This window comes from Hydrogenophaga sp., from assembly GCF_050182545.1.
Classification (GTDB): domain Bacteria; phylum Pseudomonadota; class Gammaproteobacteria; order Burkholderiales; family Burkholderiaceae_C; genus Hydrogenophaga.
On sequence record NZ_JBFXCD010000004.1, the window covers coordinates 54,620 to 109,167 of the forward strand.

Genomic DNA, 54,548 nt, shown 5'->3' on the forward strand with positions numbered 1-54,548 from the left:
GATCCTGGACGAACCCACCGAGGGCATCCAGCCCAACATCATCAAGGACATCGGCAAGGTCATCCGCACGCTGGCCGATCGCGGCAACATGGCCATCGTGCTGGTGGAGCAGTACTACGATTTCGCGGAGGCGCTGGCCGACCGCTACGTGGTGATGGAGCGCGGCGAGGTGATCGCCAGCGGGCCGGGCAGCGAGATGCAGGCCAAGGGCGTGCGCCAGCTGGTGGCGATCTAAGGCTGCGCCGCAGTCAGTCCGCCGCCGGCCGCGCGTCGCCGGGATCTGCGCTGGCGGAGGTGGCGGCAGCTGCGACGCTGGCGCTGTCTTCCTCGGCGGCGCTGTCGACCTGGGCGTGCCGGTACCCTGCCGGCAGCGAGATGCCGCCGGCGGAGGTCTGGCCACTGGTGCGCTCGCCCAGCCGGGTTAATGGCGCGGTGGAGTGGTAGTGCGCGCGCAGGGCCTCGGCGCGCTCGTGCAATGCCGGGTAGGCGTCCATGCGCTCGGCGTAGCGCTGCAGCACCTGGTGTGCGGATTCGATCAGCTTGGCGTTGCCGGTGCGTTCGCCCGCCTCCAGCAACTGCTCGACCGTGCCCTGCGGGTTGTCCTTGAGGCTCAGCGTCATGGCCTCCTGGGTGATCTTGAGCACCCGGGTGTGCCCCGCGCGGATGCGTTCGGCGTGGTCAGCGGCGCCCGAGGCAGCACAGGCCAGCAGTTCGGTCATGGCGCGGCTGGTGCAGAAGCGCAGGGCCAGGGTGTCGACCGCGCCCTCGGCATCCGGCATGGGCAGCGAGCGCGCGACGAGCTTGCTCATCAGCATGAGCAGGTTGCAGGCCGATTCAACGTCGAAGTCCGGCTGCAGGATGTCGTTGGCCAGGCGCCGCACGTCGTCCTGCGCCCGTGCCGTGTGTTGCTGCTGCAATGCGAGCAGGCTCTCCGCCATGGACAGCAGGCGGTGCGGCCTCGCCGGGGCTGAACTGCGGTCGCGCAGGCGGGTGAGCTGTTCCACCGTGCGTTGCAGGCCGCGCTGGTCGTTGTTGTCCAGGCGCGCGAAGGCCAGCAGCAACAGCGCCTGGGCGTCGAACATCTTGGAGTCCAGGCCCAGGCGGGTGGCGCGGTCGAGCAATTCCACGCCTTCGCTCTTCTCGCCCGTGTAGTACGCCAGCATGCCGGTCTTGAGCAGGCGGCTGATGGAGGAGGGCGTCAGGCGCGTGGCCATCTGGTAGGTGGACAGGGCATTCTGGAAGTTGCCCAGCTCGAACTGCGCGCGGCCCATCACGTCGTACGCATCGGCGTAGGCGTCGTCGTCGTGGATCAGGCTCTCCAGTGTGGTGACGGCCTTGGCGGTCTGCCCGCTGTCGAGCTGCGCGCGCGCCACGCCCAGGCGCGCCCACGGAAGGGTCTTGGCCTCGATCACGGCTTCGTACAGCTTCTGGGCCTCGGCGACACGCCCGCCGCGCAGCATCAGCTCCGCGCCGATGCGCGCCGCGTACAGCCAGTAGGCCTGGCGCGACTCGAAGCGCGCCTGGCACAGCGTGGCGGCGCGTTCGAAGTCCTGCGCGTCGATGGCGCTGAAGATGTCCTGCAGCGCGAGCTTGCGCGCGCGCGCCTGCACGATGCGGTCGGCCAGGCGTGCGGCGGTGTGCGGCTTGAGCAGGTAGGCGTCCAGCGCCGATTCGGCGGCTTCGGCCACGCGCGCGTAGCTGGCCTCGGCGGTGATCATGACGAACACCGTGTGGAAGGGCAGCAACTGGTTGCGCCGCAGGTCGTCCAGCAGGTCCTGGCCCGACTGGGATTCGCGTTCAAAGTTCTGTTCGCACAGCACGACGTCGAAGCTGTGGCTTTCGAGCTTGCGACGCGCGTCGGTCAGTCGCGAACACTGCGCCACGGTGGCCAGCCCCAGGTCGCGCAACTGCGAGACGAGGATGGATCTCGACTGCAGATTGCCTTCGATGACCAGGGCATGGGCATCGTGGAGGTGGATGGGGGGGGAGGGCGTGAACATGCGCGGAGCCGACGGGCGAACGCGGGCGCCCCGAGGCGTCTGCGCATTCTGCGCCGCGCTGCCTGCCTCCGGTGGGCGAAAGTGCGGGGTGATTCCGGCCTTGTTCCGGCGCGGCCGGGAACGGGGCTCAGACCTTCCAGATGCGCGGAGCCGTGTTCGGCAGGTCCCAGGCCTCGGTGCGCAACACCGCCCAGGCGCTCTGGAACAGTGCCATCAGGGGTTCGACCAGCGGCGCCACGGCCCGCAGCACCAGCACTTGCGGATGCGGGCAGGTGGCCCCCGCCTGCACGCTGGTCAGCGTGTTCCTGTCGATGCAGGCGCGCACCGTGTCGAGCAAGCGCTCGCGCCGCTCCCGCGCCAGCGCGACGCCGCTGGCCAGCCACAGCGTGCCCAGACAGCGCTGGCCGCCCAGGCCCAGGGGCGAGCCGAGCAGGCGCGTATCGGCCGCGTCGATGCGCGAACGCTCCAGCCACACGCCCGGGATTTCCAGGTGCTGCGTGAGGCTGCCGCGGTCGAATGCCTGCCCGGCGGTGGGCAGGCCGAGCGCGCTCACATCCCAGCCGATCAGCTCGGCGCCTTCGGCCAGCGTGGCGCGCAGTGTGTTCTGCGCCAGGCAGCCGGGGTAGGCGATGGTCTCCAGCGGCAGCCATTCGAGCCGCGCGCCGGCGTCCAGCGTGAGTTCGACCTGCTGCGCCGCGACCGGGCCGTCGGTCCGGTAGAAGCGCGTGGCACCGGGCGTCGAGATCAGGCCGTGCGCCCCGGCACCGGCACGCACGCGCACATCGAGCAGATCACCGCCGACCAGCCCGCCAGGCGGGTGAACGATCACGTTGTGGCAGATCGCGGGCCCCTCGGGGTAGAGGCTTTTGAGGATGCGCAGAGGGCCGTCGTGCTCGAAGCGGGCGGTGGTTTTCTGGTGCTCGGACCTCAGGTCGAGCGAAAGGCGGGCATGCCAGGACATGGGCGAAAGTGTAAGAGGCGCGAAAAACTAGTTCTTTTGCGGTATTCCTCCGGGTCCCCGTGCTTCCTAGCATCGGCGCCGGCCACGCCGCTGTGGCGTTTGTCACAACCAATCAGGAGGAAAAAATGAGTGCCGAACCCTTTGTCGGGGAAATACAGATGGTCGCGTTTCCGTTCGCGCCCAAGGGCTTCGCCCTGTGCGATGGGAGTCTCCTGCCCAGAGACCAGTACCCCGCGTTGTATTCGCTGATCGGTGTGACCTACGGCGGCGATGGCGTCACCACCTTCGCGCTGCCTGATCTGCGGGGCCGCCACCCGGTTGGTGCGGGCGTCGGCCCGGGTTTGCAGCCGGTGCAAGTGGGTCAGAAGGGCGGATCTGAAGCCGTGACCCTGAACACCAACCAGCTGCCGTCCCACACGCACACGGCGACGGTGCAGCCCGGCGCGCACGCGCAACAGAACTGCTACGCCGGTATTGGCTCGCTCACCAGTCCCACCGGCGCGATTCCATCAGAGGTGCTTGAACCGCTCAATGGCGGCGCCTTGCAGGCCTTTGCCACCCCGGGTGCGGCCAACCAGACCATGGCTCCCTTGCCGCTGTCTCTGCAGGTCGGCGTGGCCGCTACCGGTGGTGGTGCACCGGTGGGCATACGCAACCCGTATGTCGGTGTGCATTACGTGATTGCGCTGGAAGGGCTTTATCCCACGCGGGGTTCCGCATGAGCCACCGCACACATCACTCTCTGTCCACACGCCGGCTGATGCTCGCGGTGCTGGCCGCCTCGCTCGTGAGCGCCTGCGGTGGCGGCGATGGCCCCGCCCTCAGCGCGCCGGCGATCGAGCACCCCGTTGTTTATGCCGGGTCCGGCGTGCCCACCGCTGCCGTGGGCCGGGATGGCGACTACTTCATCAACGACCAGACCGGTGAGATGTACGGACCGAAAGCCGCAGGTGTCTGGCCCACGGCGTCCATTTCGCTGGTCGGCCCGCCGGGCGCGGATGGCGCCCCTGGCGCCGCAGGAGCCCCTGGGGCAACGGGGCCAGCGGGCCCCACCGGGGCACCGGGTGCCCCGGGTGCCCCGGGTGCCCCGGGTGCGACAGGCCCAGCGGGGAGCACCGGTCCTGCGGGTCCTGCAGGGCCCGCGGCAATGGAATTCAGCTGGGCCTTGTCCAGCGGCAACGTGCAGGCACCGGGCACCTACTCGCTGATGGGAGGCTCCTCTGCGAGCATCGTGAGTTCACGCTATGCACAGCTGCTGCCTCAGAGCTGCGGCACCGGCACACTGCGGGTTGCCTCGCTGGGGATTCCCGCAGCGGGCCAGACGCACCAGTTCACGCTGTTCCACGCGCCCGGCCCCTCACCCACGGTGGCCGGGCTGCTGGCCAGTCCGTTCTCCTGCACGATCGACGATGTGGCACGCAGCTGCACCGTGTCGGGTGTTGCGGGCTTCAATGCGGGCGACGCGGTGGAATTGCAATGGACCAACAGCGCCACCATTGGGAGCCAGGCCACGCCTGGGGGCATCGCGATCTCGTTCGGTTGCACCTGATGGCTCAGGCGGCCCTCCAGAAACCCCGGTGCGGTTCGCTGGCCTCTTCGATCAACACCGGCCCGATGCATTCGATCGGGTGCGGTGAAGCGTTGAACACATCGCGGCACGAGAGTTCGGCGTCGCGCTGCTCGGCGCGTTCGCCGCGGAACACGCGCAGGCTCACGGCGTCGATGCCGAACACGACGCGCCCGATGTTGCTCCAGAAGATGGCGCCTGCGCACATCACGCAGGGCTCGGCCGACGAGTACAGCGTGGCGCGTGCGAGCGTCTCGCGGTCCACCACCGGGCTGAGCTGGCGTACCGCGTTGGTCTCGGCGTGGCCGGTGCAGTCGCCGGTCTCGCCGGTGTTGCACCAGGCCTCGGCGAGCACGCGACCGTCGTCGGCGACCACCACCGCGCCGAATGGCCGGTTGCCCCGGTCCCGCGCCACGCGCGACCAGGCAATGGCCTGGCGCAGGTAGGTGCCGTCGCGCTCGCTCAGTGTGTGCGCCGGCGTCATGCCGAGATCAGGCGATCGCGCTGCGCGGGCAGCATGGCGCGGTTGAACACGCCTTCCACGCCGGGTCGCGTCTTGAGGCCGAACACCTCGGCCACTTCGTCAACCTGCTGCTCCAGCGTGCGCTTGAACACGTCGCCGAGCCCATGGCTGCGCGTGTCGGTCGCCGCAATGTACTCGCGTGTGATGCGCCAGCGCTCGAGCTCGACGGCCTCATTGAGGATGGGCTCGCGCACCTTGGTGGCCGCGATGGCAGCGACCGGATCGGCGAACGACGCCTGAATGGCGCGGTTGGTCGCGCGAAGAAAGCCGGCCACTGCGCCGGGGTTCTGCGTGATCATCGCGTTGCTCGCCAGGATCGCGTTGCCGTACAGGTTCACGCCGGCGTCGGTGTACTTGAGCACCGACAGATCCTCCAGCTTCATGCGCGCGAACAGCGAGACCGCGGAATCGTGGAAGTAGGTGGCGGCGTCGACGTCGCCGCGCACCATGACGTTGTCGCGTGCCGAGAAGTCGGTGGTGGACCACTGGAAGAAGTCGTCGCCCACACGCAGCTTGCGCGCCACCATGGGCCAGGCGCGGCGCGTCGACTCGACAGCCGCGGCCGCGACCTTCTTGCCCTGGAGGCTGCGGAAATCGCTGGTGATGCCGCGGTCCTTGCGGCCGATGATCGCGAACGGTGCGCGGTTGTAGTACTGGTAGACGGCCTGCACCAAAGGGGTGCCGGTCTGCTTGGCCTGGAACTCGATGAGCGAGCTGATGTCGCCCAGGCCCATCTGGTAGACGCCGCTGGCGATGCGTGTGATGGAGGCGACCGATCCCGATCCCACGTCGATGCTCACGTCCAGGCCTTCGTCCTTGTAGTAGCCCTTGCTCTGGGCCAGGAAGAAAGGCGAGGTCTGTCCGGTGATGCGGAAGTCGAGCGTGAACTTGATGGGCGTGAGCGTGGGTGCGGACTGGCTCCAGACGGTGGGAGCGGCCAGGGCCGAGACGGCGGCGGCGGAAGAAGCGAGGAAGTGACGGCGTTGCATGGCAAGGCTCCGGTGACATGGACTTGTGGCAACCCCGCGGACCACAGGACCACGGGGACGTACAAGAGCAATTTCCGGGCGGGTGGCGGGCACCTGCTGAACGCTTCTACTCTGCGCAGCGCCCGCATGCACGAGCCGTGCCAAGCGCTTTTCACCATGCCGGTGCACCGCGGTGGCCTGCCTTTTGCTAGCATGTCGACCCAGAGTAGAAGCGTTCGGCCCGCGCCTTGCGGGACAGGAAATTGCTCTTGAGTTCCCTCAAGCCATTTCTCTCAGGAGCGCTTCATGCTGGTCACCCAACAGCCCGTCTTCCGCCGTTACTGGCACGCCGTCATGCCGCTGACGATGCTGGCCGACGGCCCCCAACCTTTCACCCTGCTCGGCGAGAACATCGTTCTCTTCCTCGACGAACACGGTGAACCCGCCGCGCTGAAGGACCGCTGCTGCCACCGCACCGCCCGGCTGAGCAAGGGCTGGTGCAAGGATGGTCACATCCAGTGCGGTTACCACGGCTGGGTCTACAACCGCAGCGGCCGCGTGATCATGATTCCGCAGTACCCGCCCGAGCGCGAGATTCCGAAGGACTACGGCACGACGGCCTACCACTGCGTGGCGCGCTACGGCTATGCCTGGGTGGCGATGGAAGAGCCGGTGGCCGACATCCCGACCCTGCCGGAGTTCGGGGCCGCGGGCTGGCGCACGATCTTCCAGTTCTACGAGACCTGGAACACCAGCCCGGTGCGCGCGCTGGAAAATTCGTTCGACAACTCGCACTTCAGTTTCGTGCACCGCGCGACCTTTGGCGTGGCGGCCTCGCCGACGCCGAGCAAGTACGAACTGGTCGAGAACGAGGCGGGCTTCTACGCAGAGACGGTGATCGACGCGGTGAATCCGGAGAAATTCCAGCGCATCAGCGGCGTGAAGGACCCGATCACGCAGCGGCACATGCGCAATGCGTACTTCCAGCCGTTTTCGCGCCGGCTCGACATCGAGTACCCCAGCGGGGTGCGCCACGTCATCATCAATGCGTTCACGCCGATCGACGACGGCCGCATGCAGTTGTGCCAGTGGCTGTTCCGCAATGACACGGAGGAAGACTGCCCGGCGCAGATGCTGATCGATTTCGACGATGAGATCACGCGCGAGGACAAGGACATTCTGGAGTCGACCGATCCGGACGCGGTGGTGGATTTGCGGCGCAGGGGTGTGGAGTATTCGATGGACTCGGACCGGCCGGGGATTCTGATCCGGCGCAAGTTGATGGCGATGTTGTCCTCCGCTGGTGAGGTCGAAGTTCATCGCTGATGTGTGTGGATGTTCGCTGCGACGCGGTCGTTGCACCTCGCGGGGCAAGCGGGCGCGGGGTACTCCACTCCGCGGCTGTCCCCCGGCCCTGCTGCGCAGGGCCTCCTCCTTGATGCCGCTGCGTGGTGCACCCCGCCCCCGCGTGCCCGAAGTGACGTTGGAGCGCGCTCGCACCGCATGCCCCAGAGGTGGGAGGTGATCGGGGTGCCTGGCGTAGCGAAGTCAAGGAGGAGCCAAGGGCGTAGCCCTTGGCGGGGGACATGAGCGGAGTCAGGCACCCCGGTCGCCTCCCACCGGAGCCACCCGGAGACACACTCAGCGCGAAGCCCAGAACCCCTGATGTGGCTCCAGCATCTCGGCCTCCAGCTCAGGCACCGGCCCGATGACCTCGATGTGTTTCTGTCCCCGCGCCAGCACCTCACGGCAGGGCAGGGACAGGGTGGGGTTCTCCTCGTGGCTGCCGGTGAGTGCCAGCAGGGCTTCTTCACTCGCGCCATACACCACGCGCCCGATGTTGGCCCAGTAGAGCGTGCCCGTGCACATGGCACAGGGCTCGAAGGTCGTCACCAGGGTGCAGCGTGCCAGGTACGCGCCGGGATAGTTGTCCGCCGCCGTGCGCGCCAGCGTCGACTCCGCATGGTTCACCGTGTCGATGTTGCCCTGCTCCGCCAGCACAGTTTCCCCATCGGGTGCCACCAGCAGCGCGCCGAACGGATGCCGGCCCATGCTGGCCGCGCGGCGCGCCACGTCGTTGGCCCGGCGCAGGTGCTTCGCGACCTGTTCCGGACTCATGTGTTCTGGCTGCCCCGGTGCGCCCAGCCCGTCGTGTGCTTCTCGATGAAGCTGAACAGCTCGTACATCACCATGGCCATCACGCCCACCACCAGCAGGCCGCTGAACGCCAGACCCATCTGCATCGACGAACCGGCCGAGATCAGCAGGTAGCCAATGCCTTCGTTGGACGCGGTCATCTCCGACACCGTCGTGCCCACGAAGGCCAGCGTGATCGCCACCTTGAGCGAGCCGAAGAAGTAGGGCATGGAGCGCGGCAGGCCGACCTTGATCAGCACGTCCCAGCGCTTGGCGCCGAGCACGCGCAGCACGTCCTCCAGCTCGGGTTCGAGCGTGGCCAGACCGGTGGCGATGTTCACCATGATGGGGAAAAAGCTGATCAGGAAAGCCGTGAGGATGGCCGGGCCCACGCCGATGCCGAACCACACGACCAGGATGGGCACGAAGGCCGCCTTGGGCAGGGCGTTGAAGGCCGTCATGAGCGGGTAGACGGCCGCATAGGCCAGGCGCGAGCTGCCGATCAGGAAGCCCAGCAGCACGCCGACCACGATGGCGATGCCGAAGCCCGCCATGGTGACCCAGAACGTGCGCCAGGCGTGGCCCAGGATGGTGACCTTGTGTTCCAGCGTCTGTTCCCAGATGCGCGAAGGGCTGGGGAAGATGAACTCCGAGACGCCGAAGCCGCTCGTGATGACTTCCCAGATGACGATGATCGCCAGCAGCAGCAGCAGCGGCGACCAGCGTTCCATGTGTTTTTGTTTCATGCAGGGGTTCCTTCAGCGCTCACTGGTTGACGGGAGTGCGCATGGCACCGATGTGGCCGCGCAGTTCGAGCACGATGTCGGAAAACTCCTTGGTGTAGGTCACCTCCAGGTCGCGTGTGCGCGGGATCGGAATCTCGCGCTGGACCACGAAGCGCCCGGGGCTCTTGCTCATGCAGTACACCGTGTCGGCCAGGAAGACCGATTCACGCAGGTCGTGCGTGACCAGGATGACGTTGAAGCGCTGCGCTTCCCACAGGTCGCGCAGCGTGCACCAGAGTTCCTCCCGCGTGAACGCGTCGAGCGCGCCAAAGGGTTCGTCCAGCAGCAGCATCTTGGGTTCGTGGATCAGCGCGCGGCAGATGCTGGCGCGCTGCTGCATGCCGCCCGAGAGTTCCCAGGGAAACTTCTTCTCCATGCCGCCCAGGCCCACGCTGGCCAGCAGCTTCTTCGCGCGCTCCTCGTACTCCTTGCGGCGGTCCTTGAACTGGCTGCGGTAGGGCTCCACGATCTCCAGGGGCAGCAGCACGTTGTCCAGCGTGGTGCGCCAGGGCAGCAGCGAAGGCGCCTGGAAGGCCATGCCGGAAATCTTGAGCGGGCCCGTGACGGGTTGGCCGTCGATGCGGATCTTCCCCATGCTGGGCATGCGCAGCCCTGTGGTGAGCTTCATGAAGGTGGACTTGCCGCAGCCCGAGGGACCGACGATGGCGATGAACTCACCGCGTTTCACCTGCAGGTTGATGTCCTCCACCGCGAAGATGTTCTTCGCCAGCAGGTCGTCGTTGTAGGCCAGCCAGACCTGGTCGAAATCGACGAAAGGCTGTTCGCCGGGGGTGTCTTGCATGGGATCTTCCTGAAAAAAAGGCCAGCCGCCGCAGGGAGGCTGGCCCGGGCCAGAGGCCTTGGATGCGCTTACTTCTTCGCGGGCGGCAGGATGTTGAGGTCCGCCGCGGCAGGCAGCATCGAACCGTTCCAGACGGCGGCCGGGTCGATGCGGGTCTTGGTGTTGTAGGCATCGGACACCTGGGAGGCCATCAGCGAGAGGCGACCCGGGTTGACCTGGCCGAAGCCTTCCTTGCGCGCGTCCGGGCTGGCGATCACGGAGTCGATGGCCATGGCCAGGCGGCGGGTCTCCAGCGGCACGTTGATGATGCCGTCGCGCGCCTTCACGGTTTCGATGCTGGCAGCGGGGTTGGCCATGACTTCCTTGGCGCCCTTGGCGAACGCGGTGAGGAAGGCTTTCACGGCGGCCGGGTTCTCCTTGATCATCTTCGGCGAGGCAATGATGACGTTGCCATACAGCTTCACGCCGTAGTCACCGTAAGGCATGATGACCACGTCCTCGGGCTTGACGCCGCGCGCTTCCAGGTTGAGCAGCGAGGTGAACGAGAAGCCGGTGATGGCGTCGATGTCGCCGCGCACCAGCATGGTCTCGCGCAGCGGCGGGTCCATCGAGGTCCAGTTGGCGGTCGTGATGTTGTTGGCCTTCTGGAAGATCGGGTAGGCCTTGCGGCCCGCGTCGAACACCGGCGCGCCGAGCTTCTTGCCGTTGAGGTCGGCGGGCTTGGTGATGCCGCTCTTCTTGAGCGCGAGCACCGCTGCCGGCGTGTTGTTGTAGACCATCATCACGGCCACCGGCTTGTTCGGGGCGTCCGGGTTGTTGGCGTGGAATTCCATCAGGGCGGCCAGGTCGGCAAAGCCCATGTCGTAGCTGCCCGAAGCCACGCGCGTGACGGTGCCGCCCGAGCCGTTGCCGGAGTCGATCGTCACGTCCAGGCCCGCGGCCTTGAAGTAGCCCTTGGCGGCGGGTTGCAGGAACAGCGCGGCGGGGCCTTCGAAGCGCCAGTCAAGCTGGAACTTGATGGGCGTCTGCGCGTGGGCGCTGCCGCCAAAGGCAGCGGCGGCGAGCAGCGCGGCGGTGAGCTTGATGAGGTGGCGCTTGTTCATGGTTTCTCCTGTGAAATTCGAAGTGGGAGGCGTGTCGTACTGTGAGCAATAAGGGTGCCAACCGCGCAGGGCGGCGTCGGCGGCCGCAGGACGTCTTTTGAGCACAGAATGTGTATACAGATTCTTGCCGCGCGGGCATGGGGCGTCATCGAGACTAACCCTGAATGGTGCGCACCACATTGGGGCTTGCACCAGATTGGAAGTGCGTTGCCCATGAAAAAGGCCCCGCGCAGGGGGCCTTTCTCAAGCGAGGCGAAGACGCTCAGTGCGCGTCGGCCTGCTTCGCCGCGTGGATGGCCGCGGTGGCGTCACCCCGGCTGCCGTTGAAATACAGGTTGAGCGCCACGGCGCTGATCGAGGTCAGCAGGATGCCCGACTCGATCAGCGGGTGGATGGCATGCGGCATCCACTGCTTGAAGTTCGGCGCGACCAGCGGGATCATGCCGAAGCCGATGGAGACCGCCACGATGAAGAGGTTGTTGCGGTTGCCCTTGTAGTCCACGCCGGCCAGGATGCGAATGCCGGTGGCCGCCACCATGCCGAACATCACCAGCCCCGCGCCGCCGAGCACGAAGGTGGGCAGGGACTCGACCAGCGCGGCCATCTTGGGCAGCAGGCCGAGCACGATCAGGATGACGCCGCCGGCCACGCAGACGAAGCGGCTCTTGACGCCGGTGACGCCGACCAGGCCCACGTTCTGCGAAAAGCTGGTGTAGGGAAAGGTGTTGAAGATGCCGCCGATGAGCGTGCCCAGTCCATCGGTGCGCAGGCCGGCGGTGAGCGCCTTCTGGTCGATCTTGCGCTCGGTCATGTCGCCCAGCGCGAGGAACATGCCGGTGGACTCGATCATCACCACGATCATCACCAGGCTCATGGTGAGGATGAGGATGGGGTCGAAGACCGGGGCGGCGATCTCGAAGGGCAGCACCAGGTCGAACCAGTTCGCCTTGCCGACCTTGTCGAAGTTCATCAGGCCGGCGGCGGTGGCGATCACACCGCCGATGACGATGCCCAGCAGCACCGAGATATTGGCGATGAAGCCCCGGGCGTATTTCGCGATCAGCAGGATGGCGGCAAGCACCACGGCCGCGATGGCAATGTGGGGCGCCTGCGCGTAGGCCGGGTTGGGCACGCTGCCCACGATGGCCATGCCCTGCGGCACGGCGGGTACGGCGCCGCTGGCCGCGGCCTGCTTCACGGTGTCGAGCCACTGCAGGTGCTCGGGGTTGGGAATGCTGGGCGCAGTCGGGCCGAAGGGGTTGCCGAAGATCCAGTTGATGCCGATGCGCATGAGGCTGATGCCGATCACCGCGATGATGGTGCCGGTGACCACGGGCGGGAAGAAGCGCAGCATGCGGCTGACAATGGGTGCGATCAAGATCGACACCACGCCCGCGCCGATGATGGAGCCGAAGATCAGGCCCGCGCCCTGCACGCCCGGGTTGCTGCTGGCCATGGCGACCATGGGCGCCACGGAGGCGAAGGTCACGCCCATCATCACCGGCAGCTTGATGCCGAACCACTGCGTGGCGCCGAGCGACTGGATGAGCGTGACCAGGCCGCAGCAGAACAGGTCGGCCGAGATCAGCATCGCCACCTGCTCGGGGCTGAGCTTGAGCGCACGGCCCACGATGAGGGGAACGGCGACCGCGCCGGCGTACATCACCAGCACGTGCTGCAGGCCGAGCGCGGTGAGCTTGCCGGTGGGCAGGACTTCATCAACCGGGTGGACGGGGGTGGACATGGAGGGCTCCTTGAGGGCTGTACGGGCTTCAATGCATGCAAAACTGTATACAGTTTATGTGTACGTTCTGATGATGGGGAGCTAGGGGAAACCCGGTTTCTGACTGGCGGCGTGTTCTCGCTGTCGTGGCTCCGGTCGTCGGTGCCGAGGGGGAAGGGCTCCGCGACTGTCCCCCGAGTCGGCTGCGCCGCCTCTCCTCCTTGATGTCGCTGCGCCCTTCCCCCTCGGCACCGACGACCTCTCTGGTGCTCGCATCGCGAGCACGGCGAGGCACAGGCGAAAAAAAAGGGGGACGCCTCGGCGTCCCTTGGGGTGGTGCGTGCGCGCTCAGTTGCGGGTGGTGGTACTCGCCGCTGCCAGCGCCGTCATGTTGAGCACGCGGCGCACGGTGGCCGCCGGCGTGAGGATGTGCACTGGCGCCGCCGAGCCCATGAGCACCGGGCCCACGGTGACGCCGCCGCTGGCGGTGGTCTTCATCACGTTGTAGAGGATGTTGGCCGCGTCCAGGTTGGGGCAGATCAGCAGGTTGGCCGCGCCGGAGAGCGTGGTCTCGGCCAGGTAGGCGTGGCGGATTTCGGGCTGCAGCGCGGCGTCGCCGTGCAGTTCGCCGTCGCACTCGATGCCCGGGTGAGCGGCCACGAACAGGTCGCGCGCGCGCGCCATCTTGCGCGCCGAAGCGCGCTTGCTCGACCCATAGCTGGAATGCGAGAGAAAGGCCACCTGCGGCGGCAGGCCGAAGCGCTGCACTTCCTGCGCGGCCATCCAGGCAATCTCGGCCAGCTCCTCGGCGCTCGGGTCGTCGTTGACGTAGGTGTCGGCGATGAAGATCGGGCCGCGCTGCGTCATGAGCGCATTGACCGCCGCGTACAGCCCGGCACCTTCGCGGCGCCCCAGCACATGGTCGATGCGCTCCAGGTGCGTCATGTAGCTGCCCACCAGGCCGCAGATGAGCGCGTCGGCGTCACCCAGCGAGAGCATGAGCGAACCGATGATGGTGTTGGAGCGGCGCACCGCGGCCTTGGCGACCTCGGGCGTGGCGCCCTCGCGGCCCATGAGCTGGTGGTAGTGCTCCCAGTACTGGCGAAAGCGCGGGTCGTCCTCTGGGTTGACGTTCTGCACGTCGTGGCCGAGCTTCATGCGCAATCCGGCCTTGGCGATGCGCGCCTCGATCACGGCCGGGCGGCCGATCAGGATGGGCAGGGCGACCTGGTCGTCGATCGCCATTTGCGCGGCGCGCAGCGCGCGTTCGTCCTCGCCGTCCGCGTAGGCCACGCGCGCCTTCTTCGCTTGCGCCTTCGCGGCGTTGAACACCGGCTGCATCAGGATGCCGGTCTGGTAGACGAAGCGGCCGAGCTGCTGGCGGTAGGCGTCCATGTCGGCGATGGGTCGCGTGGCCACGCCGGAGTCCGCCGCGGCCTGCGCCACGGCGGGCGCAATGCGCAGGATCAGGCGCGAGTCGAACGGCTTGGGAATCAGGTATTCGGGGCCGAAGCTGAGGTCCTGTCCGGCGTAGGCACTGGCGACCTCGTCGCTGGTCTCGCTCTTGGCGAGGTCGGCAATCTGGCGCACGCAGGCCAGCTTCATCTCCTCGGTGATGCGCGTGGCGCCGCAGTCGAGTGCACCGCGGAAGATGTAGGGGAAGCACAGGACGTTGTTGACCTGGTTGGGGTAGTCGCTGCGGCCGGTGGCGATGATGCAGTCGGGCCGCACGGCCTTGGCCAGTTCAGGCCGGATCTCGGGCTCGGGGTTGGCCAGCGCAAGCACGATCGGCTTCGGCCCCATGGTCTTCATCATCTCGGCGGTGAGCACGCCTGGCGCCGAGCAGCCAAGGAACACGTCGGCGCCATCCACCGCGTCGGCCAGGGTGCGCTTGTCGGTTTTCTGCGCGTAGCGGGCCTTGGATTCGTCGTAGCCGCCGGCACGGCCTTCGTGCACCACGCCCTTGGAGTCGCAAACGTAGATGTGCTCGCGCTTGACGCCCAGGCCGACCATCACGTCCAGGCAGGCGATGGCGGCAGCGCCCGCGCCGCTCACGGCGAGCCTGACCGAGGCGATGTCCTTGCCCACCAGTTCCAGGCCGTTGAGCAGGGCGGCCGCCGAGATGATGGCCGTGCCGTGCTGGTCGTCGTGGAACACCGGAATGCCCATGCGCTCGCGCAGCTTCTTCTCGATGTAGAAGCACTCGGGTGCCTTGATGTCTTCGAGGTTGATGCCACCCAGCGTGGGCTCGAGCGCGGCGATGATCTCGACCAGCTTGTCCGGGTCCTTTTCGTCGAGCTCGATGTCGAACACGTCGATGCCGGCGAACTTCTTGAACAGGCAGCCCTTGCCCTCCATCACGGGCTTGGCCGCCAGCGGGCCGATGTCGCCCAGGCCGAGCACGGCCGTGCCGTTGGTGACCACACCCACGAGGTTGCCGCGCGAGGTGTACTCGGCCGCCTTGGCGGGGTCGGCTTCTATCGCCAGGCAGGGATACGCCACGCCTGGCGAGTAGGCCAGAGAGAGGTCACGCTGGTTGGACAGCGGCTTGGTGGGAGTGACGGCAATCTTGCCGCGAGAAGGCGTGCGGTGGTACTCGAACGCGGCGTCGCGCAGGGCTTGTTCGGCAGGTGTCATGTTGTCTCCAGGGGGCATGAATGCGTGTTCATTGTGTCACGCGCACGGCCCTGCCGCGCTCCGACCGGCGCGGTGTTTCACGGGTGATTCCACAGGGGAATTCAGCGGGTTTGCAGAAGATCGAACAGCGTGCGCGCGATCACCTTGGTGGCTCGGCGCAGGTCTTCCAGCACCAGGTGCTCGTCGGCGCGTTTGGCGTTTGATTCGCGCACGGTGCGCGGGCCCGCGCCGTAGATCACACCGGGGATGCCACGCTCGACATACAGACGCACGTCGGTGTAGAGCGGCGTGCCCACGGCGGGAATGGTCTCGCCGAAGACGGCCTGGCCGTGCTTCTGGATCGCCTGCACCAGCGGCTGGTTGCCGGGCAGCGGTTTCATGGCGCGCGCGAGCAGGATGCGGCGCACATCGACCTTGAGCTCCCTGCCGCCACGCGGCGGCTGATAGCTCGCGGCCGCCTGCTCGATGGTGCGACGCAGGGACGCCTCCACCTCGGCGGGGTCTTCCTCGGGGATCATGCGGCGGTCGATCTTGAGCAGCACCTTGCCGGGAATCACGTTGGTGTTGGTGCCGCCGCTGATCTGTCCGACGTTGAGGTACGGATGGGTGATGCCTTCGACGTTCGAGCTGATCTTGAGGTAGTCGGCGTTGAGTGCGTACAGCGCGTTGAGGATGTGCGTGGCCCCCTGCAGCGCATCGGTGCCGCTGTCGGGAATGGCGGCGTGCGCCATGTCGCCGTGCACCGTCACCTCCAGCTGCAGGCAACCGTTGTGTGCCACCACCACCTGGTAGCTGAAGCCGGCGGCGATCATCAGGTCGGGCTTGGTCAGGCCCTTGTTCAGCAGCCAGTCGGGGCCGACCTCGCCGCCGTATTCCTCGTCGTAGGTCACGTGCAGTTCCACGCCGCCCGCGAGCTTCGCGCCCAGCGATTCCAGTGCGCGGATGGCGAAGCTGAAGCTGGCGATGTCGCACTTGCTCACGGCGGTGGCGCGGCCATAGATCCTGCCGTCGACGACCTCGCCGCCATACGGGTCGTGCGTCCAGCCTTCGCCCGGTGGCACCACGTCGCCGTGGGCATTGAGCGCAATGGTCCGGCCCTGGCCGTAGGGACGGCGCACGATTAGGTTGGTGATGCTTTGCAGGCCGGCGGCCTGCACCTCGGCCGCGGGCACGGCATGCTTCTCGGCCTGCAGGCCCATGGCGGCCAGCAGTTCGGCGGTGCGATCGGCGTGCGGCGCGTTGTTGCCCGGTGGCGTGTCGGTGGGCACGCGCACGAGTTCCTGCAGGAAGCGCACTTCCTCGTCAAAGTGGGCGTCGATCCAGGCGTCAAGTTGCTGTTCGTGTGTCATCGGGGTTCAAGGCTGATGTTCGGTGGCGAGTTGATCGAGCAGGTGCGAGAAGGCGTTCACGCAGAGTTCCATGTCATCGCTGGTGGTGGATTCCAGCGGGTTATGGCTGATGCCACTGTTGAGGCCGCGCACGAAGAGCATGGCCTGCGGCATCACCTCGTGCAGCTTCATCGCGTCGTGGCCGGCGCCGCTGGGCATGCGGTGCAGTGGCACGCCCTGCGCGTCCACGGCGCGCTCCCAGCGCGCCTGCCACGCGGGCGCGCTCGGTGCTGCGGCTGCGCGCATGGTTTCTTCCGTCTTGAGGCCGATGCCGCGCCGCTCGCAGATGGCGCGCAACTGCCCGAGGATGTCGCGTTCCAGTGCATCGCGCTGCGCGTCGCTGGGCGCGCGCAGGTCGAGCGAGAACAGGCAGCGACCCGGCACCACGTTGATCGAGCCACCGGGCACCTGCAGCATGCCGATGGTGGCCACCGAGTTGCCGTCGGCGCTGGCGCGTTGTTCCGCGTAGAGCGCGAGCTCGGCCACGGCGCTGGCGGCATCGCGACGCCGGTCCATGGGCGTGGTGCCGGCGTGGCTGGCCATGCCGATGGCTTCGCAGAGGTAACGCACGCTGGCGTTGATGGAGGTGACCACGCCCAGCGGCAGGTCCATCTCGTTGAGCACCGGCCCCTGTTCGATGTGCACCTCGACGAAGCCCAGATACTTCGACGGGTCGCGTTTCAGTGCGTGGATGGCGTCCGGCGTGGCGGGCAGGCCGGCGTGCTGCATGGCCGCGCGCATGGTCACGCCTTCAGCGTCCTGCTGGTCGAGCCAGGCCGGGTTGAAGTGGCCGGTGAGCGCACCCGAACCCAGGAAGGTGGCCTTGTAGCGCTGGCCTTCCTCCTCCGCGAAACCCACGACCTCGAAAGCAAAGGGCAGGCGCCTGCCCTGGGCATGAAGGTGCCGCACGCAGGCCATGGGCACGAAGATGCCCAGGCGTCCGTCGTACTTGCCACCGTTGCGAACCGTGTCGTAGTGGCTGCCGGTGAGCAGGGCCGGGGCTTGCGGCGAGGTTCCCAGGTATCTGCCCACCACATTGCCCACCGCATCGATGTTCACTTCGTCGAACCCGCACTCGCGCATGCGTGCCGCCAGGTCGGCGGCGCAGGCCCGGTGCGCGTCCGTCAAGTAGGTCACCGTGAGCTGGCCTTGTTCGGCAAAGCCGGGGTCGCTGTGGCGCGCCAGGTCCTCGTGCCAGTCCCAGACCGCGTTGCCGATGGCGGGTTCAAAGCCGAACTTGTCGTTGAGACGGATCTCGGCAATGCGGTGGATGTTGCGCAGGCACTCGGCTCGCTCGAAGTCCACCGGGTTGCCCAGGCGGCGTTCGAACGTGGCGATGATCTCGCGCTTGGTCAGACCCGTGCCCCGCGGTCCGCGCACCGCCAGGATGAACGGGAAGCCGAACTTCGCGTTGTAGTCGGCATTGAGCTGCTGGATGTGCGCGAACTCCGCGGGCGTGCAGTTCGTCAGCCCGGCCTTCGTCTGTTCGTTGGTGGACTCGGCGGTGAGCGACTGGCTCACCATGGCTTTGCCCGCGAGTTCGGGGTGGGCGCGAATCAGTGCGAGCTGAGCGTCAACGTCCGCTTGCGCGAGCACAGTCACCATGGCGTGTTTCAGTGCGGCCAGCGAGGCAAAGGGGCGCTGCGCCAGCGCCTGCTGCGCGATCCAGGGCGAATGCTCGTACAGGCCGTCGAGCATCTGCGCGGCCTCGGCCAGCGGTGCGTGGTTGAGTTGTTCCAGGGTGATGGGCATGGCGGTGATCTCAGGCGACGGGCGCCGGGTGCGTGGCTTTCCAGTGGCGCGCAATGTCGATGCGGCGCGCCACCCAGACCTGGTCGTGTTGCTGGATGTGGTCGAGGAAGCGCTGCAGGGCGGTGATGCGACCGGGCCGGCCGAGCAGGCGGCAGTGCATGCCGATGCTCATCATCTTCGGGCGGTCCAGCCCGCCCGGGTCGCCTTCCGCGTACAGCGCGTCGAACGTGTCCTTCATGTACTGGAAGAACGGGTCCGCATGCGAATAGCCCTGGGGCAGCGCAAAGCGCATGTCGTTGCAGTCCAGCGTGTAGGGCACGATGAGCTGGTGCGCGTCGCTGCCGTTGGTCCTGCGCACCTTCATCCAGAAGGGCAGGTCGTCGCCGTAGTAATCGCTGTCGTACTCAAAGCCGCCGTGGTCGGCCACAAGGCGGCGCGTGTTCGGGCTGTCGCGCCCGGTGTACCAGCCCAGCGGCCGGCTGCCGGTGAGGCGCTCGATGATCTGCATGGCCTGCGCCATGTGGGCGCGCTCGGTCGCTTCGTCCACGTTCTGGTAGTGGATCCACTTCAGACCGTGGCAGGCGATGTCGTGCCCCAGGTCGACGAACGCGGCGGTCACGTCCGGGCTGCGCTGCAGCGCGGTGGCCACGCCGAAAACGGTGAGCGGCAGGCCGCGCCGCTCGAACTCGCGCAGGATGCGCCAGACACCCGCGCGCGAGCCGTATTCGTAGATGCCCTCCATGCTGATGTGCCGCGCAGGAAAGGCCGCCGGGTTGAACATCTCGGAGAGGAACTGCTCGGACGCGTCGTCGCCGTGCAGCACGCTGTTCTCGCCACCCTCTTCATAGTTCAGCACGAACTGCACGGCGATGCGCGCGCCGTTCGGCCAGCGCACGTGCGGCACATCGCGGCCGTAGCCAGCCAGGTCGCGGGGGTAGGAAGCCGTGGAGTCGTACAGGGTCATGACAGCGCCATCGAAATGTCGTTGGTGGGGACCTTGCGGTCGAAGGTCAGGTTTTCCTCGACGTGCAGCAGGTGCTCGTTCATCAGTCGCACCGCCAGTTCCTCATCGCGCGCTGCCAGGGCCTTGACGATGTCGGCGTGCTCTTCGCTGGAATGCTCGGCCGCTTGATTGCTCTGGTACATGAGGGTGATCAGCGCGCAGCGCGAGATGAGTTCGCGCAGCAGTTCCGCCAGCACCTGGTTGCCCATGAGTTCGGCCATGCGCACGTGGAAGTCGCCCAGGAGTTCGGTGCGCCCGGCGACGTCCTCGTTGGTCACCGCGAGCTTTTCCTGTGCCACGTGCTCGCGCAGTGCCTTGATCTTGGCGTTGGTGACGGTCTTGACGAAAGTGCGGGTCATCTCCACCTCAAGCATGCGGCGCACGGCGAACACCTGTTGCGCTTCCTGCACCGAGGGGGTGGCCACGAAGGCGCCGCGCGCGGGCTCCAGCCGGATCAGCCGGTTCTGCGACAGCTGGAACAGGGCCTGGCGCACCAGCGTGCGCGAGACGCCGAAATGGTCGGCCAGTTTCTGCTCCGCCAGCTTGGTGCCGGGGTGCAGGCGGTGTTCCACGATGGCCCGCGTGAGCGACTCGACAATGTGCAGTGTGCTGGAGGTTTCCATGCGGGCATCATATCCAGAAAAACAAAAAGTGTATACACTTTCGGTCGACCATCAACACTGGAAGGACGCATGACATGGGTTTGAGTACACACGTTCTGGACACCATGCACGGCTGCCCCGCCGCCGGCATGGTGGTGGAGTTGCACACCACGAATGGTGACCAGGCCACTTTGGTCAAGCGCTTCACGCTCAATGCCGACGGCCGCAATCCCGACGGCATGCTGTACGACCACGCCAATCTGAAGGTCGGCACCTACCGACTGGTTTTTGACGTGAAGGGCTACTTTGCGGCGCGGGGCGTGGCGCTGCCCGAGCCCAATTTCCTCGACCGCGTGGCGCTCGACTTCGGTGTGGCGCATGCGGACCAGCATTACCACGTGCCGCTGCTGGTGAGCCCGTGGAGCTATTCAACCTACCGGGGCAGTTGAACAGGGACAAAAAAAGCCCGCCGGGTGGCGGGCTTTCAGGATGGCGCGGTGATTGCGCTATTCAGCGGTCACGCTGGCCTTCGGTGAGCGTGTCGAGCTGGAACTGGCCGCTTTCGTGCCAGAGCCAGGTGTCGGTGTAGCTCACGCTGCCCATGCGCACCGGCGCCGGGAAGGGTGCCGCCGCGCGCACAGTGCGCTCGATCTCGATGCGGCTGCCGGCGTGGCTGGGCGGGCGCAGCCAGTCCATCCGACGGATGTTGCCGAGTTCGTCGATGTCGAGCCGCATGACGCCCACACCCTGCAGCAGCGGGGGCATCTTGCCTTTGTAGATGCGGTGGCTGTTGTTGCCGTAGATGTGGCGCGCGCCGTCCTTGCGGTAGTCCAAGGGCGAGACGGCGTGCGACACCAGCTTCGGCGTGGGACGCACGCTGACCGGCGGAGGTGGTGCCGGCACGGGGGCGGGCGGTGGAGGTGGTGGCGGGGGGGGAGGTGGCGGCAGCGGCGCGGCGCAGGCGGCCAGCAGGGCGGCGGTGCAGACGCCTGCCCAGCCCCAGGGGGTGCGGGGCTGGGCTGGGCGGGGTGCGGGTTCGATGTGTCTCATGTGGGCAGACCTGTTTGGCTGAACGGGCGCCAGGCGTTGGACTTCGAGCGGACCATATGGCTAGGCGGATGGAGTGTATGGGCGATTTCGACAGGGCGTGGGTACAGTACGGCGGATACTGGTCGACCTTGGCTGCGATTACGTATCCATACAAATTATTTGACGTCGACGCCACAGATGTTTGCAGAGCTTGAAGCCTTTCTGGCGCGTCTGGCGACGGAGCGCGCCGTCCTCGTGACAGTCGGTTCGACACGAGGTTCGGTGCCGCGCGAATCGGGCGCGTGGATGGCGGTTTTCCCAACAGCGATGGGCGGTGTGATCGGAACGATCGGCGGCGGGCACCTGGAATGGGACGCGCTGCGCCAGGCGCGCGAAGCTCTGGCGCGCCCGCCCCAGGCCGCACCGGCCACCTGGGAGCATGCGGTCGTGCTCGGTCCGAGCCTGGGGCAGTGCTGCGGGGGCGCGCTGGTGCTGCGCTTCGAAATGGTGGACTGCGCCCACGCCGAGGCCTTGCGCCAACGACTGGTCAGCGGTTGCGTGCCGCTGGCCCTGTTCGGCGGCGGGCACGTGGGGCGCGCACTGGTGCAGGCGCTGACGCCGCTGCCCTTTGACGTGACCTGGATCGACAGCCGCGACGAGGTGTTCCCGCAAAACGTGCCCGTTCATGTGCGCACGGAACACTCGGACCCGGTGCAGGCAGCGGTGCGCGATCTCGCAGCGGGATCGCGCGTGCTCGTCATGAGCTTTTCGCACGCCGAGGATCTGGACATCGTCGCGGCCTGTCTGCTGCGGCTGCGCGAGCGCGCGGACCTCGGCTTCATCGGACTCATCGGCAGCGCCACCAAGTGGGCCACTTTCCGCAGCCGCTTGCGCCAGCGCGGATTCAGTGACGACGAGCTGGCCCGCGTGACCTGCCCGATCGGGCTGCCGGGTATCACAGGCAAGCAGCCCGCCGTGATCGCCGCGGCCGTCGTGGCGCAGTTGTTGCTTGATGCGCAGGCCGATCCTGGCGGTGGTTGACCGCTTGAATGTTTTCAAAAACTGTATACACTTTGGGCGACCGGTCGCAGCGGCGCAGGTGTTCTGACGACACCCGATCGCGGCCCTCAGACGACTCAGAGCGCCCGCGGTGGTGAGTCGCAAGTCCTGACCTTGCCTTGAGGTGCCATGGAAACCTATCTGCTCGACTGGGCCAATCTGCTGTTGCGCTGGCTGCACGTGATCGTCGCCATCGCCTGGATCGGCTCCTCCTTCTACTTCGTCTTTCTCGACAGCAGCCTCACGCCACCCGAGGATGAACAGCTGAAGAAGGATGGTGTCAGCGGTGAGCTCTGGGCCGTGCACGGTGGCGGCTTCTACCACCCGGTGAAGTTCGCGGTCTCGCCGCCGAAGCTGCCCGACCACCTGCACTGGTTCTACTGGGAGAGCTATTCCACCTGGCTCTCGGGCTTTGCGCTGTTTCTCATCTCATACCTCTGGAGCCCCAGCGTCTACCTGATCGATCCCAAGGTGTTCGCCTGGTCGCCCGCCGCAGCCATCAGCACCGCGCTGGCCTTTCTGGTGGTGTTCTGGCTGCTGTACGACGCCATCTGCCGCACGCTGGGCCAGAAGAACAACGGCGACGCCAAGGTCGGCGCGCTGGTGCTGGCGCTGGTGTGCGTGGCGGCCTGGCTGGCCACGCAGCTGTTCGCCGGGCGTGCCGCCTTCCTGCTGATGGGCGCGATGATTGCGACGGCCATGAGCGCCAATGTGTTCTTCTGGATCATCCCGGGCCAGCGCACCGTGGTGGCCGACCTCAAGGCCGGTCGGCCGGTCGATCCGATCCACGGCCAGCGCGGCAAGCAGCGCAGCGTGCACAACACCTATTTCACGCTACCGGTGCTGTTCGCGATGCTGAGCAACCACTACAGCTTCACCTACACGCACGAGTACAACTGGCTGATCCTGATCGGCATGATGTTCGCGGGTGCGGCGATCCGCCAGTTCTTCGTCATGCGGCACGGCTTCAAGCTGGGTCGCAACCCGCACCCCTGGCCCTATGCGGCCGCCGGCGTGGTGGTGCTGGTCGCGTTGATCGTCTGGCTCAGGCCGGCACCCGTGCAGGCCGTGGCCGTGCCCGACACCGTGAGCTATGCGCAACTCAAGCCGGTGCTGGAGCAGCGCTGCGTGATGTGCCACGGCGAGGCGCTGCAGTCCAAGAACGTGCGGCTGGACACACCGGAGGGGCTGGCGCAGCACGCTCAGGCGGTCTACCAGCAGGTGGTGGTGACGCGTCTCATGCCGATGAACAACGCCACCGGTTTGACCGAGGAAGAGCGCGCGCTGATCGGGCAGTGGTTCAAGGGCGGCGCAAAGATCGAGTGAAGCGCGGACGGCGCGTGCGAAGGGTATGTGAACTGCGGTAACCTCGTGGCCGATTTCACAAACTCCGAGCGAGACGCACCATGAAAACGCAAGCCGCCGTGGCCTGGAAATCAGGCCAGCCCCTGACGATTGAAACCGTGGACCTGGAGGGGCCGAAGTTCGGCGAAGTGCTGGTGGAGATCAAGGCCACCGGCATCTGCCACACCGACTACTACACGCTCTCGGGCGCCGACCCTGAAGGGATCTTCCCGGCCATCCTGGGCCACGAAGGCGCGGGCGTCGTGGTCGACGTGGGGCCGGGCGTGACCTCGCTCAAGAAGGGTGACCATGTCATCCCGCTCTACACGCCCGAGTGCCGCCAGTGCAAGTTCTGCCTGAGCCGCAAGACCAACCTCTGCCAGCTCATCCGTGGCACGCAGGGCAAGGGCCTGATGCCCGACGCCACCAGCCGCTTCAGCCTCGACGGCAAGCCCATCTTCCACTACATGGGCACCAGCACCTTCAGCAACTACACCGTGGCGGCCGAGATATCGCTGGCGAAGATCCGCGAAGACGCGCCGTTCGACAAGGTCTGCTACATCGGCTGCGGCGTCACCACCGGCATCGGCGCGGTGATCTTCACCGCGAAGGTGGAGGCGGGTGCCAACGTGGTGGTGTTCGGTCTGGGGGGCATCGGCCTGAACGTGATCCAGGGCGCGAAGATGGTGGGCGCCGACAAGATCATCGGCATTGACCTCAATCCCGAGCGCGAGGCCATGGCGCGCAAGTTTGGCATGACGCACTTCCTCAACCCCAAGGACCACGAGAACATCGTCGATGCCATCGTGCAGCTCACCGACGGTGGCGCCGACTACTCGTTCGAGTGCATCGGCAACACCAAGGTGATGCGTCAGGCGCTGGAGTGCACGCACAAGGGCTGGGGCCGCAGCATCATCATCGGCGTGGCGGAGGCGGGCGCCGAGATCAGCACGCGACCGTTCCAGCTCGTCACCGGCCGCAAGTGGGAGGGTTCCGCCTTTGGCGGCGCGCGCGGCCGCACGGACGTGCCGAAGATCGTCGACTGGTACATGGAAGGCAAGATCAATATCGACGACCTCATCACCCACAAGCTCAAGCTGGCCGACATCAACGAGGGCTTTGCGCTGATGAAACGCGGCGAGTCCATCCGCAGCGTCGTGGAGTTCTGATGACGGCGGTCTTCGAGACGTTGAGCGAGCACCGCTGTTTCGGTGGTGTGCAGGGCTTCTACCGGCACGCTTCGACCGAGACTGGCCTGCCGATGAAGTTCGGCGTGTTCGTGCCACCGCAGGCTGCGCGGGGACCGGTGCCGGTTCTGTTCTTTCTTGCGGGCCTCACCTGCACGGAAGAGACCTTTGCCATCAAGGCCGGTGCGCAGCGTGTCGCTGCCGAGCTCGGCCTCATGCTGGTGACGCCTGACACCAGCCCGCGCGACACCGGCATTGCAGAGGCCAGCGCGGCCTGGGACTTTGGCCACGGCGCGGGCTTCTACCTTGACGCCACCGCGGCGCCCTGGGCGAAATACTTTCGAATGGAGAGCTGGGTCACCCGCGAGTTGCGCGAGCTGGTGCTGGGGGCGTTCCCCGCGAAGGCCGATGGCGTGGGCATCTTCGGCCATTCCATGGGCGGGCACGGTGCGCTCACGCTGGCGCTGCGCCACCCAGGCTTGTACCAGAGCGTGTCCGCGTTCGCGCCAATAGCCGCTCCCATGCAATGCCCCTGGGGAGAGAAGGCGTTCACCGGCTACCTGGGGGCGGATCGCGGTGGCTGGGCCACGCACGACGCCACCGAACTCGTGAAGGCCGGGCACAAGGCCCCTGCGCTGCTGGTCGACCAGGGCCTGGCCGACAACTTCCTCGCCACGCAACTGCACCCGCAGCTGTTCGAGGCGGCCTGTGCCCATGCCGGCCAGCCGCTCACGCTGCGCCGGCACGAAGGGTACGACCATGGCTATTACTTCATCGCGTCGTTTATCGGAGATCACCTGCGCCACCATGCGCAGGCGCTCGCCATGCCCTGACCCATGCGCCCCCGCCAGTTTGACCTCATCGCCTTCGACTGGGACGGCACCCTGTTCGATTCCACCGCCCTGATTGCGCGCTGCATCCAGGCGGCAGTGGTGGACGTGGGCGGCACGCCGCCCTCCTGCGAAGCCGCCAGCTACGTGATCGGCATGGGCCTGATGCAGGCCCTGGCGCATGCTGCGCCCGACGTGCCTCCCGAAAAATACCCCTTGCTGGGCCAGCGCTACCGGCATCACTACCTGGCGCAGCAGCATGACCTGAGTCTGTTCGATGGGGTGTTGCCCTTGCTGGCCGAGCTCAAGAGCCGCCATCACTGGTTGGCTGTCGCCACGGGCAAGAGCCGCGCGGGGCTGAACGAGGTGCTGCACACAGTGGAACTGCAGGGTGTGTTTGACGGCTCGCGCACGGCCGACGAGACCGCCGGCAAGCCGAATCCGCGCATGCTGCACGAGCTCATGCGCGAATTTGGCGTGGAGCCCGAGCGCACGCTCATGATCGGCGACACCACCCACGACCTGCAGATGGCGGTGAATGCCGGTTGCGCCAGCGTGGGTGTGAGCTATGGCGCCCACGAACCGGCCACGTTCGCTGTGCTCGAACCTCTGCACGTGGCGCATTCAGTGCGCGAACTGCATCACTGGCTGAATCAGAACGCCTGAGGATGCCATGAGCACGTCGGCCGACGATCCGGTTTACGCACTGTGCAACAGCGGTGACCTGGTCGATGGTGGGCGGGCGGTGTCGTTCGACGTGGTGTACGCCGGCCAGACCTGCCGGGCATTTGCCATCCGCTATGAGGGGCGCGCGCATGCCTATCTGAACCGCTGCGCCCACGTGGCGATGGAGATGGACTGGCAGCCGGACCGCTTCTTCGACGACAGTGGGCGCTGGCTGCTGTGCGCCACGCACGGCGCGGTCTACGAGCCGGACACCGGAGACTGCAAGGGGGGACCCTGCCGCGGCGGGCTGGTCAAGATCGAACTGGTCGAGCACGGCGGGGTGGTGCACTGGCGGTCACAATACCACCTCAAACCCCCCGAATTCTGAAAACGCCCGACCATGAACGACGACTTTCCCGGCCCTTCCGCCCACACCGCCAGTGATCGCGCCCAGGAGGTGGCCTGGGAGCGCGCCACGCTCGAAAAGCTCGTGTTCGCGACGATTCGCGAACAGCAGGCCGCGCGCCGCTGGAAGATGTTCACCCGACTGATGTGGCTGGCGATCCTGGGCGCGATCGTCTGGTTCGTTTACACCAGCGACAAGGCCACCTCGGTCAGCACGCCGCACACGGCGGTGGTTGACGTCAAGGGCGAGATCGCCAGCGGCGCCGAGGCCAGCGCCGAATACGTGGTGGCATCGCTGCGCTCGGCATTTGAGGACGAGGGCGCGCAGGCGGTGGTGCTGCTGATCAACTCGCCCGGCGGCAGCCCGGTGCAGGCCGGCATCATCAACGATGAGATCACGCGCCTCAAGGGGCTGCACAACAAGAAGGTTTATGCGGTGGTCGAGGAAACCTGTGCCTCTGCCGCCTATTACATCGCTGCGGCGGCCGACGACATCTATGTGGACAAGGCCAGCCTGGTGGGCAGCATCGGCGTGCTCATGGACGGCTTTGGGTTCACCGGCCTGATGGACAAGCTCGGCATCGAGCGCCGGCTCATGACCGCCGGGGCGAACAAGGGCATGCTCGATCCGTTCAGCCCGCTGGACGAAAACCAGCGCGCCTACATGCAGCAGATGCTGGGCGAAATTCATGCCCAGTTCATCGAGGTGGTGAAGAAGGGCCGGGGTGACCGCCTCAAGGACAACGGCGATACCTTCAGCGGTCTGGTGTGGAACGGTCAGCAGGCGGTGAAACTGGGCCTGGCCGATGGCCTGGGCAATCTCGACTACGTGGCGCGCGAAATCGTCAAGGCCGAGGACATCGTGGACTACACGCAGCGCGAGAACGTGGGCTTGCGTCTGGCCAAGCGATTCGGTGCCAGTGTGGGCGAAGGCATCTTTTTCGCGGCTCGCGCCGCGGGTGTTCAGCTGCGGTAGCCCGAAGGGTTGCCGTGCTGCCAGCGCCAGGCGTCGGCGCACATGTCGTCCAGTGTGTGCCGTGCCTGCCAGCCCAGCAACTGGCGGGCGCGAGCCGGGTCGGCCCAGCACTGGGCCACGTCGCCGGCGCGGCGCGGCGCAATCCGGTAGGGCACCGTGCGGCCGCTGGCCTTCTCGAACGCGCGCACCACCTCGAGCACGCTGTGGCCGCGGCCGGTGCCCAGGTTCACCGTGAAGCTCTCGCCCCGGCCCAGCAGCGCCTTGAGCGCGGCCAGATGGCCCACGGCCAGGTCCTGCACGTGGATGAAGTCGCGCACGCCGGTGCCGTCGGGCGTGGGGTAGTCGTTGCCGTACACGTTGAGGTGCTCGCGCTGCCCCACCGCCACCTGCGCCACGTAGGGCATGAGGTTGTTGGGAATGCCGGCCGGGTCTTCGCCGATCAGGCCGCTCGGGTGGGCGCCCACCGGGTTGAAGTAGCGCAGGGTGCCCACGCGCCAGGCCGGGCGGGCAGCGCACAGGGCACCGAGCATGTCCTCGATGACCAGCTTGCTGTGGCCGTAGGGGTTGGTGTGGCTGCGCGGGAAGTCTTCGGTGATCGGCACCGAGGCCGGATCACCGTACACCGTGGCGCTGCTGGAGAACACCAGGGTGGGTGGGTTCGAGGCGTCTTCCGCGTGCACGGTTTCCATTGCGCGCAGCAGGCTGACCGCGCCACCGATGTTGTTGTGGAAGTATTTCAACGGTTGCGCCACGCTTTCGCCCACGGCCTTGTCGCCCGCGAAATGCACCACGCCCACCGGGCGGTGGCGGCGCAGCACCTCTTCCAGCCAGGGCGTGTCGAGCACGTCGCCGCGTTCCAGTGGCAATGCCCGGCCGGTGATGTGCGCCAGGCGATCCAGCACCACCGGGTGGCTGTTGGCGAAGTTGTCCAGCACCACGGGTTCGAAGCCGGCCTCGATCAGGGCAATCGCGGTGTGGCTGCCGATGTAGCCCGCGCCGCCGGTGAGCAGGATTTTCATGGGACCCGCCGTCACGTCTTGCCGGGGGTGTTGGATTGACGGCCGTAGACGTCATCCAGTCGCACGATGTCGTCTTCGCCCAGGTAGCTGCCCGACTGCACCTCGATCATCTCCAGCGCCATCTTGCCCGGGTTGTGCAGCCGGTGCACCTCGCCTATGGGAATGTAGGTCGACTGGTTCTCGGACAGCAGGTAGACCTCCTGACCGCGGGTGATCTCGGCCGTTCCCTTGACGATGATCCAGTGCTCGGCGCGGTGGTGGTGCTTCTGCAGGCTGAGCGATGCGCCGGGTTTCACGCCGATGCGCTTGACCTGAAAGCGTTCGCCCATGTCGACGCTGTCGTACCAGCCCCAGGGACGTGCCACGCGGCGGTGCATGGCGGCCTGCGGAATCTTGCGCTGTGATAGCAAGGCCACCACGTCCTTGACCTGTTCGGCGTGGTCGCGCTGGGCCACCAGCAGGGCATCGGGCGTGTCGATGATCAGCAGGTCCTGCGTGCCCAGGGCCACCACGGTGCGACCGGGTGCGTGGATGAAGGTGTTGCGCGCGTTCAGCACATGGCCCTGGCCGGTGACGCGGTTGCCGTCTCCGTCGGCCTGGCTCAGTTCGGCCACGGCGTTCCAGCTGCCCACGTCGCTCCATTGGCCCTGAAAGGGCACCACGGCCACCTCATCGTGTGGCTCCATCACGGCGTAGTCAATGCTTTGAGAGCGGCACGCGAGAAAGGCGCCTGCCTCGGGGCGCACGAAGCGGATCTGCCCCACGGTGTCTTGTCGGGGCTGCACCATGGCGGTCCTGCAGGCTTGCAAGATGTCGGGGGCGTGCTGGGCGAGCGCGGCGATCAGGGTGCTGGCGCGGGTCAGGAAAATGCCCGCGTTCCACAGCACATTGCCCTGCAACAACAAAGCCTGCGCCGCGTCGGGCGCGGGCTTCTCGATGAAGCGGGCCACGGTGCGGCTGCCGTCGGCGCGGTCATCGCCTTGCTGGATGTACCCATAGGCGCTGCTGGGAAAACTGGGCACCACGCCGAAAGTGACGATGGCGCCCGCCTCGGCGGCCGTCACGCCCTGTCGCACGGTCCGGGCGAACGCCGTGGCGTCGGGGATGTGGTGGTCGGATGGGCAGAACAGCAACAGGGGGTCGGCCTCTTCCGTAGAGCGGGCCAGCAGCGCCGCGAGTGCCATGGCCGCGGCAGTGTTGCGCGCGGCGGGCTCCAGCAGGACCTGGCCAGGAATCTTCTCCGCCTCGATGGCGTCGGCCACCAGAAAACGGTGATCTTCTGACGCCACACAGACCACCGGGTTGTCGCACCAGGCCAGCCGGTCCAGGGTGAGCTGCAGCAGGCTCTTGTCACCCACCAGCGGCACAAACTGTTTCGGAAAACTTTGGCGGCTCAACGGCCACAGGCGGGTGCCGGAGCCGCCGCAAAGAATGACGGGGGTGATGCTCATACGCGGTGTGACGGTGAAGGCGCGCCGCGCAGGCTGCGCGGGCAACGCGGACCAGTGTAGCGGCTCTGTGCCGCTCACATGATCGGTATCATGGGTGGCCGATTCACCTTTGCTGTCTGGGAGATAGTGCACACATGATGACGATTCGAAAAGCCGTGTTCCCCGTGGGTGGCCTGGGCACCCGCTTTCTGCCCGCCACCAAGGCCATCCCCAAGGAGATGCTGCCGGTGGTGGACAAGCCCCTGATCCAGTATGCGGTGGAGGAGGCCTACGCGGCGGGCATCCGCGAGATGATCTTTGTCACCGGTCGCCACAAGCGCGCCATCGAGGACCATTTCGACACAGCGTACGAGCTGGAAATGGAGCTCGAAGCCGCTGGCAAGAGCGCGCTGCTGCAACTGGTGCATTCCATCAAGCCCGACGACATGGATTGCTTCTATGTGCGCCAGCCGCGGGCCCTGGGCCTGGGGCATGCGGTGCTCTGCGCCGAGCGTCTGGTGGGCAATGAGCCGTTTGCGGTGCTGCTGGCCGACGACCTGATGATGGGCAGGAACCAGGCCCAGGGAGGCCCCACCGTGCTTCAGCAGATGGTGCAAGCCTACGAATCGAGCCCCGGTACCGTGCTCGCGGTTCAGGATGTGCCCCGCGAGGAAACGCGCCGCTATGGCGTGGTCGACGTGCTCGGTGCATCGCAGGCGCTGGCCGAGGTGTTCGCCATGGTGGAGAAGCCGGCGCCCGAAGCGGCACCGTCGACCCTTGCGGTGGCTGGGCGCTATGTGCTCACGCCCGCAGTGTTCGAGAGCATCCGTCGCCAGCCGCGCGGTGCGGGCGGAGAGATCCAGCTCACCGATGGCATTGCCGCTCTCATCGGCAAGGAAAAGGTGCAGTCGTACCGCTATGAGGGTCAGCGCTACGACTGCGGCAGCAAGGAAGGTTTTCTGGAGGCCACGATCGACCTGGCCCTGGCCAACGCCGAGCTCAGTGGCTCCGTGCGTGCCCATCTCGGGCGCCTCGGGCTCTGAGGCGCGCGGCCAATCACCTTCCGAGCAGGAAGACGCTCGGTGCGTCCAGCGGCAGGCTTGCCCTCAGCCGCTGATCCCGTTTCCATTCGCTCACCAGCGCGCTGCGGCAGGTTTGCTGTGGCAGTGTGAGCGCGCCGCACACGGCCAGTCGGGTGTGGGGATGCAGCGTCTGCAGCAATGCCTGGAGCAAGCTGGTGTTGCGATAAGGGGTTTCGATGAACATCTGCGTCTGCCCGGTTTTGAGCGCCAGCGTTTCCAGTTCGCGCAGGCGCCGGGCCCGTTCGCCGGGCTCCTGCGCCACGTAGCCCACAAAAGCGAAGTTCTGCCCATTGAGCCCGCTCGCGGCCAGTGCGAGCATCAGCGAGACCGGGCCGGTAAGTGGAACCACTCGCAGGCCCAGTGCGTGGGCGGCCCGGACGATGGAACTGCCCGGGTCCGCGATGGCGGGCATGCCGGCTTCGCTGATCAAGCCCACGTCGTGGCCAAGCAGCGCGGGCGCCAGCAGCGCGCGCGCGGCGGCGTCACCGGCGGCTTCCGGGGCGTGGTCGCCCTTCTTGTGTGCTGCACGGGGCAGTTCGGTGATGTGTTGGGTCTGCAACGGCGCGGCCAGTGGCATGACGTCGTTCACCCGCTTGAGAAACGCGCGCGTGCTCTTGGCGTTTTCCGTGATCCAGTGCGTGAGGCGGCCAGCGATGGCCAGGGTTTCGGCTGGCAACCATTCACCGGGCGGGGCCGCTGTTTCCAGGTCCATGCCGAAGTCCAGCGGCGTGGGAACCAGATAAAGCGTGCCCTGCTTCTTGATGGGGGCGCTCACAGTATCTTCACCCCCGCTGCCCGGATCATGTGGCAGGTGCGTATCAGCGGCAATCCCACCAGCGCGGTTGGGTCGTCGTTGTCGATGCGCTCCAGCAAGGCGATCCCGAGACCCTCGCTCTTGGCACTGCCCGCGCAGTCGTAGGGCTGCTCGGCGTGCAGATAGTGTTCGATTTCGTCGTCGCTCAGATTGCGAAACACCACGCGCACCGCGGCGATGTCGCTGCGCTCGAATCCGGTGGCCTGGCAGACCACAGCCAGCGCGGTTTGAAATACCACGGTCTGGCCCCGCATGCGCTGTAGCTGCGCCACGGCGCGTGCGTGCGTGCCCGGTTTGCCCAGCGGCTCCCCCTGTAAATCGGCCACCTGATCGCTTCCGATTACCACCGCCTCAGGACGAATTCGCGCCACGTCATGGGCCTTGGCAAGTGCCAGGCGCAGCGCCAGGTCGGCCGGCTTTTCGCCCGCTTCGGGCGTCTCGTCCACGTTGGGGGCGATTGCCTCGAACGGCACCCCGAGGCGGGACAGCAGCGCATGCCGGTAGCGCGACGTGGAGCCGAGGATGAGCGCGCGCGACGGTGCGGGCGAAGACGTAGTTCTGGCAAGTGTCATCCCGGTATTCTCCCCGCATTCTTTTACACTGCCCGGATGAAAAACGCCCCCAAGATCGTCTGGAACCCCCGACGCCTGGACATGCGTGCATTTGCCCAGGCGGGGGCGAGTCTGCAAGCCGAGGAGCAGCTCTCGACGTTTGCGCGCCTGCATGCCGAACGGGCGCCGGACGCATCGGTCGCATCGGAGTCGGTCCGCTGGTTGGCACGGGGAGAGATGCGACCAGGGGCCAGCGGAGACGAGCCTGAGGCCTGGCTGCTCTTGCAGGTGGATGTGCGCATGCCTCTGACCTGTCAGCGTTGCCTGGGTCCAGTGGACGTGCCCCTGACGGTGGAGCGCTGGTTCCGGTTCGTGGCGGACGAGGCGACCGCCGAGGCGCAGGACGATGACTCCGAAGAAGACCTGCTGGCCCTGGAACCCCGCCCCAACCTGCTGGATGTGCTGGAAGACGAGATGCTGATGGCCCTGCCGCTTGTGCCCATGCACGAGGTCTGCCCAATTCCGGTCCGGATGCAGGTGGGTGATGTCGATGAGGCGGCGGACGATGCTGCCCCGGTACCGCAAAACCCGTTTGCCGAACTGGCACGGTTGAAAAAATGACACCTGCAGGCCCAGTAAGGCCGCAGTTGTTGGTGTGGCTGCCTTCGGGCTATAATGCTTGGCTTTGCGCTGGCATCCATTTGCATGGTCTGTTGACCGGCTCTGGTCAGGCGCACGACCGGTTGAGCGGGGCGGCCACAATGCTCCGTTTGTGCCACTCCGTTTGACCCTACCGATTTCAGGAGCCCATCATGGCTGTTCAGCAAAACAAGAAGTCCCCTTCCAAGCGTGGAATGCACCGTTCGCACAATGCGCTGAACGTGCCCGGCATCGCCGTTGAGCCGACCACCGGCGAGACCCACCTGCGTCACCACATCAGCCCCAATGGCTTTTACCGGGGTCGCCAGGTGCTGAAAAACAAGTCCGAAGCCTGATGGCGGGTGGCCAGGGGCCTCGCCGCGGTGTCGCGAACGGGGTTGCCGGTTGGCCTGTGAGACGCTGGCCCGCATGCTGCATGCGGGCTTTTTTCATTCTTGGGTTGCGTTAAGCGCCCGATCCGGGATGTAGTTGCCATGATCACCATCGCTGTGGATTGCATGGGAGGCGATGTCGGGCCGGCGGTGACCATGCCCGCTTGTGCCGCCTTTCTCTCCAGTCACCCACAGGTGCATTTGCTGCTTGTGGGCAAGCCCGCAGAACTCCAGGCCTGGCCTCAAGTGCTTAACAACGTGCGCTGCAGCGTGGTGCCCGCAAGCGAAATCGTCTCCATGGAGGACCCGGTGGAGGTGGCCTTGCGCCGTAAGAAGGATTCCTCGATGCGCGTGGCCATCAACCAGGTCAAGGCGGGCGAGGCCCAGGCGGCGGTGTCGGCGGGAAATACCGGCGCCTTGATGGCCATTGCCCGCTACGTGCTCAAGACCATGGACGGGATTGATCGCCCTGCCATTGCGACCCAGATGCCCAATGCGCGCGGCGGCGCGACCACGGTGCTTGATCTGGGTGCCAACGTCGATTGTTCGGCCGAGCACTTGCTGCAGTTCGCCGTCATGGGTTCTGCGCTGGTGGCTGCGTCAACCGGACACAAGGAGCCCAGCGTCGGATTGTTGAACGTTGGTGAAGAGGTCATAAAAGGCAGCGAAGTCATAAAAAAAGCCGGTGTTCTGCTGCGAAATGCGGCCAACACCGGTGATCTTAATTTTTTCGGCAATATCGAAGGCGACGATATCTTCAAGGGAACGACAGATATCGTCGTGTGTGATGGCTTTGTCGGGAACGTGGCGCTCAAGGCAAGCGAAGGCCTTGCCTCGATGATCAGTGGATTCATCCGTGAGGAGTTTTCAAAGAGCATTTTTCGGAGAATGGGCGCAATCTTCGCCTATCCGGTTCTAAAGTCATTCAAAAACCGCGTTGACCATCGGCGCTACAACGGCGCGGCACTGCTTGGCCTGCAAGGCCTGGTGTTCAAGAGCCATGGCTCCGCCGACGCCTTTGCGTTCGAGCAAGCCTTGGGCCGGGCTTATGATGCGGCCCTCAATCAATTGCTGGACAACGTGCGGGAGCGCATCGCCCACGCCCGGCCACTGATGTCGCCGGAGTCCGTGCCGAGCGAATTGAAGAGCATCCCGACCATTTGAATATTCCGAGTCGTCCCGCATGACACGCTACGCCCGCATCACTGGCACTGGAAGCAGCCTGCCCCCCCAGCGACTGACCAACGCCGACATGGTGGCCATGCTGGCCCCTCGTGGTGTGGAGACCAGTGATGACTGGATCGTGGAACGCACCGGCATCAGGGCGCGCCATTTCGTGGCGGACGGCGTATACGCCAGCGACCTGGCCGTCGAGGCTTGCCGCCAGGCGATGGGCGCCGCTGGCGTCGACGCCGGTGACATTGATCTGATCATTGTCGCCACCTCCACGCCCGACATGGTGTTTCCTTCCACGGCGTCCATCCTGCAACACAAGCTGGGTATTGCGGGGTGCCCGGCGTTTGACGTGCAGGCCGTGTGCAGTGGCTTCATCTATGCGCTGACCGTGGCGGACGCGCTCATCCGTTCGGGCAGCGCGCGCAAGGCGCTGGTGGTGGGGACCGAGATATTCAGCCGCCTGCTCGACTTCAACGACCGCACGACCTGTGTGTTGTTCGGCGATGGCGCAGGCGCGGTGGTGCTGGAGGCTTCGGACGTGCCCGGTATCCTGGCTACCGACATTCATGCTGACGGCAAACACACGGGCATCCTCTGCGTGCCTGGCCATGTTTCTGGTGGCCAGATTCTGGGCGATCCCTTGCTCAAGATGGATGGCCAAGCAGTGTTCAAACTGGCGGTGGGCGTGCTGGAAGAAACGGCGCAGACCACGCTGGTCAAGGCGGGCAGAACCACCGCGGACATCGACTGGTTGATTCCCCATCAGGCCAACATCCGCATCATGCACAGCACGGCGCGCAAGCTCAAACTGCCGCTGGACAAGGTCGTCGTCACCGTGGACCAGCATGGAAATACGTCCGCTGCCTCGATCCCGTTGGCGCTGGATCACGCGGTGCGCCGTGGCATGGTGAAACCCGGTGACACGTTGATGCTCGAAGGCGTGGGCGGTGGCTTCACGTGGGGCTCGGTGTTGCTGGACTTCTGAACGGCGCTGCCCCCGTTCTCCACTGGAATGACATTCAAATAAATGAAGAAGAACTTTGCCTTCGTGTTCCCCGGCCAGGGCTCTCAGGCCGTGGGCATGCTTGACGATTGGGCAGACCATCCTGCTGTCGTGGAGACCTTGAAAGAGGCGTCTGACGCCATGAACGAAGATCTGGGCAGGCTGATCCACCATGGCCCGGCCGATGTGCTGGCCATGACGGTGAACACCCAGCCTGTGATGCTGGTCGCCGGCGTTGCAGCATGGCGCGTGTGGCGCGCAGAAGGCGGTGCATTGCCAGCAGTGGTTGCCGGGCACTCGCTGGGCGAGTATTCCGCCCTGGTGGCTGCGGGGTCCCTGACGCTGGCGCAGGCCGCGCCCCTGGTGCGGTTTCGCGCGCAGGCCATGCAGGAGGCTGTACCGTCCGGCACTGGTGCGATGGCGGCGGTGCTCGGGTTGAGCGCCGAAGCCGTCGTGGCCGGATGCCTTGAGGCCCAGGACAGTTTCGGGCCTGGCAGCGCCGAGGTGGTGGAGGCGGTGAACTACAACGACCCCATGCAGACCGTGATCGCTGGCAGCAAGGCGGCCGTTGACAAGGCCTGTGAGGTGCTCAAGGCACTGGGTGCCAAACGTACGTTGCCCCTGCCGGTGTCCGCTCCTTTTCACTCAAGCCTGATGAAGCCGGCCGCGGAGAGGCTCAAGGAACGACTTGCCGATACGCCGATTGCCGCGCCACAGATCGCGGTGATCAACAACATCGACGTGGCGGTCGAATCCGATCCTGATCGCATCCGCGATGCGCTGTACCGCCAGGCCTTCGGACCGGTGCGCTGGGTGGAATGCGTGGGCTCGATCAAGGCTCGCGGCATCGATATAGTGGTTGAGTGCGGTCCGCGCAAGGTACTGACCGCAATGGTCAAGCGAGTCGATTCCTCCCTCACTGGCGCGGCCCTTTTTGATCCAGCCACTCTTGCGGAAGTCAAGGCCTTGCTGGCCTGAAGCTTGGAGAACTCCCATGTCTGAAATCAAGTTTGCTGGCCAGGTGGCTCTGGTCACCGGCGCTTCGCGCGGAATCGGGGCCGCCATTGCGGCCGAGCTTGTCGGCCGGGGGCTGGTCGTGATCGGTACCGCCACCAGTGACGAGGGTGCCGCGAAGATTGGCTTGGCACTTTCTGCCTTGCCGAGAGCCGTCGGTGGCTGCCGTGGTGCGAAGCTCGACGTGAACGACGCGGCGGCGGCCGAGGCGCTCATCGATGAGATTGTCAAGACCCACGGCGGCCTGCAGGTGCTTGTGAACAATGCCGGCATCACGCGCGACATGCTGGCCATGCGGCTGAAGGACGATGACTGGGATGCGGTGCTTGACACCAACCTGAAGGCTGTGTTCCGCATCAGCCGTGCGGTGATCCGCCCCATGATGAAGCAGCGCTATGGCCGCATCATCAGCATCACCAGCGTGGTGGGTGCTTCGGGTAATGCGGGCCAGGCCAACTATGCTGCTGCCAAGGCCGGGGTGGCCGGCATGACGCGGGCGCTGGCGCGTGAGCTTGGCAGCCGCAGCATCACGGTCAACTGCGTGGCGCCGGGCTTCATAGAAACCGACATGACCGCCGCGCTGCCTGAAGAGCAGCAAAAGGCGTTGCTGGGACAGATCCCACTGGGCCATCTGGGCAAGCCGGCCGACATTGCGCATGCGGTGGCCTACCTCGCCAGCCCACAGGCCGCCTATGTCACGGGCCAGGAATTGCACGTCAATGGCGGCATGTTCATGTCCTGACTCGGGACGCCGCATGGAATACTTGCGCCGAGCCAGCCGCCCGGCGGGCCATCCGGGGCCACATTCCCGGCACGGCTAAAATGGCGGCCTGTATTTCAACCACCCTCAGAGGGACCTATGAGCGATATCGAAGCACGTGTGAAGAAAATCATTGCCGAACAACTCGGTGTTGAAGAGGGGCAGGTCACCAACGAAAAGGCTTTCGTGGCCGACCTGGGCGCTGATTCGCTGGACACGGTTGAGCTGGTGATGGCGCTGGAAGACGAATTCGGTATCGAGATTCCCGACGAGGAAGCCGAAAAGATCACCACGGTTCAGAAAGCCATCGATTACGCGTTGGCCAACCAGAAGGCCTGAAAAACCGATGAGCCGTCGCCGTGTCGTCGTGACCGGCCTGGGTTGCGTCAGCCCCGTGGGCAACACGGTGGCCGATTCCTGGGCCAACCTCCTGGCTGGACAGTCCGGCATTGATTCCATCACGAGGTTCGATGCGTCGAACTTTGCCTGCCGGTTTGCGGGAGAGGTCAAAGGGTTCAACCTGGAGGAGTACATCACCGCCAAGGAAGCGCGGACGATGGACACCTTCATTCACTATGGTGTGGCTGCCTCCATGCAGGCGGTGGCCGATTCGGGTCTTCCCACCGGCGACCGGTTGGGCGAGGAGCAATCCACGCGCATCGGCTGCGTGATTGGCTCCGGCATCGGCGGCCTGCCGCTGATCGAGGAAACGCACACCGAACTGACCACCCGTGGTCCGCGTCGCATCACGCCATTCTTTGTGCCGGCATCGATCATCAACATGATCTCTGGTCACGTGTCGATGAAGTTCGGCTTCAAGGGCCCGAACATCGCCATCGTCACGGCGTGCACCACTGGCCTGCACTGCATTGGCGAGGCCGGTCGCATGATCGAGTACGGCGACGCCGACGTGATGATCGCTGGGGGCTCCGAGGCCACAGTGTCTCCCCTGGGCATTGGTGGCTTTGCGGCCATGCGGGCCTTGTCGACGCGCAACGACGACCCGAAGACGGCCTCGCGCCCCTGGGACAAGGACCGCGATGGCTTTGTGCTGGGCGAGGGCGCGGGCGTGATGGTGCTCGAAGAATACGAGCACGCCAAGGCGCGCGGAGCGAAGATCTACGCGGAACTCGGTGGATTCGGCATGAGCGCCGACGCTGGGCATATGACAGCGCCCAACATGGACGGCCCTCGCCGCGCTATGTTGAGCGCCCTGCGCAACGCGGGCGTGAATCCGGATCAGGTCGACTACCTGAACGCGCATGGCACCTCTACGCCCCTGGGAGACATCAACGAAACGAATGCCATCAAGGCTGCGCTGGGTGACCATGCGAAGCAGATGGTGGTCAGCTCAACCAAATCGATGACCGGCCACCTTCTGGGGGGCGCCGGAGGCATCGAGTCGGTTTTCACCGTGCTGGCGCTTCACCATCAGAAGGTGCCACCTACCATCAACATCTTCAATCAGGACGCTGAGTGTGATCTGGACTACTGCGCCAACACCGCGCGGGACTTGAGGATTGATGTGGCAATGAAGAACAACTTTGGATTCGGCGGCACCAACGGCACGCTGGTGTTCCGCCGCGTTTGAACAAGCCGCATACATCGTTTTTTTCACGGTTCGCATGCGCAGCGCCCCATCGGTGTCGTTTCCGGTGGGGCGCTGCCGCTTTTACCTCTGGTTTCTGTTGACGCTGGCCGCGCTAGGGGTCCTGGTGCTGGGAGCCTGGGTTGTTTACGCCGCGTCGCACCGGCAGTGGCATGGCCTGTGGGGTGCTGCTCTCTGGGGGAGTTGGCTGCTTTTTGCCGCATGGAGCTGGTGGCGTTCTCCGACTGGACTGTTGTCATGGGAGGCGCAAGCGCAACCCCCGGGTGGCTGGGCGTGGCGCAGCACCGCGTGTGTCGAAGGGGCGCCACTGCAGCGCGTGGACCTGGTGGTTGATCTGCAGACCCGCGTCCTGCTCCGTCTGCACGGCGCGGACGCGCGCACTCGCTGGGTGTGGGCGGAGCGCGCGAAGAATCCAGGGCGCTGGCACGACCTACGCCGCGCGCTGGTCGTGCGCAACTGAAGGGACGCAAGGCCTGGGTTATATTTCCGCGCGCATGACACTCGAAGACCACACCGCTCCACCACCGCCCGACAGCGATGTCATGCTGGTGCAGCGCACGCTCGCGGGGGAGCAACGGGCGTTCGAGTTGCTGGTCGTGAAATACCAGCGGCGGGTGGAGCGTCTGATCGGGCGCATGGTGCGCGATACCGACCTCGTGCAGGACATTGCCCAGGAAACCTTTATCCGGGCCTACCGGGCGCTCGCCCAGTTTCGGGGCGACGCCCAGTTCTATACCTGGCTTTATCGCATTGCGGTCAATACGGCCAAAAAGCAGCTCCTGGAACTCAAGCGAGACCCGCTGGTTTTCCAGTCGCAGATGAAATCCGGGGAAGACGATGAAACTTCCGGTCCCGAACGCGAACTAAATTCGGGAGCGGCCGATGCCGAGACGCCCGAAGCGGTGCTGGCCAGCAAGGAAATTGCTCAAGCGGTCAATGCCGCCATGGATGCGCTGCCCGAAGAGCTGCGCATGGCGATTACCCTGCGTGAAATCGAGGGCATGAGTTACGAGGAAATTGCCACGGCGCTGGAATGCCCCATTGGCACGGTGCGCTCCCGGATATTCCGGGCGCGTGAGGCGATTTCAGCGCGCATCAAGCCGATGCTGGAGCGCCAGACAGGCAAGCGATGGTAAGAGGGCATGGCAGCCGTTCAAAATGGCTCGCGCTTGCCCCGAGGATCGGGAAGTTCAGGAAGAGATCATGAATGCCGTACAAGTCAGTTTGAATTCTCGGGATGACGAAGTTCGTCTGCTGCCGCGCTACGCGTTGTCCGCGCTTGTGGATGGGGAGATCGATACCGAGCAACTCGATGCGCTGTTCACCTCCAAGGACGATGCCGCGGAGGTTCTGGCGAATTGGCACAGCTATCAGGTGATCGGAAGCGCGCTGCGGGGTGACCGCTCGGCGGCGTTCACCGCTCAACCACCTGGTGACTTTCTCGCCGCAGTACGTGGACGGTTGGCGGCCGAAGCGGCACCCTTTGTGGCGCCGATGCCCCCGGTTATCCCTGCGCGCGCCGTGGCCGCCAACGACTCGGTCTTTCGCTGGCAAATGGTGGCTGGCGTGGCTTCGCTGGCTGCGGTGATCGCGGTGAGTTGGACTGTCTTGAGCGGAGCGCCCTCCAATGCAGGGGGCAGCGGCCCTCAGCTGGCCGCCGCGCCTGCCGCCACCGTGACAGTCGAGACAGCAACGCCTCGTGCGGCGGCATCCGGGTCTGTACCATCCACTGCCCTGGTGGTGAATACCGGGCAAGGGCCGCTGATCCGTGACGCCCGCCTCGAAGAGCTGTTGGCCGAGCACCGCCAGAATGGGGGCATGTCTGCCCTGCAGATGCCCACGGGCTTCATTCGCAGTGCCACGTACGACGCGGCAGCTCGCTGAAACACCATGACGTTCGCCATGTCCGGGCTCTTTGTCGGCGATCAAGTGCGTTCGGTACGACGGCCCATGCTGCTGCCAGGGCGACCGGGCATCCGGCGCCGGGGCGCCGCCGCGTTGATGGCGCTGGCTTGCGGTGTCATGGCACCGTTGTATGCGCAGAACCTGCCCTCGTCCCCTGAGGGCACGCGCAGCGTCAACGAATGGCTCACGCGCATGCATGAGGCGTCGCGGCAGCGTGCCTATGTCGGCACGCTTGTGGTGTCGGCGGGAGCGGCCATGTCGGCCTCGAAGATCTGGCATGTCTGCGACGGCGCGCAACAGATGGAGCGCGTCGACACGCTGACTGGCGCGCCGCGCACCACGATTCGCCGCAACAAGGAAGTCATCACCTTCGTGCCAGAGGCCAAGACGGCGTATGTTGAAAAGCGGGAGTCGCTGGGCATGTTCCCTGACGTGCTGGGCAAGCCGGGCAACCAGATCGAGCAGTTCTACAGCGCTCGCGAGGTTGGCGTGCAGCGCGTGGCCGGGCATCTGGCCGACATGGTCGAAATCCTTCCGCGCGACGCGTTGCGGTTTGGCTATCGCATCTGGTCCGAGCGGCAGACGGGCCTGGTGGTGAAGCTGCAAACCCTGGGTGAGCAGGGCGCTGTACTGGAACAGGTGGCGTTCTCCGAGTTGCAATTGGACGCGCCGGTGAGCATGGAGAAGCTCAAGCGGCTCATGAAAGACACCCGGGGCTATGAGGTGCACAAGCCCCTCCTGAGGAAGACGACAGCCGAGGCGGAAGGCTGGCGCCTGAGCGAGGCCGTGCCAGGCTTCATGCCCATGAGTTGCCATACCCGGGAAACCACCAGCGCTGGCGAGCCAGCACCAGGCATGGCTCCCATGCAGTGGGTGTTTTCCGACGGGTTGGCCTCGGTGTCACTGTTCGTCGAACCGTTCGATGCACAACGGCATACGCAGGAGTCCGCTGCGGTGGTAGGTGCCACGCACTCGGTCAACCGCCGCGTGGGCGATCATTGGCTGACAGTGCTGGGTGAAGCGCCCACCGCCACGCTGCGACGCTTTGCGATGGCGTTGGAGCGCACGCGGTAATTGTTGCCGTGTTCCTGGCGATGGGACCTGGGCCCGGCGCCCTTTCCTGTCTCGACGAAGCGGATTGTTTGGTGTTTGTGTAAAGGATCACGATGACGCATGCCCCCTTGATTCGAACCCCTTTGAACTGGGCACTGGCCAGTGCCCTGCTGGCTGGCGCCGGACTGACTCTGCCTTTGTCGTCGCAAGCCCAGACCGTTCAGGTACCAACAATTCCACCCTCCGCCAGCGTGCGCGGGCTGCCCGACTTCACCGATCTGGTGGACTTGGTGGGTCCGTCGGTGGTCAACATCCGCACCCTGGAGCGCGCCAGCTCGGAAAGCCGAGGAGGCGCGCCGGATGAGCAGATGCTGGAGTTTTTCAAGCGTTTCGGCATTCCCATTCCGCCCGGCATGACGCCGCGCGGCCCGCGCCCGGGGCCCTCCGATGAGGCGCAACCACGCGGTGTCGGATCCGGTTTCGTCCTGAGTGGCGACGGTCTGATCATGACAAACGCCCACGTGGTGGACGGAGCCGATGAGCTCATCGTCACGTTGCCGGACAAGCGTGAATTCAAGGCCCGGCTCGTTGGGGCGGACAAACGCACCGATGTGGCGGTGGTCAAGATCGAGGCCACAGGTCTTCCCGCCGTGAAAATCGGCGATATCAACCGACTGCGCGTGGGCGAATGGGTCATGGCCATCGGTTCGCCTTTTGGCCTGGAGAATACTGTGACGGCGGGCATCGTGAGCGCCAAGCAGCGCGACACCGGTGACTTCCTTCCCTTCATTCAGACCGATGTGGCGATCAACCCCGGCAACTCAGGTGGCCCACTGATCAACATGCGCGGCGAGGTGGTCGGAATCAACAGCCAGATCTACTCGCGCTCTGGCGGTTTTCAGGGGATCTCGTTTGCGATTCCGATTGACGAGGCGGTGCGTGTGTCCGACCAGCTGCGTGCGACCGGCCGTGTGACGCGCGGGCGCATCGGTGTGCAGATCGATCAGGTCAGCAAGGACGTGGCCGAGTCGATCGGTCTTGGCCAACCGAAGGGGGCGCTGGTGCGAGGCGTGGAGCCGGATTCGCCTGCTGCCAGGGCCGGTGTGGAACCGGGTGACATCATCCTGAAGTTTGATGGCAAGGATGTCGACAAGTCGGTGGACCTGCCGCGACTGGTGGGCAACACCAAGCCCGGCAGCAAGAGCAGCATGACGGTTTTTCGGCGCGGCAGTCAGCGTGAGCTTTCGATCACGGTGGCTGAACTCGAGCCGGAGCGCCCCGATACCCGCGCCGCAACGCCCGAACCGCCGAAGGCGCAGTCGAGCAATGCATTGCAGTCGCTTGGCCTGAGCCTGACAGAGCTGAGTGCCGCCGAGGCAAAGGCAATCAACATTCGGGGTGGCGTGCGCGTGGCCTCCGCGGAAGGGCCTGCCGCGCGGGCAGGCCTGCGCGAAGGGGATGTGATCGTGGCCATCGCCAACACCGAGACCACCAACATCAAAGAGGTGGAGTTGGCCCTCTCCAAGCTGGAGAAATCCAAGCCAGTGAATGTGCTGTTCCGCCGTGGTGAGTGGGCACAGTACGCGGTGATCCGCGCGCCGCGCTGAGACCGACCGCCTGCCCAATAACCCCCCATCCCGATTGGGATTGGGGGGATTTTTTTGAGGGTGGCCGATTCGCCACACCGGGTTTTCCTGAGGTGTTCAAGCTGCTTTCAGATTTTATGTTAGTAAACGCTTACAGTCATTGCCATGCTCATGACGGAATTCGTTAAAATGACGGCCGTTCTGAGCAGATTCCTGTGCCGATGTGTTTGCCCAAACCACGATGTGGGAGTACCACCGCTTGCTGTCCCGGTCATCCACAGTTGTCCGATGGGTACCTTGAATGTGTTGTGGATAGGCTGTGAGTAAGTTGAGCGTTGCTGCGCTGCAACAAGGCGACGGCGCTGGTTCGGTGGTGTGCATCCGGGGCTTTTTGCCTACAATGAAACCCCAACTATCGCAGTTGCCATTGATTGTTGGTTACGGGCGCGTCAGCAGCTGACGCGCCCTTTTTTATGGCCGCCCGTTCCCTGTGTTCGCGCGGTTTTCTCGTGTCCGAGTTTCTGTTTTCCCGATGAATCACATCCGCAATTTTTCGATCATCGCGCACATCGACCATGGCAAGTCCACGCTCGCCGATCGCATCATCTCCCTGTGCGGCGGGCTGTCTGAGCGCGAAATGAGCGAGCAGGTGCTCGACTCCATGGACATCGAAAAGGAGCGGGGCATCACCATCAAGGCCCAGACCGCCGCGCTCAAGTACAAGGCACGCGACGGACAGGTCTACAACCTCAACCTGATTGACACACCGGGGCATGTCGACTTCTCCTACGAGGTCTCGCGTTCCCTGTCGGCATGCGAAGGTGCGCTGCTGGTGGTCGACGCGAGTCAGGGTGTCGAGGCCCAGACCGTGGCCAATTGCTATACCGCCCTGGACCTGGGTGTGGAAGTGGTGCCGGTGCTCAACAAGATGGATCTGCCCAATGCGGATCCCGACAACGCCAGGCGTGAGATCGAGGATGTGATCGGCATTGACGCGACCGATGCGATCGCCTGCTCGGCCAAGACGGGCATGGGGGTCGAGGACATCCTTGAGGCCGTGGTGGCACGCATTCCCCCGCCTCGGGGCAAGCCGGATGCGCCGCTGCGCGCGATGATCGTGGACAGCTGGTACGACGCGTATGTGGGCGTGGTCATGCTGGTGCGTGTGGTGGATGGACGCTTGCTCAAGGGCGAGCGTTTCAAGATGATGGCCACCAACACGACCTACAACGCCGACAACCTGGGTGTCTTCACGCCTTCCAACGAGTCAAGAGAGTTGCTCGAAGCGGGGGAGGTGGGCTACATCATTGCCGGCATCAAGGAGCTGCAGGCTGCCAAAGTGGGCGACACCATCACGCTGGAGAAAAAGCTGCCGAACAATGCCGGTCCTGCGACCGAGGCCCTGCCAGGCTTCAAGGAAGTGCAGCCGCAGGTGTTCGCCGGTCTTTATCCGACCGAGGCCAACCAGTACGACGCGCTGCGCGATGCGCTGGAAAAACTCAAGCTCAATGATGCTTCCCTGCACTACGAGCCGGAGGTGTCGCAGGCGCTGGGCTTCGGTTTTCGCTGCGGTTTTCTGGGCCTGCTGCACATGGAGATCGTGCAGGAGCGCCTTGAGCGGGAGTTTGACCAAGACTTGATCACCACGGCCCCGAGCGTCGTCTATCAGGTGGTCAAGCCCGATGGCGAGCTCATCATGGTGGAGAACCCCTCCAAGATGCCCGACCAGGGGCGCATCGAGGAAATCCGGGAGCCCATCGTGACCGTGCACCTGTATATGCCGCAGGAGTACGTGGGCGCGGTCATGACGCTGGCCAACCAGAAACGCGGACTGCAGCTCAACATGGCCTACCACGGCAAGCAGGTCATGCTGACCTATGACATGCCGCTGGGCGAAATCGTGCTGGACTTCTTCGACAAGCTCAAATCCGTCAGCCGTGGCTATGCCTCGATGGACTACGAGTTCAAGGAGTACCGGGCCTCCGATGTGGTGAAGGTGGACATCCTGCTCAACGGTGAGAAGGTCGACGCGCTGTCCATCATCGTGCACCGCACGCAGGCGCAGTACCGGGGGCGCGCGGTGGCGGCCAAGATGCGTGAGATCATCAGCCGGCAGATGTTCGACGTGGCGATTCAGGCGGCCATTGGTGGGAACGTGATTGCCCGAGAAACCATCAAGGCGCTGCGCAAGAACGTGCTGGCAAAATGCTACGGTGGCGACATCACGCGCAAACGCAAACTCCTCGAAAAACAGAAAGCAGGCAAGAAGCGCATGAAACAGATCGGCTCGGTCGAAGTGCCCCAGGAGGCTTTCCTCGCCATTTTGCAGGTGCAGGACTGATGCAGGCGGTCATGGGCACGATCACTGCCGTGATCCTGGCGGCGTTTGCCGCCTACGCGGGCGCCTGGTACACCGGTGTTGTCGAAGGCAACTTTGCCGTGTTGCTGATGCTGGCCACCGCGGTCACCGGGGTGTACTGGATGGCCGAAAAGCTGGTGTTCCTGCCAAGGCGCCGCAGCGCGGCCCAACAATTGATGGCCGAGCATGCCAAACGCAAAGAGGCCTTGCTCAAGCAGGGCTTCACCCATATTGAGGGCGACGTGGACACGGCGCGTGAGAAGCTGCTCGCGCAGCCTTGGTGGCTGGACTGGACCGCGGGTCTGTTCCCAGTGATCCTGGCGGTGTTCGTGCTGCGCTCCTTTCTGTACGAGCCGTTCAAGATTCCCTCGGGCTCCATGATCCCGACCCTGCGCGTGGGCGACTTGATTCTGGTGAACAAATTCCACTACGGCGTGCGCTTGCCGGTGTTCAACACCAAGCTGTGGGACAACCACGAGCCCCAGCGCGGGGATGTGATGGTGTTCCGCTACCCGCCGCAACCCAGCCTGGACTACATCAAGCGGGTGATCGGGGTTCCGGGCGACGAGGTGGCCTACCTCAACAAGCAGCTCACGGTCAATGGCGTGCCGGTCCCCCGGACAGCGCAGCCCGAATTCTTCGACGACGAGACGATGCGGTATGCCCGCCAGTTCCGCGAAACGCTGGGCGCACGCAGCTACAACACCCTCAACGACGACGACAGGGCCGCCTTCATCAACCGCACGACGGACTTCCCGTTCCTTGACCAATGCCGTTACTCGGTCGAGGGCGTCACTTGCAAGGTGCCGGCGGGTCATTACTTCATGATGGGTGACAATCGCGACAACTCCCTCGACTCGCGCTACTGGGGATTCGTCCCGGAGGCCAATATCGTGGGCAAGGCCTTTTTCGTCTGGATGAACTTTGGCGATCTCGGCCGCATCGGCCGGTTCGAGTGAACACGCAAGCTTCAGGAGGATGGTGACTATGCAACTGAAACGGCAACAACAGGGTCTGACCTTCTTCGGCCTGCTCATTGTGGGCATCCTGCTCGCCTACTCGGGCGTGATCCTGGCGCAGGTCGCACCCACGTACATCGAATACATCGCGGTGCAGAAGGCGGTCGACAAGGCCTCGGCAGGTTCCACCGTGGCCGAGGTGCGCAGCATCTTCGACAAGGCTGCGGCCATCGACGACATCAGGACCATCTCGGGCAAGGACCTGGCCGTGGGCAAGGAAGGCGACCGCGTCGTGGTGTCGTTTGCCTACGTGCGTGAGATCCACCTCGTGGGGCCTGCTCACCTTGTGATGAAGTACGAAGGCCGATCGAAGTGATCAACATGGCGGGCCGGCAGCGTCCCCGCGGGCGCTGGTCCCTTTGAGTTCCCATCTGCTGGCGCTGCAAAAGCGCCTTGAACACCCGTTTGCCAATCCGCGCCTGCTGGAGCGCGCACTGACGCACCGCAGCTTTTCCGCCGACCACAATGAGCGGCTGGAGTTCCTGGGGGACTCCGTTCTGAATCTGGCCGTTTCCGGTCTGCTGTTCGAGAAGCTCAGTCAGTTGCCCGAGGGCGATCTCTCCCGGGTGCGGGCGAACCTCGTCAAGCAGGACACCTTGTTCCAGATCGCCTCCGACTTGGGCTTGTCAGCGGGACTGCGCCTGGGTGATGGTGAGAAGCGATCCGGAGGACACAAGCGACCCTCCATCCTGGCCGATGCGCTGGAGGCGGTGATCGGCGCTGTTTATCTTGACGCCGGTTTTGAGGCCGCCGCCGCGCTGGTGCGGCGGCTCTACAGCGGCGTCGAGCTCAGTGCTCAGATGAGTGCCATGGGGAAAGACCCGAAGACCGAATTGCAGGAGTGGCTGCAGGCGCGCAAAATGAAGCTGCCTGTGTACCGTGTGGTGGCCACGCTGGGCGAGGCGCACAAGCAGACTTTCGACGTGGAATGCACTGTCTCCGAGACCGGCCGCACCGAGCGTGGCATCGGCGCATCGCGCCGGGCGGGAGAACAAGCCGCCGCCGCCGCCATGCTGCAACACCTTGCGTCGCAAGCGACCCCTACTATTGCGACGACATCCCCGGACAACCAGACTCCGGTTCAACCCATTCGGCCTCGCTGAACACCATCATGCCTGCTTCCCCTGCTCCAGCACCCGCCAATCCCGATCTGGATGCCATGCTGGCCCGGGTTCTGGGCAAGGATCCCGCGAGCCCGATCACGGTGGACGATGTGTCCACCGGTGGGGAGCCTGCCGTGTCGGCCCCGGTCGACCCTGCCGCTCAGCGTTGCGGGTATGTCGCCATTGTCGGCAAGCCCAATGTGGGCAAGTCCACCCTGCTCAACGCGCTGGTGGGGCAGAAGGTCAGCATCACCTCTCGCAAGGCCCAGACCACGCGCCACCGCATCACTGGTATGCGCACGCTGGGAGACACCCAGTTCATCTTCGTCGACACACCGGGATTCCAGACACGCCATGGCAACGCGCTCAACCGCGCGCTGAACAAGACCGTGCTCGGCGCCGTGAACGATGTGGATCTGATTCTGTTCGTGGTGGAGGCAGGCCATTTCAACCTGGCCGATGCCAAGGTGCTTTCGCTGCTGCCCGCCAATGTGCCTACCATGCTGGTGGCCAACAAGTTCGACTTGGTTCACCGCCGGGGTGACCTGGCGCCCTGGTTGCGCTCCATGCAAGAGCGCCATGCCTTTGCCGAGTTCGTGCCCATGTCGGCCAAAACGCCGAAGGATATCGAACGCCTGTTCGGCATCTGCGAAAAGTACCTCCCCCGGCAACCCTGGATGCACGATCCAGATGACCTGACAGACCGCAGCGAGCGATTCATGGCTGCAGAGATGGTGCGCGAGAAGCTGTTCCGCCTGACCGGCGATGAACTGCCGTACACCTCCACCGTGATCATCGATAAGTTCGAGGAGGAGGGCGCCCTCAAGCGCATCGCCGCCACCATCGTCGTCGAACGCGAAGGGCACAAGGGCATGGTCATCGGCGAGAAAGGCGAAAAGCTCAAGCGCATTGGCACCGAGGCCCGGCAGGAGCTGGAAAAGCTCTGGGACTGCAAGGTTTTCCTGGAGCTGTGGGTCAAGGTGCGCTCGGGCTGGGCCGACGACGATGCGCGGGTGCGCTCGTTCGGCTACGAATAGACGCGCACGGCCGCACGCCATGGCCCTGAAACGCTTTTCCGAAGAGCCCGCATTCGTTCTGCACCGCTACGACTGGAGCGAGTCCAGCCTCGTGCTTGAAGTCTTCACCCGCCACCATGGCCGGATAGCGCTGGTGGCCAAGGGTGTGAAGCGACCGACATCCCAGTTCCGTCCTGTGCTCTTGCCCTTGCAGCCACTGAACGTGTCGTGGACCGGCGATGCCGAGGTGCGCACGCTCAAGGCCGCGCACTGGCAGGGTGGCCACGTCATGCCCACCGGCGAGGCGCTGTTGTCGGGCAGTTACCTCAACGAGTTGCTGATGCGCCTGCTGGCGCGCGATGACCCGCATGAGTGCCTGTTCGATCACTTCACCACGGCCGTGCAGTTGCTGGCCGAGAAGAGTGATGTGCAGCAGTTGGTGCTGCGAGCGTTCGAGCTGCTGTTGCTGCGCGATGTCGGTCTGCTGCCCGATCTGGCAAAGGAGAGCAGCTCGCTGGCCGAGATAGAGCCATGGCGTCGCTACGTGCTGGTACCCGAGAGCGGGCTGATTCCCGCCCAGGTTGAGGACGAATGGTCGCTCACTGGCGAGCAGTGGCTCGGTTTGCAGGAAGCCATGGACGACCCGGCGCCGTTTGTTCCCACCTTGCGCGCTTGCGCCGCCTGCCTGCAAGCCCTGAGGCAGCCATTGCGCAACCTGCTGCACTACCATTGCGGCGTGCGCGTGTTCAAGACGCGTCAGTTGATGCTCGATGTGCAGGCCATGACCCGGCCGCAAGCCGCACTGGGCCCCAACCTTGATGTCCTTTCTGATTCCCTCACCACCTTGAGCGCGCCATGACCGCGGCATCCCCTACCCTGTCCATGAAGACCGCGCTGTCGGTGAACCTGAACAAGGTCGCTCTGGTGCGCAATACGCGCCATCTCGGCATTCCGTCCGTCACACGCGCGGCCACCCTGTGCCTGCAGGCGGGCGCGCATGGCATCACCGTGCACCCGCGGCCGGATGAACGTCACATCCGGGCGCACGATGTGCACGATCTGGCCGAGTTGCTCAAGGCCTGGCCGGGGCGAGAGTTCAACATTGAGGGCAATCCGTTTCACAACCTCATGGGCTTCGTGCGCGCGGTGCGTCCCCACCAGGTCACTTTCGTGCCCGACAGCGAGGGGCAGTTCACGAGCGATCATGGCTGGAACTTTCCAGCCGATGCTGATCGCCTGCGTCCTCTGGTCGACGAGGCGCACGCACTCGGCGCGCGTGTGAGCCTGTTCATGGACGCCGATTCTGAACAGATGGCTGGCGCCAGAGAGGTCGGGGCAGACCGCGTGGAGCTCTATACCGAGCCCTACGCGGCCGCCTGGCACACGACGCAGCGCGGCGCGCAACTGGAACGCTTTCGTGCGGCCGCCCAGGCCGCGCTGGATGCCGGCCTGGGTGTGAATGCGGGACACGATCTCAACCTGGAGAATCTCACCGCGTTCGTGCGTGCGGTGCCGGGGCTGAGCGAGGTGTCCATTGGCCACGCCTTGATCGCCGATGCGCTCGAGCTCGGCTACGCCGAGACGGTCGCCGCGTACCAGCGCTGCATCGACGAGGCCCGATGATCTACGGCATCGGTACCGATATCTGCGACATCCGGCGCATCGAAGCTGTGCTGCGGCGCCAGGGCGAGCGCTTTGCCCGCAAGGTGCTGAGCGATGCCGAGTTCGCCGTCTGGCAGCGACGCGGCGCGCGCTGGCCCCAGCGGGGGCTGCGCTACCTTGCCACCCGTTTCTCTGCCAAGGAAGCGTTTTCCAAAGCCGTCGGCATGGGCATGCGCCTGCCCATGACCTGGCGCAACTGCGAAATCAGCAATCTGCCGAGTGGCCAGCCCGTCATCGTGCTCCATGGCGACCTCAAGACCTGGTTCGAGACGCAGGGCCTTCGCGCCCATGTGACCGTGACCGACGAAACCGACTATGCCGCCAGCTTCGTGGTGGTGGAGCAAGACTGACACCCCATGCACGCACACGCACCTCTCGTCATCGACGTGGCCGGACACAGCCTGACCACCGTGGATCGCCAGCGCCTGGCCCATCCGCTGGTAGGCGGTGTGATCCTGTTTGGCCGCAACTGGAAAGACCGCACACAACTCGTCGCGCTCTGCCGCCAGATCAAGGCGGTGCGGCACGATCTGCTGATCTCGGTGGACCACGAGGGAGGGCGCGTGCAGCGCTTCCGCACCGATGGCTTTACCCACCTGCCGCCCATGGCCGCGCTGGGCGCCATGTGGATGCGCGCCGCGAAGGCCGGCGAGCCCGAAGGCGCTGCCGCGCTGGAGGCGGCCAACGCGGCCGTGGCCACGGGCTATGTGCTGGGTGCCGAGTTGCGTGCCTGCGGCGTGGACATGAGTTTTGCGCCGGTGCTCGATCTCGACCATGGTGAAAGCTCCGTGATCGGCGACCGCGCTTTCCACCGCGACCCCCGCACGGTCACGGTGCTGGCGCAGAACCTGATGCACGGCCTGCGGCAAAGCGGCATGGCGCATTGCGGCAAACACTTCCCTGGTCATGGTTTCGTCAAGGCCGACTCGCACCACGCGATTCCTGTGGACCGGCGCAGCCTCAGGGCCATCCTGGCCGAGGACGCAGCCCCTTATGGCTGGCTCTCGGCCACCCTCGAAGCCGTGATGCCGGCACACGTGATTTACCCCAGGGTCGACTCGCTGCCCGCGGGTTTTTCGTCGCGCTGGCTGCAGGACATCCTGCGGCACCGTCTGGGTTTCAGGGGCGCCATCTTCAGCGACGACCTGAGCATGGCCGCTGCACGTCAGATCGGTGGCCGCGAAGTGAGTTTCACCGAAGCCGCGCTGGCCGCGCTCGCCGCGGGCGCTGACATGGTTCTGCTCTGCAACCAGTCGGTGGTGGACGGCGGTGCGCCAATCGACGAGGCGATAGATGAGCTCTCGCAGGCTGCACTGAAAGGGCGCTGGCAACCGGGCGCCTTGAGCGAGGAGCGCCGCCTGGCACTGCTGCCGAGGGCGGCATCCCCGGAATGGGAGGCGCTCATGGTCAGCGAACGTTACATGCAGGCGCTGTCGCTGCTGCCGGGTTGACACGCGTTCCCGCGCAAGCGGGCGGAGGATGTCAGCCGCCCCCCAGTCCGAGTTTGTCCAGCAGATCCGAGACGAGTTCGAGTCGCAGCACGGGGCTGTCGAGGGTCATCAGCCGTTGCTTGAGTTCGGCTGGCGCGGGCAACAGTTCGGCCCATCGGTTGGCGACCCATCCGCTGTCGTCCCACTGATAGGGCGCTTGCAGGGGAAGTTGATCCAGGCTGCCTGGATCGCGCTCTTGCAGGTTCTGCAGCAGTCGCTGCAATGCGTCGCGGGTGGGGATGAGGTGCTCAGGTATCGGCACCAGGGTTTCCGGTTCGTCCAGTTGCACGTCAGCCACCCAGAGGCCATGCGGCAACTGACTGCGGCGGATCACGTGAAAGCGCTGAAGGCCGCGGCAGCGGATCATCATCAGGCCCGGCTGTGGTCTATCCAGGCTCTCGATGTGTGCCAGCGTTCCCACGGGGTGAAACACCTCCCGGGCAAACCCATCCCCGGTGGGTGGAGCGGCGGGATCGATACGCCGCACCTCGCTGCCCTCGCTCAGACACACAACACCAAAGGGAGCCCCTGCCTTGTGGCAACGGCCGATCATGTCGAGGTAGCGCACCTCGAAGATGCGCAGCGGCAACCAGCCCCCCGGGAACAGCACGGTCTGCAGCGGAAACAGGGGCAGTTGCGACAGCGTGAGCGCCTCTGCCGGGCGCGGGGAAGTCAATCGTCGACCACCGCGTCGGCGCTCTGGCGCTGCAGCATCGCCAGGGTGTTGGCAATGGAGGAACGCAGTTCGCGCCGGTCGCAGATGAAGTCGACTGCGCCTTTGGTCTGCAGGAACTCGGCGCGCTGGAAACCGTCGGGCAGTTTCACCCGCACGGTGTTTTCGATCACGCGCGGCCCCGCAAAGCCGATCAATGCCCTGGGCTCGGCAATCACCACGTCGCCCAGGAAGGCGAAACCCGCACTTACGCCGCCCATGGTCGGGTCGGTGAGCACGCTGACGTAGGGCAGGCCTTTTTTCGCGAGCCGGGTCAGCGCCGCGTTGGTCTTGGCCATCTGCATGAGGGATAGCAGGCCTTCCTGCATGCGTGCGCCACCGGTGGCGGTAAAGCACACGAAGGGAACCTTCTGGGCAATGGCTTCCTCGACGCCGCGCACGAAACGCTCGCCCACCACCGAACCCATCGAGCCCCCCATGAAGTCGAACTCGAAGCAGGCCACCACCAGGTTGATACCGTGCACCGCGCCGCCCATGACGACCAGCGCGTCGGTCTCGCCGGTGGTTTCCAGCGCATCCTTCAGGCGCTCGGGGTATTTGCGGCTGTCCTTGAACTTGAGCGCGTCGACCGGCAGCACTTCCTGGGCAATCTCGTAGCGGCCTTCGGCGTCCAGAAAGGCGTTGAGACGCGCGCGCGCACCGATGCGGTGGTGGTGGCTGCAGTGCGGGCAGACGTTCTGGTTCTTTTCCAGGTCGTTCTTGTAGAGAACGGCTTCGCAGCTCGGGCACTTGATCCACAGGCCCTCGGGCACGCTGCGGCGTTCGGTGGGATCGGTTGGCGTGATCTTCGGTGGCAGCAGTTTTTCAAGCCAGGACATGGTGCTTCTCCGTGCGGTGGCGCCGGCAGGGCGCAATGGGCGAATTATGCGTCGAGCGCTTTCCGGATGGTGCGAAGGAAGTGGATGGCAACAGCCACCACTTTTTCGTGCGGTTCGTTTTCCAGCAACTGGATGATCTTGCTGCCAATCACGACCGCATCGGCGGTCTGGCCGATGGCGCGCGCGGTCTCTGCGTCGCGGATGCCAAAACCCACGCCGACAGGGATGCTGACGTGCGCTCGGATGCGCGGCAACATCGTCTGGACCTGGCCGACATCGAGCGTGCCCGCACCTGTGACTCCCTTGAGCGAGACGTAGTACACGTAGCCACTGGCCACACGCGCCACCTGGGCCATGCGCTCATCGGTGGAGGTCGGGGCCAGCAGGAAGATCAGGTCCATGCCGTGCGCACGCAACGAGGCTGCGAAGTCTTCGCATTCCTCGGGCGGGTAGTCAACCACGAGCACGCCATCGACGCCCGCAGCGCTCGCGTCGCGCACGAAGGCGCCAGTGCCATGTTTCTGGTCGTACCGTTCGATGGGATTGGCGTAACCCATGAGCACCACGGGCGTGGTGGTGTTGCGCTCACGAAACGTGCGCACCATGCCCAGCACCTGCACCAGTCCAATGCCCAAGGCCAGGGCACGATCGCCGGCTTTCTGGATCACGGGGCCGTCGGCCGAGGGATCGGAGAAGGGCACGCCCAGCTCGATGATGTCGGCACCGGCCTCGGCCATGCCGTGCATCAGTTCGGGCGTGATGTCGGCGAACGGATAGCCGGCCGTGACGTAGGGAATCAGGGCTTTGCGGTTCTGGGCCGTGAGCTGCGCGAGGGCATTTTCAATGCGGCTCATTTCGTGACCCCTCCC

The 54,548-nt window shown here is 65.4% G+C and carries 58 protein-coding genes (2 of these 58 running past the window's edge); 35 read left to right on the top strand and 23 right to left on the bottom strand.

Going from position 1 to position 54,548, the window contains the following annotated elements; all coding sequences use genetic code 11:
• Nucleotides 1-235 carry the 3' portion of an urea ABC transporter ATP-binding subunit UrtE gene (urtE, locus tag AB7P10_RS05750; RefSeq protein WP_428293092.1) on the top strand. It extends 458 nt beyond the left edge of the window, so only the last 235 of its 693 coding nucleotides appear in the window; its start codon lies beyond the left edge, outside the window; it ends in the stop codon at nt 233-235.
• A 13-nt stretch (nt 236-248) separates the two neighbouring features.
• Here urtE and AB7P10_RS05755 read toward each other — a convergent pair whose 3' ends face one another.
• Together AB7P10_RS05755 and AB7P10_RS05760 are read right to left on the bottom strand one after the other, a co-directional pair.
• Nucleotides 249-2,000, bottom strand: coding sequence for a response regulator (locus AB7P10_RS05755; RefSeq protein ID WP_428292879.1), 1,752 nt, complete (start codon nt 1,998-2,000; stop codon nt 249-251).
• Nucleotides 2,001-2,127: 127 nt separating this feature from the next.
• Nucleotides 2,128-2,961: an urease accessory protein UreD gene (locus tag AB7P10_RS05760; protein WP_428292880.1), complete on the bottom strand. Its 834-nt coding sequence runs from the start codon at nt 2,959-2,961 to the stop codon at nt 2,128-2,130.
• A 125-nt stretch (nt 2,962-3,086) separates the two neighbouring features.
• Here AB7P10_RS05760 and AB7P10_RS05765 point away from each other — a divergent pair, with 125 nt between their 5' ends.
• Nucleotides 3,087-3,683 carry a phage tail protein gene (locus AB7P10_RS05765; protein WP_428292881.1) on the top strand — a complete coding sequence of 199 codons (597 nt, stop codon included), beginning with the start codon at nt 3,087-3,089 and terminating at the stop codon, nt 3,681-3,683.
• The gene (locus tag AB7P10_RS05770) at nt 3,680-4,510 is read left to right on the top strand and encodes a hypothetical protein (protein WP_428292882.1); all 831 of its coding nucleotides are present in this window, start codon (nt 3,680-3,682) and stop codon (nt 4,508-4,510) included. Before AB7P10_RS05765 ends, AB7P10_RS05770 begins: the two co-directional genes overlap by 4 nt.
• Nucleotides 4,511-4,514: 4 nt before the next feature.
• On the opposite strand, the gene AB7P10_RS05775 is transcribed toward AB7P10_RS05770, so the two are convergent.
• Together AB7P10_RS05775 and AB7P10_RS05780 are read right to left on the bottom strand one after the other, a co-directional pair.
• A complete protein-coding gene (locus tag AB7P10_RS05775; RefSeq protein WP_428292883.1) occupies nt 4,515-5,012 on the bottom strand; it encodes a nucleoside deaminase in 498 nt (165 codons plus the stop codon).
• Nucleotides 5,009-6,040 (bottom strand): ABC transporter substrate-binding protein, encoded by a 1,032-nt coding sequence (locus AB7P10_RS05780; protein ID WP_428292884.1) that lies wholly within the window; start codon nt 6,038-6,040, stop codon nt 5,009-5,011. The genes AB7P10_RS05775 and AB7P10_RS05780 overlap by 4 nt, the downstream gene beginning before the upstream one ends.
• A 285-nt stretch (nt 6,041-6,325) precedes the next feature.
• On the opposite strand from AB7P10_RS05780, the gene AB7P10_RS05785 reads away from it, so the two are divergent.
• Nucleotides 6,326-7,345 (top strand): Rieske 2Fe-2S domain-containing protein, encoded by a 1,020-nt coding sequence (locus AB7P10_RS05785; protein WP_428292885.1) that lies wholly within the window; start codon nt 6,326-6,328, stop codon nt 7,343-7,345.
• A 315-nt stretch (nt 7,346-7,660) separates the two neighbouring features.
• On the opposite strand, the gene AB7P10_RS05790 is transcribed toward AB7P10_RS05785, so the two are convergent.
• From AB7P10_RS05790 to AB7P10_RS05835, 10 genes are all read right to left on the bottom strand, one after another.
• Nucleotides 7,661-8,137, bottom strand: a complete 477-nt coding sequence (locus tag AB7P10_RS05790) for a nucleoside deaminase (RefSeq protein ID WP_428292886.1) — start codon at nt 8,135-8,137, stop codon at nt 7,661-7,663.
• Nucleotides 8,134-8,901 carry an ABC transporter permease gene (locus AB7P10_RS05795; RefSeq protein WP_428292887.1) on the bottom strand — a complete coding sequence of 256 codons (768 nt, stop codon included), beginning with the start codon at nt 8,899-8,901 and terminating at the stop codon, nt 8,134-8,136. Before AB7P10_RS05795 ends, AB7P10_RS05790 begins: the two co-directional genes overlap by 4 nt.
• A gap of 19 nt (nt 8,902-8,920) precedes the next feature.
• Entirely contained in the window at nt 8,921-9,742 is an 822-nt protein-coding gene (locus tag AB7P10_RS05800) for an ABC transporter ATP-binding protein (protein ID WP_428292888.1), read from the bottom strand.
• A 68-nt stretch (nt 9,743-9,810) separates the two neighbouring features.
• A complete protein-coding gene (locus tag AB7P10_RS05805; RefSeq protein ID WP_428292889.1) occupies nt 9,811-10,845 on the bottom strand; it encodes an ABC transporter substrate-binding protein in 1,035 nt (344 codons plus the stop codon).
• Between the two features lie 262 nt (nt 10,846-11,107).
• Nucleotides 11,108-12,589 carry a nucleobase:cation symporter-2 family protein gene (locus AB7P10_RS05810; protein WP_428292890.1) on the bottom strand — a complete coding sequence of 494 codons (1,482 nt, stop codon included), beginning with the start codon at nt 12,587-12,589 and terminating at the stop codon, nt 11,108-11,110.
• A 327-nt stretch (nt 12,590-12,916) separates the two neighbouring features.
• Complete coding sequence (locus AB7P10_RS05815; protein WP_428292891.1) at nt 12,917-15,205, bottom strand: NADP-dependent malic enzyme; 2,289 nt, start codon at nt 15,203-15,205, stop codon at nt 12,917-12,919.
• A 101-nt stretch (nt 15,206-15,306) separates the two neighbouring features.
• The gene (locus AB7P10_RS05820; RefSeq protein ID WP_428292892.1) at nt 15,307-16,554 is read right to left on the bottom strand and encodes a M20 family metallopeptidase; all 1,248 of its coding nucleotides are present in this window, start codon (nt 16,552-16,554) and stop codon (nt 15,307-15,309) included.
• Between the two features lie 6 nt (nt 16,555-16,560).
• The gene (uraD, locus tag AB7P10_RS05825) at nt 16,561-18,345 is read right to left on the bottom strand and encodes a 2-oxo-4-hydroxy-4-carboxy-5-ureidoimidazoline decarboxylase (protein ID WP_428292893.1); all 1,785 of its coding nucleotides are present in this window, start codon (nt 18,343-18,345) and stop codon (nt 16,561-16,563) included.
• 10 nt (nt 18,346-18,355) lie between these two features.
• Nucleotides 18,356-19,309 carry an allantoinase PuuE gene (gene puuE, locus AB7P10_RS05830; protein WP_428292894.1) on the bottom strand — a complete coding sequence of 318 codons (954 nt, stop codon included), beginning with the start codon at nt 19,307-19,309 and terminating at the stop codon, nt 18,356-18,358.
• Nucleotides 19,306-19,971 carry a GntR family transcriptional regulator gene (locus AB7P10_RS05835; RefSeq protein WP_297647689.1) on the bottom strand — a complete coding sequence of 222 codons (666 nt, stop codon included), beginning with the start codon at nt 19,969-19,971 and terminating at the stop codon, nt 19,306-19,308. Before AB7P10_RS05835 ends, puuE begins: the two co-directional genes overlap by 4 nt.
• A gap of 74 nt (nt 19,972-20,045) precedes the next feature.
• Between AB7P10_RS05835 and uraH the strand changes: the two genes are divergently transcribed.
• Entirely contained in the window at nt 20,046-20,399 is a 354-nt protein-coding gene (uraH, locus tag AB7P10_RS05840; RefSeq protein WP_428292895.1) for a hydroxyisourate hydrolase, read from the top strand.
• A gap of 61 nt (nt 20,400-20,460) precedes the next feature.
• Here uraH and AB7P10_RS05845 read toward each other — a convergent pair whose 3' ends face one another.
• A complete protein-coding gene (locus AB7P10_RS05845) occupies nt 20,461-21,000 on the bottom strand; it encodes a hypothetical protein (protein ID WP_428292896.1) in 540 nt (179 codons plus the stop codon).
• Nucleotides 21,001-21,177: 177 nt separating this feature from the next.
• On the opposite strand from AB7P10_RS05845, the gene xdhC reads away from it, so the two are divergent.
• The 7 genes from xdhC (at nt 21,178) to AB7P10_RS05880 (ending at nt 27,446) form a co-directional block, all read left to right on the top strand.
• Nucleotides 21,178-22,020 (top strand): xanthine dehydrogenase accessory protein XdhC, encoded by an 843-nt coding sequence (gene xdhC / locus AB7P10_RS05850; protein ID WP_428292897.1) that lies wholly within the window; start codon nt 21,178-21,180, stop codon nt 22,018-22,020.
• Between the two features lie 147 nt (nt 22,021-22,167).
• The gene (locus tag AB7P10_RS05855; RefSeq protein ID WP_428292898.1) at nt 22,168-23,364 is read left to right on the top strand and encodes a urate hydroxylase PuuD; all 1,197 of its coding nucleotides are present in this window, start codon (nt 22,168-22,170) and stop codon (nt 23,362-23,364) included.
• An 80-nt stretch (nt 23,365-23,444) separates the two neighbouring features.
• On the top strand, nt 23,445-24,551 hold the full coding sequence (locus AB7P10_RS05860) for an S-(hydroxymethyl)glutathione dehydrogenase/class III alcohol dehydrogenase (RefSeq protein WP_428292899.1): 1,107 nt from the start codon (nt 23,445-23,447) through the stop codon (nt 24,549-24,551).
• On the top strand, nt 24,551-25,402 hold the full coding sequence (fghA, locus tag AB7P10_RS05865) for an S-formylglutathione hydrolase (RefSeq protein WP_428292900.1): 852 nt from the start codon (nt 24,551-24,553) through the stop codon (nt 25,400-25,402). Before AB7P10_RS05860 ends, fghA begins: the two co-directional genes overlap by 1 nt.
• A gap of 3 nt (nt 25,403-25,405) precedes the next feature.
• On the top strand, nt 25,406-26,065 hold the full coding sequence (locus AB7P10_RS05870) for an HAD family hydrolase (protein WP_428292901.1): 660 nt from the start codon (nt 25,406-25,408) through the stop codon (nt 26,063-26,065).
• 7 nt (nt 26,066-26,072) lie between these two features.
• Nucleotides 26,073-26,453, top strand: coding sequence for a Rieske (2Fe-2S) protein (locus AB7P10_RS05875; protein ID WP_428292902.1), 381 nt, complete (start codon nt 26,073-26,075; stop codon nt 26,451-26,453).
• Nucleotides 26,454-26,465: 12 nt separating this feature from the next.
• Nucleotides 26,466-27,446 carry a S49 family peptidase gene (locus AB7P10_RS05880; protein ID WP_428292903.1) on the top strand — a complete coding sequence of 327 codons (981 nt, stop codon included), beginning with the start codon at nt 26,466-26,468 and terminating at the stop codon, nt 27,444-27,446.
• Here AB7P10_RS05880 and galE read toward each other — a convergent pair.
• Both galE and AB7P10_RS05890 read right to left on the bottom strand, forming a co-directional pair.
• On the bottom strand, nt 27,434-28,465 hold the full coding sequence (gene galE / locus AB7P10_RS05885) for a UDP-glucose 4-epimerase GalE (protein ID WP_428292904.1): 1,032 nt from the start codon (nt 28,463-28,465) through the stop codon (nt 27,434-27,436). The genes AB7P10_RS05880 and galE overlap by 13 nt on opposite strands.
• 11 nt (nt 28,466-28,476) lie before the next feature.
• On the bottom strand, nt 28,477-29,916 hold the full coding sequence (locus AB7P10_RS05890; protein WP_428292905.1) for a mannose-1-phosphate guanylyltransferase/mannose-6-phosphate isomerase: 1,440 nt from the start codon (nt 29,914-29,916) through the stop codon (nt 28,477-28,479).
• A 134-nt stretch (nt 29,917-30,050) separates the two neighbouring features.
• Between AB7P10_RS05890 and galU the strand changes: the two genes are divergently transcribed.
• On the top strand, nt 30,051-30,938 hold the full coding sequence (gene galU, locus AB7P10_RS05895) for a UTP--glucose-1-phosphate uridylyltransferase GalU (protein ID WP_428292906.1): 888 nt from the start codon (nt 30,051-30,053) through the stop codon (nt 30,936-30,938).
• A 13-nt stretch (nt 30,939-30,951) separates the two neighbouring features.
• On the opposite strand, the gene AB7P10_RS05900 is transcribed toward galU, so the two are convergent.
• Complete coding sequence (locus AB7P10_RS05900) at nt 30,952-31,752, bottom strand: SAM-dependent methyltransferase (protein ID WP_428292907.1); 801 nt, start codon at nt 31,750-31,752, stop codon at nt 30,952-30,954.
• The gene (locus AB7P10_RS05905) at nt 31,749-32,363 is read right to left on the bottom strand and encodes a Maf family nucleotide pyrophosphatase (RefSeq protein WP_428292908.1); all 615 of its coding nucleotides are present in this window, start codon (nt 32,361-32,363) and stop codon (nt 31,749-31,751) included. The genes AB7P10_RS05900 and AB7P10_RS05905 overlap by 4 nt, the downstream gene beginning before the upstream one ends.
• A gap of 36 nt (nt 32,364-32,399) precedes the next feature.
• Between AB7P10_RS05905 and AB7P10_RS05910 the strand changes: the two genes are divergently transcribed.
• From AB7P10_RS05910 to nagZ, 22 genes are all read left to right on the top strand, one after another.
• Nucleotides 32,400-32,963 (top strand): YceD family protein, encoded by a 564-nt coding sequence (locus AB7P10_RS05910; RefSeq protein ID WP_428292909.1) that lies wholly within the window; start codon nt 32,400-32,402, stop codon nt 32,961-32,963.
• A gap of 191 nt (nt 32,964-33,154) precedes the next feature.
• On the top strand, nt 33,155-33,337 hold the full coding sequence (gene rpmF, locus AB7P10_RS05915; protein WP_005794249.1) for a 50S ribosomal protein L32: 183 nt from the start codon (nt 33,155-33,157) through the stop codon (nt 33,335-33,337).
• A 138-nt stretch (nt 33,338-33,475) separates the two neighbouring features.
• The gene (plsX, locus tag AB7P10_RS05920; protein ID WP_428292910.1) at nt 33,476-34,537 is read left to right on the top strand and encodes a phosphate acyltransferase PlsX; all 1,062 of its coding nucleotides are present in this window, start codon (nt 33,476-33,478) and stop codon (nt 34,535-34,537) included.
• Between the two features lie 19 nt (nt 34,538-34,556).
• Nucleotides 34,557-35,534, top strand: a complete 978-nt coding sequence (locus tag AB7P10_RS05925; protein WP_428292911.1) for a beta-ketoacyl-ACP synthase III — start codon at nt 34,557-34,559, stop codon at nt 35,532-35,534.
• A 42-nt stretch (nt 35,535-35,576) separates the two neighbouring features.
• Nucleotides 35,577-36,530, top strand: a complete 954-nt coding sequence (gene fabD / locus AB7P10_RS05930; RefSeq protein ID WP_428292912.1) for an ACP S-malonyltransferase — start codon at nt 35,577-35,579, stop codon at nt 36,528-36,530.
• Nucleotides 36,531-36,546: 16 nt separating this feature from the next.
• Nucleotides 36,547-37,308 (top strand): 3-oxoacyl-ACP reductase FabG, encoded by a 762-nt coding sequence (fabG, locus tag AB7P10_RS05935; RefSeq protein WP_428292913.1) that lies wholly within the window; start codon nt 36,547-36,549, stop codon nt 37,306-37,308.
• A gap of 117 nt (nt 37,309-37,425) precedes the next feature.
• Nucleotides 37,426-37,665 (top strand): acyl carrier protein, encoded by a 240-nt coding sequence (acpP, locus tag AB7P10_RS05940; RefSeq protein ID WP_066269448.1) that lies wholly within the window; start codon nt 37,426-37,428, stop codon nt 37,663-37,665.
• Between the two features lie 7 nt (nt 37,666-37,672).
• Nucleotides 37,673-38,917 (top strand): beta-ketoacyl-ACP synthase II, encoded by a 1,245-nt coding sequence (fabF, locus tag AB7P10_RS05945; RefSeq protein WP_428292914.1) that lies wholly within the window; start codon nt 37,673-37,675, stop codon nt 38,915-38,917.
• Nucleotides 38,918-38,951: 34 nt separating this feature from the next.
• Nucleotides 38,952-39,395 (top strand): hypothetical protein, encoded by a 444-nt coding sequence (locus AB7P10_RS05950; RefSeq protein WP_428292915.1) that lies wholly within the window; start codon nt 38,952-38,954, stop codon nt 39,393-39,395.
• Nucleotides 39,396-39,429: 34 nt separating this feature from the next.
• Nucleotides 39,430-40,071, top strand: a complete 642-nt coding sequence (gene rpoE, locus AB7P10_RS05955; protein ID WP_428292916.1) for an RNA polymerase sigma factor RpoE — start codon at nt 39,430-39,432, stop codon at nt 40,069-40,071.
• Between the two features lie 67 nt (nt 40,072-40,138).
• A complete protein-coding gene (locus AB7P10_RS05960) occupies nt 40,139-40,819 on the top strand; it encodes a sigma-E factor negative regulatory protein (protein WP_428292917.1) in 681 nt (226 codons plus the stop codon).
• A gap of 66 nt (nt 40,820-40,885) precedes the next feature.
• Entirely contained in the window at nt 40,886-41,914 is a 1,029-nt protein-coding gene (locus AB7P10_RS05965) for a MucB/RseB C-terminal domain-containing protein (protein ID WP_428292918.1), read from the top strand.
• 92 nt (nt 41,915-42,006) lie between these two features.
• Nucleotides 42,007-43,500 carry a DegQ family serine endoprotease gene (locus tag AB7P10_RS05970; protein WP_428292919.1) on the top strand — a complete coding sequence of 498 codons (1,494 nt, stop codon included), beginning with the start codon at nt 42,007-42,009 and terminating at the stop codon, nt 43,498-43,500.
• 511 nt (nt 43,501-44,011) lie between these two features.
• Nucleotides 44,012-45,820 carry a translation elongation factor 4 gene (gene lepA / locus AB7P10_RS05975; protein WP_428292920.1) on the top strand — a complete coding sequence of 603 codons (1,809 nt, stop codon included), beginning with the start codon at nt 44,012-44,014 and terminating at the stop codon, nt 45,818-45,820.
• Nucleotides 45,820-46,797, top strand: a complete 978-nt coding sequence (gene lepB, locus AB7P10_RS05980) for a signal peptidase I (protein WP_428292921.1) — start codon at nt 45,820-45,822, stop codon at nt 46,795-46,797. The genes lepA and lepB overlap by 1 nt, the downstream gene beginning before the upstream one ends.
• A 28-nt stretch (nt 46,798-46,825) precedes the next feature.
• A complete protein-coding gene (locus AB7P10_RS05985) occupies nt 46,826-47,173 on the top strand; it encodes a DUF4845 domain-containing protein (protein ID WP_428292922.1) in 348 nt (115 codons plus the stop codon).
• 43 nt (nt 47,174-47,216) lie between these two features.
• On the top strand, nt 47,217-47,960 hold the full coding sequence (gene rnc / locus AB7P10_RS05990; RefSeq protein ID WP_428292923.1) for a ribonuclease III: 744 nt from the start codon (nt 47,217-47,219) through the stop codon (nt 47,958-47,960).
• An 8-nt stretch (nt 47,961-47,968) separates the two neighbouring features.
• Nucleotides 47,969-48,997, top strand: coding sequence for a GTPase Era (gene era / locus AB7P10_RS05995; RefSeq protein ID WP_428292924.1), 1,029 nt, complete (start codon nt 47,969-47,971; stop codon nt 48,995-48,997).
• 19 nt (nt 48,998-49,016) lie between these two features.
• Nucleotides 49,017-49,835 carry a DNA repair protein RecO gene (gene recO, locus AB7P10_RS06000; RefSeq protein ID WP_428292925.1) on the top strand — a complete coding sequence of 273 codons (819 nt, stop codon included), beginning with the start codon at nt 49,017-49,019 and terminating at the stop codon, nt 49,833-49,835.
• Nucleotides 49,832-50,599 (top strand): pyridoxine 5'-phosphate synthase, encoded by a 768-nt coding sequence (locus AB7P10_RS06005; RefSeq protein WP_428292926.1) that lies wholly within the window; start codon nt 49,832-49,834, stop codon nt 50,597-50,599. Before recO ends, AB7P10_RS06005 begins: the two co-directional genes overlap by 4 nt.
• Entirely contained in the window at nt 50,596-50,988 is a 393-nt protein-coding gene (acpS, locus tag AB7P10_RS06010; RefSeq protein ID WP_428292927.1) for a holo-ACP synthase, read from the top strand. Before AB7P10_RS06005 ends, acpS begins: the two co-directional genes overlap by 4 nt.
• Before the next feature lie 6 nt (nt 50,989-50,994).
• Complete coding sequence (nagZ, locus tag AB7P10_RS06015; protein WP_428292928.1) at nt 50,995-52,089, top strand: beta-N-acetylhexosaminidase; 1,095 nt, start codon at nt 50,995-50,997, stop codon at nt 52,087-52,089.
• Between the two features lie 31 nt (nt 52,090-52,120).
• Here the strand turns inward: nagZ and AB7P10_RS06020 are convergent, their stop codons facing one another.
• The 4 genes in view from AB7P10_RS06020 to trpB are tightly spaced (at most 44 nt apart) and all read right to left on the bottom strand, a layout consistent with a single transcriptional unit that may run on beyond the window.
• Nucleotides 52,121-52,804 carry an LON peptidase substrate-binding domain-containing protein gene (locus tag AB7P10_RS06020; protein WP_428292929.1) on the bottom strand — a complete coding sequence of 228 codons (684 nt, stop codon included), beginning with the start codon at nt 52,802-52,804 and terminating at the stop codon, nt 52,121-52,123.
• Nucleotides 52,801-53,679: an acetyl-CoA carboxylase, carboxyltransferase subunit beta gene (gene accD, locus AB7P10_RS06025; protein WP_428292930.1), complete on the bottom strand. Its 879-nt coding sequence runs from the start codon at nt 53,677-53,679 to the stop codon at nt 52,801-52,803. Before accD ends, AB7P10_RS06020 begins: the two co-directional genes overlap by 4 nt.
• Before the next feature lie 44 nt (nt 53,680-53,723).
• Nucleotides 53,724-54,533 (bottom strand): tryptophan synthase subunit alpha, encoded by an 810-nt coding sequence (gene trpA, locus AB7P10_RS06030; protein WP_428292931.1) that lies wholly within the window; start codon nt 54,531-54,533, stop codon nt 53,724-53,726.
• Nucleotides 54,530-54,548: the final stretch of a tryptophan synthase subunit beta gene (gene trpB / locus AB7P10_RS06035; protein ID WP_428292932.1), read on the bottom strand. The gene runs 1,250 nt beyond the window's last position; 19 of the gene's 1,269 nt are visible here — the last part of the coding sequence; the start codon falls outside the window, past its right edge — the gene reads right to left on this strand; its stop codon occupies nt 54,530-54,532. Before trpB ends, trpA begins: the two co-directional genes overlap by 4 nt.

Excerpts from the sequence above, each read along its gene's own strand:
- puuE (WP_428292894.1), bottom strand. The coding sequence starts at position 19,309 with ATGACCCTGTACGACTCCACGGCTTCCTACCCCCGCGACCTGGCTGGC.
- AB7P10_RS05765 (WP_428292881.1), top strand. The coding sequence starts at position 3,087 with ATGAGTGCCGAACCCTTTGTCGGGGAAATACAGATGGTCGCGTTTCCG.
- AB7P10_RS05815 (WP_428292891.1), bottom strand. The coding sequence starts at position 15,205 with ATGACACCTGCCGAACAAGCCCTGCGCGACGCCGCGTTCGAGTACCAC.
- AB7P10_RS05755 (WP_428292879.1), bottom strand. The coding sequence starts at position 2,000 with ATGTTCACGCCCTCCCCCCCCATCCACCTCCACGATGCCCATGCCCTG.
- lepA (WP_428292920.1), top strand. The coding sequence starts at position 44,012 with ATGAATCACATCCGCAATTTTTCGATCATCGCGCACATCGACCATGGC.
- uraH (WP_428292895.1), top strand. The coding sequence starts at position 20,046 with ATGGGTTTGAGTACACACGTTCTGGACACCATGCACGGCTGCCCCGCC.
- AB7P10_RS05760 (WP_428292880.1), bottom strand. The coding sequence starts at position 2,961 with ATGTCCTGGCATGCCCGCCTTTCGCTCGACCTGAGGTCCGAGCACCAG.
- era (WP_428292924.1), top strand. The coding sequence starts at position 47,969 with ATGCCTGCTTCCCCTGCTCCAGCACCCGCCAATCCCGATCTGGATGCC.
- AB7P10_RS05835 (WP_297647689.1), bottom strand. The coding sequence starts at position 19,971 with ATGGAAACCTCCAGCACACTGCACATTGTCGAGTCGCTCACGCGGGCC.
- trpA (WP_428292931.1), bottom strand. The coding sequence starts at position 54,533 with ATGAGCCGCATTGAAAATGCCCTCGCGCAGCTCACGGCCCAGAACCGC.
- AB7P10_RS05950 (WP_428292915.1), top strand. The coding sequence starts at position 38,952 with ATGCGCAGCGCCCCATCGGTGTCGTTTCCGGTGGGGCGCTGCCGCTTT.
- galU (WP_428292906.1), top strand. The coding sequence starts at position 30,051 with ATGATGACGATTCGAAAAGCCGTGTTCCCCGTGGGTGGCCTGGGCACC.
- rpmF (WP_005794249.1), top strand. The coding sequence starts at position 33,155 with ATGGCTGTTCAGCAAAACAAGAAGTCCCCTTCCAAGCGTGGAATGCAC.
- AB7P10_RS05820 (WP_428292892.1), bottom strand. The coding sequence starts at position 16,554 with ATGACACACGAACAGCAACTTGACGCCTGGATCGACGCCCACTTTGAC.
- fabF (WP_428292914.1), top strand. The coding sequence starts at position 37,673 with ATGAGCCGTCGCCGTGTCGTCGTGACCGGCCTGGGTTGCGTCAGCCCC.
- recO (WP_428292925.1), top strand. The coding sequence starts at position 49,017 with ATGGCCCTGAAACGCTTTTCCGAAGAGCCCGCATTCGTTCTGCACCGC.
- AB7P10_RS05860 (WP_428292899.1), top strand. The coding sequence starts at position 23,445 with ATGAAAACGCAAGCCGCCGTGGCCTGGAAATCAGGCCAGCCCCTGACG.
- AB7P10_RS05880 (WP_428292903.1), top strand. The coding sequence starts at position 26,466 with ATGAACGACGACTTTCCCGGCCCTTCCGCCCACACCGCCAGTGATCGC.
- AB7P10_RS05785 (WP_428292885.1), top strand. The coding sequence starts at position 6,326 with ATGCTGGTCACCCAACAGCCCGTCTTCCGCCGTTACTGGCACGCCGTC.
- AB7P10_RS05905 (WP_428292908.1), bottom strand. The coding sequence starts at position 32,363 with ATGACACTTGCCAGAACTACGTCTTCGCCCGCACCGTCGCGCGCGCTC.
- AB7P10_RS05875 (WP_428292902.1), top strand. The coding sequence starts at position 26,073 with ATGAGCACGTCGGCCGACGATCCGGTTTACGCACTGTGCAACAGCGGT.
- AB7P10_RS05890 (WP_428292905.1), bottom strand. The coding sequence starts at position 29,916 with ATGAGCATCACCCCCGTCATTCTTTGCGGCGGCTCCGGCACCCGCCTG.
- AB7P10_RS05780 (WP_428292884.1), bottom strand. The coding sequence starts at position 6,040 with ATGCAACGCCGTCACTTCCTCGCTTCTTCCGCCGCCGCCGTCTCGGCC.
- AB7P10_RS05925 (WP_428292911.1), top strand. The coding sequence starts at position 34,557 with ATGACACGCTACGCCCGCATCACTGGCACTGGAAGCAGCCTGCCCCCC.
- galE (WP_428292904.1), bottom strand. The coding sequence starts at position 28,465 with ATGAAAATCCTGCTCACCGGCGGCGCGGGCTACATCGGCAGCCACACC.
- AB7P10_RS05790 (WP_428292886.1), bottom strand. The coding sequence starts at position 8,137 with ATGAGTCCGGAACAGGTCGCGAAGCACCTGCGCCGGGCCAACGACGTG.
- xdhC (WP_428292897.1), top strand. The coding sequence starts at position 21,178 with ATGTTTGCAGAGCTTGAAGCCTTTCTGGCGCGTCTGGCGACGGAGCGC.
- AB7P10_RS05845 (WP_428292896.1), bottom strand. The coding sequence starts at position 21,000 with ATGAGACACATCGAACCCGCACCCCGCCCAGCCCAGCCCCGCACCCCC.
- AB7P10_RS05810 (WP_428292890.1), bottom strand. The coding sequence starts at position 12,589 with ATGTCCACCCCCGTCCACCCGGTTGATGAAGTCCTGCCCACCGGCAAG.
- fabG (WP_428292913.1), top strand. The coding sequence starts at position 36,547 with ATGTCTGAAATCAAGTTTGCTGGCCAGGTGGCTCTGGTCACCGGCGCT.
- fabD (WP_428292912.1), top strand. The coding sequence starts at position 35,577 with ATGAAGAAGAACTTTGCCTTCGTGTTCCCCGGCCAGGGCTCTCAGGCC.
- acpS (WP_428292927.1), top strand. The coding sequence starts at position 50,596 with ATGATCTACGGCATCGGTACCGATATCTGCGACATCCGGCGCATCGAA.
- accD (WP_428292930.1), bottom strand. The coding sequence starts at position 53,679 with ATGTCCTGGCTTGAAAAACTGCTGCCACCGAAGATCACGCCAACCGAT.
- AB7P10_RS05870 (WP_428292901.1), top strand. The coding sequence starts at position 25,406 with ATGCGCCCCCGCCAGTTTGACCTCATCGCCTTCGACTGGGACGGCACC.
- plsX (WP_428292910.1), top strand. The coding sequence starts at position 33,476 with ATGATCACCATCGCTGTGGATTGCATGGGAGGCGATGTCGGGCCGGCG.
- AB7P10_RS05775 (WP_428292883.1), bottom strand. The coding sequence starts at position 5,012 with ATGACGCCGGCGCACACACTGAGCGAGCGCGACGGCACCTACCTGCGC.
- AB7P10_RS05965 (WP_428292918.1), top strand. The coding sequence starts at position 40,886 with ATGCTGCTGCCAGGGCGACCGGGCATCCGGCGCCGGGGCGCCGCCGCG.
- lepB (WP_428292921.1), top strand. The coding sequence starts at position 45,820 with ATGCAGGCGGTCATGGGCACGATCACTGCCGTGATCCTGGCGGCGTTT.
- AB7P10_RS05855 (WP_428292898.1), top strand. The coding sequence starts at position 22,168 with ATGGAAACCTATCTGCTCGACTGGGCCAATCTGCTGTTGCGCTGGCTG.
- acpP (WP_066269448.1), top strand. The coding sequence starts at position 37,426 with ATGAGCGATATCGAAGCACGTGTGAAGAAAATCATTGCCGAACAACTC.
- AB7P10_RS05800 (WP_428292888.1), bottom strand. The coding sequence starts at position 9,742 with ATGCAAGACACCCCCGGCGAACAGCCTTTCGTCGATTTCGACCAGGTC.
- AB7P10_RS05770 (WP_428292882.1), top strand. The coding sequence starts at position 3,680 with ATGAGCCACCGCACACATCACTCTCTGTCCACACGCCGGCTGATGCTC.
- nagZ (WP_428292928.1), top strand. The coding sequence starts at position 50,995 with ATGCACGCACACGCACCTCTCGTCATCGACGTGGCCGGACACAGCCTG.
- uraD (WP_428292893.1), bottom strand. The coding sequence starts at position 18,345 with ATGCCCATCACCCTGGAACAACTCAACCACGCACCGCTGGCCGAGGCC.
- AB7P10_RS06005 (WP_428292926.1), top strand. The coding sequence starts at position 49,832 with ATGACCGCGGCATCCCCTACCCTGTCCATGAAGACCGCGCTGTCGGTG.
- AB7P10_RS05970 (WP_428292919.1), top strand. The coding sequence starts at position 42,007 with ATGACGCATGCCCCCTTGATTCGAACCCCTTTGAACTGGGCACTGGCC.
- AB7P10_RS05910 (WP_428292909.1), top strand. The coding sequence starts at position 32,400 with ATGAAAAACGCCCCCAAGATCGTCTGGAACCCCCGACGCCTGGACATG.
- AB7P10_RS05795 (WP_428292887.1), bottom strand. The coding sequence starts at position 8,901 with ATGAAACAAAAACACATGGAACGCTGGTCGCCGCTGCTGCTGCTGCTG.
- fghA (WP_428292900.1), top strand. The coding sequence starts at position 24,551 with ATGACGGCGGTCTTCGAGACGTTGAGCGAGCACCGCTGTTTCGGTGGT.
- AB7P10_RS05985 (WP_428292922.1), top strand. The coding sequence starts at position 46,826 with ATGCAACTGAAACGGCAACAACAGGGTCTGACCTTCTTCGGCCTGCTC.
- AB7P10_RS05960 (WP_428292917.1), top strand. The coding sequence starts at position 40,139 with ATGAATGCCGTACAAGTCAGTTTGAATTCTCGGGATGACGAAGTTCGT.
- rpoE (WP_428292916.1), top strand. The coding sequence starts at position 39,430 with ATGACACTCGAAGACCACACCGCTCCACCACCGCCCGACAGCGATGTC.
- AB7P10_RS05805 (WP_428292889.1), bottom strand. The coding sequence starts at position 10,845 with ATGAACAAGCGCCACCTCATCAAGCTCACCGCCGCGCTGCTCGCCGCC.